Origin of the sequence: Sphingomicrobium sp. XHP0239 (assembly GCF_039555325.1) — a bacterium.
GTDB lineage: Bacteria > Pseudomonadota > Alphaproteobacteria > Sphingomonadales > Sphingomonadaceae > Sphingomicrobium > Sphingomicrobium maritimum.
In genome coordinates, this window is record NZ_CP154608.1 from 2,182,019 (window position 1) to 2,236,060 (window position 54,042).

Sequence of the window (54,042 nt, forward strand, 5' to 3'; positions counted from 1 at the left end):
GATTGATGATGGCGATGCGATCGCACAGCATCTCGGCTTCCTCGAGATAGTGGGTGGTCAGCACGACCGTGACGCCGCGGCTGTTGAGGTCGCGCACCGTGCTCCACAGCTGCTGGCGAAGGTCGATGTCCACGCCCGCGGTCGGCTCGTCGAGGATGAGGATGGGGGGCGAATGGACCATCGCCTTGGCGACCAGCAGCCGCCGCTTCATTCCGCCCGACAGCGTCCGGGCATACGCCTCGGCCTTGTCGGCCAGCGACACGCTCTCGAGGATCTCGTCCGTCCGGCGCCGCTCCGGCGGCACGCCCCACAGCCCCGCCTGGATCTCCAGCGCTTCGCGCGGAGTGAAGAAGGGGTCGAACAGGATTTCCTGCGGTACGATCCCGATCGACGCCTTCGCGTTGCGATGGTCGGTATCGATGTCGAAGCCCCAGACCGAGACCTTGCCCGCGGACTTGTTCACCATCCCCGCGATGATGTTGATCAGCGTCGACTTGCCCGCGCCGTTGGGGCCGAGAAGGCCGAAGATCTGCCCCTGCGGCACGTCGAAGCTCACGTCGTCCAGGGCTTTCTTGCCGCCCTCGTAGGTCTTGGACAGGTTGGCGATGGAAATGGCGGGATTGTCGGTCATCGCCATCGCCTTAGCGAAGCGTGGCAGAGGCGCAAAGCCGCATTGAAGGCGGGGACGTGCGACGCTATCTCTAGGGCATGACCAACATTCCCCCGCCCGAGACGGTTCGAGTCGACACGCTCAAGGTCCATTGCGACGGCGCGACCGAGATTTCCCCCTCGCTCGGCCATCCGCGTGTCTATTATCACATCGACGACGACGGGTTCGTCGAATGCAAATATTGCGACAAGAGGTTCGTTCTGGTCGGCGGCGCGGCGGACCACGGGAATGCCAAGGAGAAAGCTGCAGGTCAGGTCACGTGATCGCCGGACCGCGCGGGCTCCTCTATCGCGACGGCATGCTCGATCCCGACACCGCGGCGCGCGCCGCGCGGCGGCACCTGTCGGGGCATGACGACGGCGAACTCTACCTCCAGTATCGCGCGACCGAGACGATCGCGTTCGACGACGGGCGGCTGCGCGCCGCGGACTATTCGACCGATTCCGGCTTCGGCCTGCGGGGCGTGACGGGCGAGATGACGGGGTTCTCCCACGCCAACGAGCTCAGCGTCGCGGCGATCGACCGGGCGGCGGAAACGCTGCGTCTCCTCGATCCCGCCGAACAGCGCGCCGCCGCATCGCCCGCGCGCACCAACGCTCGCCTCTATACCGACGAGGACCCGCTCTCGCTCGTCCCGTTCGAGAAGAAGCTCGCGCTCATCCAGGAGATCGAGGCCGACGCCCGCTCCCGCGACCTGCGCGTCGACCAGGTCAGCGTCATTCTCTCGGGGGCGTGGAGCGTCGTCGAGATCGTGCGCGCCGACGGCTTCCTCGCCACCGACATCCGCCCGCTCGTACGCATGACGGTCAGTGTCGTCATGGCCGACGGCGACCGGCGCGAGAGCGGCAGCTTCGGCTATGGCGGGCGCTACCTCTACGACCGACTGTTCGACGAGGCCGCGTGGAAGCGCGCGGTCGACGGCGCGGTGGCGCAGGCTGACGTCAACATGCGCTCGGTCGCGGCGCCGGCGGGCGACATGCCCGTCCTGCTCGGCAACGGCTGGTGCGGTGTGCTACTGCACGAGGCGGTCGGTCACGGGCTGGAAGGCGACTTCAACCGCAAGGGCCAGTCGACCTTTTCGGGCCGGATCGGAGAGCAGGTGGCGGCCAAGGGCGTGACCGTCGTCGACGAAGGCAACATCGCCGACCGCCGCGGCAGCCTCACGATCGACGACGAGGGCACCCCGACGCAGCGCAACGTGCTGATCGAGGACGGCATCCTCAAGGGCTATATGCAGGACCGGCTCAACGCGCGGCTGATGGGGGTCGAACCCACCGGCAACGGTCGGCGCGAAAGCTTCGCCCACGCCCCCATGCCGCGGATGACCAACACCTTCATGGAAGGCGGCGAGGACGATCCCGAAGAGCTGCTGTCGCGCGTCGACAAGGGCATCTACGCCAAGAGCTTCGGCGGCGGATCGGTCGATATCGTGTCGGGCAAGTTCGTCTTCTCCTGCACCGAGGCCTACAAGATCGAGAAGGGAAAGCTGGGCGACCCCATCAAGGGCGCGACGCTGATCGGTGATGGTCCCACGGTGATGCGGCGCATCATCGGGATCGGCAACGACCCCGCGCTCGACGAGGGCACCGGCGTGTGCGGCAAGGCGGGACAGGGCGTGCCCGCGGGCGTCGGTCAGCCATCCACCCTGGTCAGCGCGATCACCGTCGGCGGGACCGAGGCGGCGTGAGCCTCGCCGAGGCGGGGCGTTTCCCCACGCAGGTCGAGGCCGAACTGGCCAAGCACCAGCTCCAGCATGCGGGAATTCCCAGTTTCACCTTCGACGAGGGGCTGAACAGCGTTTTCGGCGGCGGTGGATTGGCGTGGGTGAGGCTGATGGTGGCGCCCGAGGAACTGGAAGCGGCAGTGGCGGTGCTCACCAAGGACGGCGAAGCGGGCTGATGCCGCGAGGCTCGACGTCTTAGGTAGCGTCGGCCAATGCGGCCAACAGTCCCTCGCCATAGCGTTCCAGCTTCTTCTCCCCCACTCCGTCGATCCGGTTGAGCGCGGGCAAGCTGTCGGGCCTTGCCGATGCGACCTGCCGCAGCGTGCTGTCGTGAAACACCACATAGGGCGGGACGCCCGCTTCCTTGGCGACCGCGCGCCGCCATTCGCGCAGCGCATCGAACACGGGATCGGGCGCATGATCCTCGCGGGTGCGGCGCGCCCGGCGGGTGCGCTTGGGCGGCACCGCGATCACCAGTTCCGCCTCGCCCTTGAGGATCGACTTGGCCCCCGGCCCGAAGCTGAGGCCGCCATAGGCATCCGCGCGCAGGGCATCGCGCGCGATGAGCGCCCGCGCGACCGGCTGGACCAGCGCCAATTCGTCCGCATCCATGATACCGAACACCGACAGCGAATGGTGACCGTTGCCGCGCACCTTCTCGTTATCGTCGCCGCCGAGCACCTGTTTCAGATAGCCCACACCGAACCGCATCTCGGTCCGGAAGGCGGCGGACAGGATCTTCTGCGCGACGATCGTCACGTCGATCGTCTCGGGCGGGTCGAGGCAATTGTCGCAATTGCCGCAGGTCTCGGGCGGATCCTCGCCGAAATGGCGAAGCAGGATGGCGCGGCGGCAGGTCGCGGCCTCGACGAAACCGGCAAGAGCGTTGAGCCGTTCGCGTTCGCCGTGGCGACGCCCGGGTTCGACCTCGGTCTCGATCCGCTGGCGGGCGCGGGCGAAATCCTCTGCGCCCCAGAACATCCAGGCTTCCGCGGGCTCCCCGTCGCGACCCGCGCGGCCCGTTTCCTGATAATAGGCCTCGATCGACTTGGGCGCGCCGGCGTGAGCCACGAACCGGACGTCGGGCTTGTCGATGCCCATGCCGAAGGCGATCGTCGCGGCCATCACCATGTCCTCCGACGCCACGAACGCATGCTGGTTCGACCGTCGCATCTCGGCTTCCATCCCCGCATGGTAGGCGGCGGCCGGGCGCCCAGTCTCGCGCAGATCGGCGGCGATCTTCTCGGTCTTCGCGCGGCTCGGGCAATAGACGATGCCGGGGCCGGGATGCGCGGCGGCGAGGCGCTTGAGCTGCGCGGGAAGCCCGGCACGCGGCACGACGTGATAGCGAATGTTGGGCCGGTCGAACCCGGCGACGATCATGCCCTCTTCGGGGATCGCGAGCTGCGCCAGAATGTCGGCACGCGTCCGCTTGTCGGCAGTCGCGGTGAGCGCCAGCCGCGGCGCTCCGACATGGTCGAGCAAGGGGCGGAGCATCCGATAGTCGGGGCGGAAATCATGCCCCCACTCGCTGACGCAATGCGCTTCGTCGATCGCAAACAGGCTGATCTGCGCCCGTTCCAGCAACATGCCGAACCGATCGGTCGTCGCGCGTTCGGGCGCGACGTAGAGCAGGTCCAGGTCGCCTGCCTCCAGCGCGCGTTCGACCGCGATCTTGTCGGATGTCGCGCTGGTGAGCGCGGCGGCGCGGATGCCGTTGGCGCTGGCCGAGCGCACCTGATCCTCCATCAGCGCGATGAGGGGGGAAATGACGATCGCAGTGCCGTCCTTCGCCACGGCTGGAAGCTGGTAGCAGAGCGACTTGCCCGCGCCCGTCGGCATGATGGCGAGCGTGTCTTCGCCCGCCATGACGCGATCGACGACCTGTTCCTGGACTCCGCGAAAGGCGCTGAAGCCAAAGACTTCCTGTAGGATCTGAGCGGGACCGGACACCCGCGTCCAGCTAGCTGTTACACTGTCGCCTCACAACCGTGCGCGGCGATAAAAAGCGCTAGAGCAGATGCTCGATGGGATCGAGCGAATAGCCCGCCGCCTCGGCGGCCGCGCGAAGATCGTCGTTGTCGCGTCCCTGCCCATGGCGGGCCAGTGCCCACAACAGCGTCGATCGCGTCCCCGTGCGGCAGAAGGCGAAGACCTTTCGTCCCCCTGCCTCCTCCAGCGCTTCCGTTTCGGCGTCCACCTCGGCGGGGGAGATGCCGCGTTCGACGGGGACGTGCGCATAGCCCATTCCCGCCGCGTCCGCGGCGGCGTGGATGTCGGCGCCGGTCGGTTGGCCGTCCTCTTCCAGGTCGGGCCGGTTGTTGATGATGAAGCCGAACCCGGCGTCGGCAAGCTGCGCGACCTCGTCAGGGGTAATCTGCGGCCCGACGTAGAAACCTTCTTCCAGCTTGGTGACGGTCGCCATGAATGATCTCCTCAAATCCTTTCCCTGCCAACGCCTCGCTTGTCCTGAGGCTCCCCGCACGCCACAGTCGCTTGCGATGGGTACGATGATCGCGATGGGGGAGGATCCGGCAGGGCGCGCACAGGCACTGGACCTCGGCGAACTGCTGGCGACACGTCTTCTGGTGCAGGGCAATTCGGGGAGCGGCAAATCGCACCTTCTGCGCCGCCTGCTCGAACAGAGCGCGGGCGACGTGCAGCAGGTGGTGATCGACCCCGAGGGCGAGTTCACGACCCTCGCCGATGCCTATGGCCATGTCGCTATCGAGGCGGCGGATCATTCGGACGCCGAGATCCTGGCGCTGGCGGCGCGGGTCCGCGAACATCGGGTGAGCGTGGTCTTGAGCCTCGAAGGATTGGAGGCGGACGGGCAGATGCGCTGCGCCGCGGCGTTCCTCAACGCCCTGTTCGAGGCGCCTCGGGAGCATTGGTATCCTGCACTCGTTATCGTTGACGAGGCACAGATGTTCGCCCCGACCGGCGGCGGCGAAGTGCCCGAGGACGTGCGACGCGCTTCGCTGAGCGCGATGACGAACCTCATGTGCCGTGGCCGCAAGCGCGGCTTGGCCGGAATCATCGCGACGCAGCGGCTGGCGAAGCTCGCCAAGAACGTCGCGGCCGAGGCGTCGAACTTTCTGATGGGCCGCACCTTCCTCGACATCGACATGGCGCGTGCGGCGGACCTTCTCGGCATGGAACGACGGCAGGCGGAACAGATCCGCGATCTCGAGCGGGGCCAGTTTCTCGGTCTCGGTCCGGCGGTGTCGCGGCGTCCGGTGAAGGTCATGATCGGCAATGTCGAGACGGGCCCGCGCGAGGGGACGCCAGGACTGGTGCCGCTGCCTCAAGGGCAGGCCGATCCGCAGGCGCTGCTGTTCGACGGACTGGCCGATGCCCCGCCGCCACCGCCACCCTCGCCGAAGCCCGACCCCGCGCCACTTCCGTCGGAAAGCATGATGGCGAAGCTTGCAAAAGCGGCGGAGGCCAAGCGCGGCGTGCCGGAGCCCGAAGCTCCGGAACCCGACCCCGAAGAGATTGCGCCCGTGATCGAGCGCGCGCTGGCGGGGATCGTCGAGGAGGAAGAGGGGCGCCCGCGCGGCGCCGCGGTGGCCTACCAGGACTTTTCGGTTCGGTGCCGGATGGCGGGACTGCGCACGCCGCCGCTCGACCTGCCGGAGTTCTCGCAACGACTGGCGGCGGCGCGGGCGGGGATCTTCGGCGATCCGGCCAACGACTATGGCGAGGCGCTGGAGGCGGCGGTCGACCTGCCCGAGGATATGCTGGCACCCTACCTCCTCATCGCCCGCGCGGCGCGCAGCGGCGATCCTGGGCCGAGCGAGGAAGCGATCGCCGCCATTTACGGCACCGCGAGCCTGTCGCGCGCCCGCCGCCTGATCGGTTACATGGAGGAAAAGGACCTCATCGTGACCCGCACCGACATGGCCGGAAAGACGAGTATCACGCTGCCGAGCGTGGGTTGGACGACGGCGGCGGGTTAGGAATTTTCCGCTCGGCGACCGTAATTGTGCAAGTTGGCTGTCGGCGTAATATGAGGCGATGACAGGTGCCTCCTTCCGCATAGCTCTTTTGAGCTTCATCCTGTTCCTGACAGGCTCGTGTGAGCAGCCTTCGAAAAATCCCGCGATTTTGGTCCAAATTGAGACGGAAGCGTCTCAAATGATGGAGGGTTCTTCGGCGTCGTTTGTCGGTGCTGTGCCAGAAGCCCAATGGCCGCACACGATCGCCTCTCTTGATCCTCATTTTGTTGACGTGGATCGGAATGGAGTTTGGATTACGACAAAACCCTATTTCGATGAAGGATGGGGATACTTCGTCCCTAGAGCGGGTGAAGCTCTTCCAGAGCCTACAGAGCGATTCTCGAAGCTCTCCGGGAACGTGTATTGGTGGCACCCCTACTGAGCTGATCTATGTCGTTCTCCTCTCGGAACGATGCTACTCCGCCGCTTCCTCCAGCATCCGTTCCGCCTGCTGTCGCGCCCAAAGGTCGGCGTAGAGGCCGCCCGTCGCCAGCAGTTCGTCGTGGGTACCGCGTTCGGCGACGCTTCCTTCGTCGAGGACGACGATCTGGTTGGCGTTGACGACGGTGCTCAGGCGGTGGGCGATCATGATGGTCGTGCGCCGACGCATGACCTTTTCGAGCGTGGCCTGAATGTCCTGTTCGGTGGCGCTGTCCAAGGCGCTGGTCGCTTCGTCGAGGAGCAGGATCGGCGGGTCTTTCAGCAGCGTGCGGGCGATGGCGACGCGCTGCTTTTCCCCGCCCGATAGCTTGAGCCCGCGTTCGCCGACTTCGGTTTCGTAGCCTTGCGACAGACTTTCGACGAAGCGGTCGATCGACGCGCCCTTGGCGGCCCGCTCGATGTCGGCTTGGCTGGCCTCGGCACGGCCATAGCCGATGTTGTAGGCGAGCGTATCGTTGAACAGGACGGTGTCCTGCGGGACGATGCCGATGGCTTCGCGTAGGCTCGCCTGCGTCGCATGGTTGATGTCGGTCCCACCGATGGTGATGCTGCCCGACTGCGGCTCGTAGAAGCGATAGAGGAGGCGGGCGAGCGTGGACTTGCCCGCACCCGAGGGGCCGACGACCGCGAGGCTGGTGCCGGCGGGAACGGTGAGGTCGAGACCCTTTAGGATCTGACGCTCGCCATCGTAGCTGAAATGCACGTTGTCGAAGACGACGTCGCCTTCGCCGTCGGGCAACGGGATCGCGCCTTCGTGATCGACGATCTCGGCCGGAGTATCGAGGAGCGCGAACATGTCCTCCATGTCGATCAGCCCCTGGCGGATCGAGCGATAGACCCAGCCCAGCATGTTGAGCGGCCGATAAAGCTGCATCAGCAGCGAGTTGACGAGGACGACATCGCCGGGCGTATAGGTCCCCCGGCTCCAGCCCCAGACGGTATAGGCCATCGCTCCGCCCATCATGATGTTGGTGAGGACCGCCTGCCCGCTGTTGAGCCAGCCAAGACTGGTCTCGTTCTTGATAGCGGCTTCCTGATAGGCGTGGATCGACCCGTCGTAGCGCTCCGCTTCACGCTCCTCCGCGCCGAAATATTTGACGGTTTCGTAATTGAGCAGGCTGTCGACGGCGCGCTGTGCGGCGCGCTGGTCGACCGTGTTCATCTCGCGGCGGATCTTGTTGCGCCAGTCGGTCACCACGCGGGTGAAGACGATGTAGACGACCACCAGCACGGTGGTCGCGGCCGTCATGCCAAAGCCGAATTCGACCCAGAACACGCCGCCGATGAGAATGAGGCTGATGAGCGTCGGCGCGATGTTGAACAGCAGGAAATAGAGCATGGAATCGATGCTCTTCGTCCCGCGTTCAATGAGCCGCGCGATCTTCCCGGTGCGCCGTTCGAGGTGAAAGCGCAGCCCCAGTGCGTGCAGATGCCGGAAGAGGCCGCTGGACAGCTTGCGCGCCGCATCCTGTCCCACGCGCTCGAAGATCGAATTGCGCAGATTGTCGAACAAAGTGCCGACCAAGCGGGTGGAGGCGTAAGCGGCTACGAGACCCAGCAGGATCGATAGTGCGACCTGCGGCGCGTCGGCATCCGCGCTCATGCCGTCGATGATATATTTGTAGAAATAGGGGACCGCGATCTCGATGCCCTTCGACGCGAGCACCAGCAGGACCGAAATGACCACGCGCACGCGCAGCCCCGTCTCGCCCACCGGCCAGAGCATGGGAAGGAAGCGCAACAGGATGCGAAGATCGCCCTTGTCCTGGCTGCTTTCGGTGGAAGTATCGGGAGGCATGCGGAGGAAGAGATAGGAAGCGCAGGGCTCTACGACAACGGAGACACCGTCACTGCTCGATTGTTACGGCACCGTATTCTTGGGAACGCGCCGACGACAGGTCGGTTGATCGGGCAAGTTGATCATTCAGACGAGCGGAAGTTTTCATGGAACCGGTAACCTTTGCGATCCTCCTTTTTGGATGTGCCGACGGCGGGACGAGCTGCGATGCGGTGAGGGCGGTCGAGGCGACCTTCGAAAGCGAAGCTGCCTGCGTTGCAGCGCTGGACGATGCGCTGGCGTCGAGCGACGACGTCGATGCTCCCTGGGTCGAAGCCGAATGCCGCCCGGTCGCCCGCATCCCGGCCAAATTTCGTTCATCGTTGGGAAATCTTCCCAACAGCTAGTGGGAATTTCGGCCAATCTACTCCGATTGGTTTGGCGACATACTGAAATCTTTGGACATTTTCGTTTGGCACGCCTCCTGCAACGTAGGGGGTGAACCCGCTGATGGGTTCGCCAAAAAAAAGGAAAATGACCAATGCAATCGCTCTCCAAGGAAAACATCCTCGTCTCCGCCATCGGAGCCATCCTGTCGGCCAGCCTGTTCCTGGGTGCCGCCGTCTCGGGTGCGCCGATCGCCTAACCACCTTCGACATCACGAAAGGACAATGATGGACCGCAAGTTTCTTCTCGACAAAACCGACGGCAAGATCATGGGCGTCAGCGCCGGCATGGCCGATTATTTCGGAATGGACGTCACGCTCGTCCGGCTCGCCTGGGTCGTCGGCTTCTTCATCAGCGCAGGCACCGCCCTGCTCGCGTATCTCATCACGGGTCTCGTCGCCGACACGGCGCGGTGATCCCACCCACCTGAACCCAGCGAACGCGCGCCGGGATCAAGCGACGAGGCCCGACCGGAGGATGCTCCGGCGGGCCTTTTGCTTTGTCCTAGAAGTAGGTGAGCGAGAGGATGACCGAAAGGCTAGCGACCATCAGCACGACGAGCGGGATGCCGGTCTTGAGATAGTCGTTAAACTTGTAGTCGCCCTCGGCCATGATGAGCATGTTGGTCTGGTAGGCGATCGGTGTCGCGTAACAGAGGTTGCAGCCGAACAGGACCGCGAGCACGAGCGGTTCGACCGGCAGGCCCAGCTGACCCGCCAGACTGAAGGCGATGGGCGTTCCGACCGCGGCGGCGGTGGCGTTGGACGCGAAGTTGGTGAGCAGCGTCACGAAGAGCATGATGAGCGCCAGCACGATCCCGCCGGGGAGACCCTCCATGCCGAGCGCCAGCGTTTCGCCAAGATATTGCGCCGCGCCGCTTTCGAGGATGAGACGTCCGATCGCGATCGAGGCGGCGACCAGCACGATGACCTTGGCCGACAGCGCGCGCCCGACCTTGTCGAAGTGGACACAGCCGGTGATGAACATGGCGATCGCGCCCGCCAGCGCGCTGATCGCGATCGGCACGATGCCGAACGTCGCCAGGATGACCGCGGTGCCCATGATGGCGATCGCGGTCAGCGCCTTCCGCCGCCTCGGCAAGGGCCGGGCCCCGTCGAGCATCAGCATGGCTTCCGCACTGGCGAATTCCTGCAACGCCTCCTCCCGCCCGAGAACGAGGAGGATGTCGCCTTCCGCCAATCGCGCTTCGGCGGAAAGTTCGCGCGGGGCGGCAAAGCCGCGACTGGGGGCCTGCGCTACGCCGAGGACGGCGACGCCCTTGATCCCCGCGGTCTGGAGCGTGCGCCCGACGAGGCGGCTGTCCCCGCTGATCGCCAGTTCGGCCTCGACCAGATCTTTGCCGGCGCGCGCGCTGTCTTTCTGGAGCCGGTCGACCAGCCAGCGCGGTGCGGTGGCGGCGTCCAGCTTGCGCGCGGCCTCGCGCAGGGCGTCGGCGGTGGCGAAGGCGGTCAGCCGCTGCCCAGGCTGCAACGTCTTGGGCTCGCGGACGAAGGCGAAGGTATCGGGCAATTTGTCACGAAACTCTCCCACCGCCTTGCCCAGCCAGCCGCTGTCGGTGCCGACGCGAAGGGTGGCGATGAACTTGCGCGGTTCGTGGCCGGCCTCGGGACTGTTGTCGGGCAGAAGCCGCGGCATCACCAGCCAGATGTACGGAAAGCAGATTACCGCGGCCATCAGCACGAGCGGCGTGAAATGGAAGATCGACATTTCGGGCATGCCGAGATCGTTGGCGATCGAGACCACCAGCAGGTTTGTCGACGTGCCGATCGTCGTCGCCATCCCGCCGATCAGGATTGCCGCATTGAGGGGGATGAGCGTCTTGGACGCGGGCAGCGCACCACCGTGCGCGAGCTGCACCATGATCGGAATGAGCAGCACCAGCACCGGCGTGTCGTTGACGACCATCGACGCGAAGAGCGCGAGCAGAAGGGTCACCAAAAGCCCCAGCCCGTTGTTGATGCGCCAGACCGCCGCCAGCGACCGCGCCGCGGGCTCCAGCGCCCCCGTGACGACCAGTCCCCGCCCCATCACCATCAGCGCGGAAATCGTGATGAGCGCGGTATGTCCGAACCCACCGAACGCCAAGTCGATGCCGTCTTTCTTTGCGGTGCCGGGAATGGGGAAGAGATAGAGCAAGAGCGCGATCGCGCCGATCGTCATCAGGCTGATGATTTCCACGCGAAAACGATTGCTGGCGAACGCCGCGAACATTCCGATCGCCACCAGCATGGCGAGCGCGGCGTGCAGGGAAGGCAATGTCAGCAAGCAAGAACCCGATCAGCCATCGTGGATGCGGATGGTAGGAACCCTCCCCACCGAACGCCAGCCCCCTTTCGACCATGCTGACACAGCGCCGAACCTGCGCTATTCCCGATGACGGATCCCGCGAAGGGAGCGCCCGGCAAGTGTCGGGACGCAAGAATGAAAGGGCGAACCAGATGCATCGTGAAGGCGAAGAAGTTCATGTCACCGAGGAAGAAGCGACGGGCGCGGTCAAGCCGCATGTCGGTCGGTGGGTCCTGGGTGTTTCGATGGTCATCATCGTCGTGGCGATGACGCTTGTCTGGGTCATTCCCGCTTTGTCGACCTGAGCGTACGGGTGGATCGTAGGGATCCGCCCCGCCAGTAGGAGCCCCCATGCCCCGCATCGGAATCGTGTCGGGACTGCTGGAAGAGGCCGAAACCTTTCGGCCGGGGGCTGGGCGAAGGCGTCGCCGATCGCCCTACTACTGCCGCGAAGGCGATGATGGCTGGGTCATCGGTTGCGCCGGGATCGGCAAGGTCAACGCCGCGATGGTCGCGACCGAAATGATCGCGGCGGGGTGCGACATCATCGTCTCGATGGGCGTCGCGGGCCGGATCGGGGAGGCCACCGCGGACCTTTTCTGGCTCGATCGCGCCTATCAGCACGACTACGGCAGTTATCGCCCCGATCGGTTCGTCGCCTTTCGTGCGGGCAGCCTCCCGTTCGGTAAGCCGTCGCCGGAGCCGTTCGTAGCCATCGCCAATCCCGGTATCGACCTGCCCGATGCCACGATCGTGACGGGCGACTGCTTCGTCGAGGACGACGCGAAGGCGCGCGGCATGGCTCGGGAGTTCGGGGCCGAACTCGTCGACATGGAAACGGGGGCGATCGCGCAGGTAGCGGCGGCGCACAAGGTCGGCTGGGCAGGGATCCGCAGCGTCAGCGACCAGGCGGACGCTTCAGGCGTGACGTCATTCAAGGATAATCTGCTCGGCGCGTCTCGTAAGGCGGCAAACGCAGTCGATCGCCTCGTCGACCTCTTGCTCGAGCAACCCCGATCATAAGAAACGCCGCCACCCTTGAGGGGTGACGGCGCTTCGAAACGCGTCGCGACTGTTGAGCGGGCGCCGCGACGCGCGGTAGGTTCCGGGGGTTACGCGGCCGGCATCAGGACGGTGTCGATGGCGTGAATGACGCCATTCGACGCGTCGACGTCGGTCTGCGTCACGGTCGAGGTGTTACCCATTCCGTCGGTCAGGACGACATTGCCGCCTTCGACCATCGCGGTGAGGGTGCCACCCGAAACGGTCGTCAGTTCGAGGGTGCCACCGGCTTCCTCGATCTGGCGCGTCAGGTCGGCGGCCATCACTTCACCTTCGACGACGTGATAGGTGAGCACATTCGACAGCTGCTCGCGCTGCCCGTCACTCATCAGCCCTTCGAGCGTGGCCTGGTCGACCTTGTCGAACGCGGCGTTGGTCGGCGCGAATACCGTGTACGGGCCGTCACCACCCAGCGTATCGGCGAGGTTCGCGGTGGTCACCGCACCGACGAGGGTCGAGAAGTCGCTGTTACCCTGCGCGACTTCGACGATCGTGCCGGACGAGGTGGACATGCTGTCGTCCATCATCGCCGTGTCATCGGCCATCATTTCGTTGGTCGTGTCGGTTTCCGTGGTCGTTTCCGTGTCACCACAGGCCGAAAGGGCGAGGGCAGCACTCGAAAGAAAGGCGATTGTAAGCGTTTTCATCAGTTTTCTCCAATATTTGGATATGTTCTAGTCACTCACACAACGGAACATCGATACGCGGTGTTCCCATCCACGGCCTAAAGACGGGGGTACGAAACGACGAGCCGAGGCTCGTCGACCGCCGGGCCGTGGGTATCACGCTCGAAAAAGGCCCCGTACGACGGACCTCAGGGTCATGAAACCTGACTATTGGGGCGGGTTGGAATCGGCGGCCGGGGCGTCCGTTTCGCCGACACCGGCATCGACGTCCGACGCCCCTTCGCCTCGATTGGTGTTGAAACCTCCCGTCGCGGCGGGGTCGCCGGGATCGATGGTGCCTTCCTCCTGAACCGCGGGCTCGGCGCCCGGAGGGGCGGTCGGCACGGGGTCGAGGGCGGTGTCGTCCATGCTGCCGTCGCTGTCGGTGTCGCCACAGGCGGCGAGTGCCAGCGCGGGGACGAGCGCGATGAGAAAGGCTTTCATCAAATTTCTCCCGAGGAATAGTCGGCGAACCAATCTTCTGCGCCCGGCTACGGTTCCATGTTCGCGCCATGGTTGCCAAGCCGGCGACCAGCGGCGATGAGAAAGGAGATGGCTTCCGAAATCCCTCGCTCCTCGCCGCTGGCGCGTCTGCTGAAATGGGGCGTCATGCGCTGGTGGCGGATCAACGGTTGGACAGTGGGAGGCGCGCCGCTTCCCGACACGCGAAAATTCATCATTGCCGGCGCTCCTCATACTTCCAATTACGATTTTCTCGTCTTTCTGGGCGTGGTCGAGACGCTCGGGCTGACCCCCCGCTATATCGGCAAGCACAGCCTGTTTCGGTGGCCGATGCGGGATTTCATGATGGCGATGGGCGGGGTGCCGGTCGATCGGCGGCGTCAGAAGAAAGGCATGGTCCAGCAAGTCGCGGCGCGGATTGCGGAGGCCGAGGAGTTCGCACTCGTCATCGCGGTCGAAGGCACTCGCTCGCCGACGACCGAGTGGCGCACGGGCTATTACCGGATCGCCGAAGCGGCAGGCATACCCATCGTGTGTGCGGGACCCGACTACGAGCGGCGGGAGGGACTGATCGGCCCGACGATCTGGCCGACCGGCGACCTAGAAAAGGATATGGCGCCGGCCATCGCCTTCTTCAAAAGCCTGCGTCCGCGCTATCCCGAAATGGTCCTGTTTCCCGACGGCAACGGGCTCGATCCTCAGCTGCAGGCCGAACGCCAACGGGCGCGCATGTCGGCGGGCACGGGCGGCAATGCCCCCACCGAGGTCGCGCCATAGGCGGCGGCGAACCCGCTCTCCAGCATCCGGTCCAACGCCAGCGGAAGTGGTCCGCGGGCGGCTGCGCTGCGCGCTTCGGGGCCGGTATCGGCGACGAAGGCAACGACGTCCCCGCCGCTGCCGATGCTCAGGCGCTCTTCGCTCGGGATCGGCGCGACGCGTGGCAAGCGAACGATGAGTCGCCCCGACGGGACACACGTCAGGATCACGACCGGATCCCTGCCCGCGTCGATCGCGCTGGCTGGATGGAGCAGGCGCGCTCCGCCCCGTTGCGACAGGTCGAGCTGCCAGTCCGTCGTCGCCCGCATCGACGCGCTCGGCTCTCCCGCGGTGGGCGGTGCGGCGGGCTCTCCCGGCAGCGCACGATCATCGCCGTCCGCCGCGGAATCGCACGCGGTGAGGGCGAGCATCCCCAAGATGGCCCAATAGCCGACTTTTCCTCGCGCGTTCATCATGCCATCATCCTCGTCCGTTCATACATTCGGGCGGATGTTCAGGAGAGGCCGGAATGCGCAGCTTTGCAACCATGATCTGGGCCGTCGCGGCAATGCTGTTCGCGTCGCCCGCCGCCGCCCAGCTCGCTTCGGGCGCCGAAGCCCCCGATTTCAAGACGATGGGCGCGATCGGGGGGAGCGAATTCCGGTTCCACCTCGCCGAACAGCTCGAGAAAGGACCCGTGGTCCTCTATTTCTTCCCTAAGGCGTTCACCAGCGGCTGCACCTTGGAGAGCAAGGCGTTCGCCGACGCCATGCCGCGTTTCCGCGCCGCGGGCGCGACGGTCGTCGGCCTCTCGGGCGACGACGTGGAAACGCTGTCGCGGTTTTCGACCGAAGTGTGCCGCTCGCAGGTCCCGATGGCGCACGCATCGAGCGATCTCCTGACCGCGTACGATGCCAAGCTGCCTGCCGTCGCGATGGCGAACCGCACGTCCTACGTGATCGGCACCGACGGGCGCATCGCGCTCGTCCATTCGGACATGGATTACAAGGATCACGTGGCGCGGACGCTGGCGGCGGTCGAGCGGTTGGCACGGCCGTAGGCGACGGTCGAGGCGCGGCTTTTCTTGTTTTTTGCGATCAACGCCTTGTGTTTGCGGTTAAAATTCCGCCATGTGGCGAGATAGCGATTCTTAGCGAAGGGTAGAGTTATGCGAGCGAGTAAGATTGTCGGGGTCATCATGGCGAGTGCGATGCTGGCCAGTTGCGGCGGAGACAGCGGGCCACCGCCGATCACCGAAGTGCCCACGCCGACACCGACTCCCACGCCGACACCCACTCCGACGCCGACCCCGACGGGTGGGACCTGTAGCCTGGAAAACCGGGCGGCCTTCGCGCTCGAGCAGTATCAGCGCGATTATCTCTATAACGACCTTCTCGACCTGTCGGTCGATATCGAAGACTATACGACGCTGCAGGCCTATATCGACGCGTTGGTTCGCCCCGCGATCGAAGCGGGCGTCGACAAGGCTGGTTTCAACTTCGTGACCTCGATCGAAGAGGAAAACGAGTTCATCCGCAACGCGATCAACGAGGATTATGGCTGGCGACCGGTCTATTTCTCGAACACCGGCGAACTGTACATGCGCGACACGTATGAAAACGGTCCCGCGTTCGAGGCCGGGTTGCGCCGTGGTACCGAGATCACGCGCATCGGCGCCGCGGGCAGTGCGCTCCGCACGCCGCAGGAAATCGTCACTACGCAGGGTATTGCCGCTCTCTCGGCGCTGCTGTTCCCGTCAGAGGAAGGCGAATCGATCGTCATCGAATATGATCGCGGCGCTCAGGACGAGGCCGGCAGCCTTCCGCAGGTCACGCTGACGGCCGACGAATATACGTTGCTTCCGGTCCCGAGCAACGCCAGCGGCGGTGTCGCGATCTTCGGGGACACCGGGTACGTCAATTTGCGGACGTTCGGTTCGCGGACCGCGGACCAGCAGCTGATCGATGCGTTCGGCCGCTTCCGTACCGCCAACGTCAGCAACGTGATCGTCGATGTCCGCTATAACGGCGGGGGCCTGGTCTCGGTCGCCGAGAACTTCGGCGATCTGCTGGGTGGTGGTCTGGTCGGAGAGGTCTTCAGCCGAACCGTGTTCAACGATCGTCTGGCGGCCGAAGGAGCCAACGACACCGAGCGGTTCGAAACCCGCACCAATCAGATCAACCCCGATCGCATCGCGTTCATCACCACGGGCAACAGCGCGTCGGCGAGCGAGCTGCTCGCAGCCGCGTTCACACCGTTCTACGGGACCGACGTCGCCATCGTTGGCCGCAACACATTCGGCAAGCCGGTCGGGCAGATCGCGCGCGATCTGGCCGCGTGCGACGATCGCCTTCGCATCGTCGCCTTCCGGACGGAGAACGCCGACGGCCAGGGCGATTATTTCGACGGGCTCGCGTTCCCGAACGGCGACTGGCCGGGCTATCCGGCGACCTGTGCGGCGGCGGACGATGTGTTCACTCCGTTCGGCAATTCGTCCGAAGATTCAATCGCGACCGCGCTCGACTTCATTCGGGGCGGGCAGAACGCCTGTACGCCGATCACCTCGACCGCGACGTCGCGCACGCTGCAGTCGCGCGATCAGCGGATCGAGCTCACGCCGGCCAATCCGAGCTACGCTCAGCGCGTGCTGTTCGGTCAGATCTAGCGGCTTCCCCTTGCCGCAGGCAAGAAGGGCTCCGGAGTGATCCGGAGCCCTTTTTGTATGGGTATGGGGAGGCCGGTACCCTGTCCTGCGATCAGTCCTCGCGGAAGATGCTCTTGAGGTTCATGAACTCGTGCAGCCCGAACCGCGAGAGTTCGCGCCCGTGGCCCGAATTCTTGACCCCACCGAACGGCGCTTCGACGCGGCTCGCGCACAGATCGTTGATCGCGGTCATCCCGGCGTCGATCCCGACGGTGAAGGCTTCGATTTCCTCGTCGTCCTGCGTGAAAACCGCGGAGCCCAGTCCGTAGGGCGTGATATTGGCGATGCGGATCGCGTCGTCCACGTCCTTCGCCTCGAACAACATCGCGATGGGACCGAAAACCTCCTCGTCCTGCATCGGTCCGTCGGGATCGAGCCCCGTGAGAATGCCCGCACCAAGGAAGGCGCCCGGCCCGTCGCGTTTCTCTCCGCCCGCCAGATGACCGCCGGCTTCCATCGCCTTCTCGAGCTGGTCGAGCACGGTCTGTCTTTGCTCCTCGCTCGACATGGGTCCGATGTCGCTCGCCTCGTCGAACGGATCGCCGTCCTTTACGGCCAGCATCGCATCGGTGAACCGACCTTCGAACTCTTCGAAGATGTCGGAATGGACGATCATCCGCTTCCCGCAGATGCAGCTCTGTCCCGCGTTCTGGATGCGCGCCTTCACGGCCTTGTCGACAGCATCATCCATGTCGGCGGACGGCATCACGATGAACGGGTCCGAACCGCCCAGTTCGAGAACGACCTTCTTGAGGTTTGCCCCGGCCGTCTCCGCCACCGCGCGGCCGGCGGGCTCGCTGCCGGTCAGGGTCACGGCGCGAACCCGATCGTCTTCGATGATAGTCGAAACCACCTTCGAGCCGATCGTGAGGTTCGCGAAGACGCCGGGGGGCGCTCCTGCTTCGGTGACGATCCGGTCGATTGCCTTGGCGACCCCCTGCACGTTGCTGGCATGTTTGAGCAATCCGACATTGCCCGCCATGATCGTCGGGGCGAGGAAGCGTATGACCTGCCAATAGGGAAAATTCCACGGCATGACCGCGAGCACCGGCCCGATCGGAAGCCAGCGCAATTCGCCCTTTCCGTTGGGGATCTTTTCCGGCTCGAGCCACCCCGGACCGTGTTCCGCGAAATAGCGTAGCGCGCTCACGCACTTCTCGACCTCTCCCCTGCTCTCCCGCAGCGTCTTGCCCATTTCGCGCGTCGCGATCGCGGCCAGATCGTCTCGCTCCTTCTCGAACCCGTCCGCGATGGCGGACAGCAGCGCGGTCCGTTCGTCGAGGTCCGAGCTGCGCCAGGTGGCGGCGGCGTCGTCCGCGCGGACGAGGGCCTCGTCGATGCCCGCTTCGTCCAGTTCGTCGTGTCGTTCGATGAGGTCCCCGGTGGCGGGGTTGGTGCTGGTGAGCATGAGCGCTGTCTCCTTTTCGCTGATGCGAACGTGAGGCGCGCGCGGTGCGTTCCCGCTGGACGGACGAGGACGGGAGTGGCAGTCTTTTGCGCATGGCCCGCGAATATCAGAGCTTCGAGACCTTCTGGCCCTACTATCTGCGCGAGCATTCCAAGCCGCAGACACGTGCGCTTCACTATGTCGGCACCAGCCTGGTCGTTGCGATCGCCCTCTACGCGCTCCTCACCGCGAACTGGCTCCTGTTGCTGGCGGTGCCGGTGGCGGGCTATTTCTTCGCATGGCTGGGCCATTTCGGCGTCGAGAAGAACCGCCCCGCGACCTTCACCTACCCGCTCTGGTCCTTAGGGGCGGATTTCAAGATGTGGTGGTTGTGGCTGACCGGACGATTGGGGCCGGAACTGGACCGCGCCGGCGTCACGCGATGAGCGTCACCGTCCACGGGAAATGTCTGTGCGGCAAGGTGCGGATTGAGGCCACCCTTCCGGACCAGACCGTGGAAGTCTGTCATTGCACCATGTGCCAGGCCTATGTCGGGGGACCCTATCTTTCGACCCGCGCCGTCGAGGATTACACGATCGAAGGCGAAGAGAATGTGCGCACCTTCCGCAGTTCCGACTGGGCGGAACGGGGCTTCTGCTCCCACTGCGGCAGTGCGCTATTCTTTCATTATCTGCCCAAGGACAGCCGCAGTTTCATGGCCGGCCTGTTCGAAGGACTGTCGGGACCGATCCGCGAGGAGATCTTCATCGACGAAAAGCCGGATTGGCTGACGATCGAGGGCGGTCAGCCGCGTCTGACGGGGGCGGAGATCATGGCGAAAGTGAAGGCCGAACAATGAAGAGCCTATTCTCGATATGTGCTGCTATGGCTCTTGCCGCCTGCGCCACGACACCGCCACCGAGCGAGGCGGATGCCTTCTTCGAACGGCTATCCTCACTATGCGGAGAGCGATTTGCGGGCGCCCTCGTCAGCAACGACGACGTCGACGCGGACTTTCGCGGGCAGGAGATGGAGATGCACGTCGCGAGCTGCGACGATACCGAAGTTCGCATTCCCTTCCGGGTCGGCGACGATCGATCGCGTACCTGGGTGGTCACGCGCACCGATGCCGGGCTTCGCCTGAAACATCAGCACCTGCACGCGGACGGCACGCCCGACGCCGTCACCTGGTACGGCGGGACCGCGACGACAGCCGGCTCGGCCATGCGGCAGGAGTTTCCGGTTGACGAGGAATCAATCGCGCTGTTCCGCCGCGAAGGGCTCGACGCCTCGGTCGTAAATGTCTGGGCGCTGGAGGTCGGCGACGACATGTTCGCCTATGAACTCCGTCGCCCAACAGGCCGCTTCTTTCGCGTCGAGTTCGATACGGCCACGCCGCTCCGATAGTCGCGATCGTGCGGGGCTCAGCGCCCGTTGAAGCGGGCGAAGAGACGGGCGAGGAAGCCGCGTGGCTCTAGGCTGCGCTCGGCTTCGTTGTCGGCGGCGGCTTCTGACACAGGCTCGTACTCGCACGAATGGCCGGTCTCCGCACCGGCATCGCCCTTGTCGGGCATGACCGGCTCGGTTTCTGCCGCGGCGATCCGCTGGCGCAGGCTCGATCCCGATTCCATGTCGGCAAGCGGATCGTGCTTGGGCACCCATTCGCCGAGCGTGAGCATAGCGACGGGCGCGGCCGTGTCGCTCTTTTCCACCGTCACATGTTTCGCCGCGCCGAGGATGGTGGCCATGTCGCTGTTCAGGTCGAACGTGCCCGCGATGAGGCGCACGCCTTCGGGTAAGCCGTGCGTCTCGACCTCTCGGGCGAGCGCCTGGAGGTAGCGGATGCAGCGCAGCCAGCAACCCAGCTGATATTCGACATAACCGCCCGGCGCGCGGCCTTCGACCCCGTCGCGCCCGTCGCGCAGAAAGTGGATATGCTTGCATTGGATGAGCGCGGTGTTGAGCGCGGCGAACCCCTCGATGCCGACATAGAATTCGACGTCTTCCTCTTCGCCCGCCCAGCCGGGACAGTCCTCCTCGCACGCGGCCAGCAGATCGGCGTCGCTGCGCGCCGAGAAGTCGTACACATCGTCGGAATAGAGATGGAAATGCAGCGTCGGCTCATGCTCCTTTGTCAGATCGAACACGAGATCGGGCTCGTTTCCGAGGCCCGCGGTGATCGCGCTGATGGCAGGTCCTTCGAATTCGGCGATGATCTCGGCGAGATCCTCCCACCCGTCGATGACGACGTCATCTAGACAAAGGGCCTTGGCTCGCGTGGCGATGCGGCCGGTGAAGGCGGCGAACCCTTCTTCGACAATTGCGGCCGCCTCGTCGAACCGACCCGCCACGCACAACCTGCGGACATGGTCGATGAAAGCGCGTTCGCCCTCGCGGCTGAGGAAGGTAACCTGGAGCGGATGCGGGGTTTCGGGCTCGGCGTAGGAGCGGACGCCCTCGGTCCCCGCGTCAGGAATATGGACGTACCCGGGGTGGTGCGCGGCGTTCGCCACGTCGCCGTCCTCGACCCGCAAACGGTCTTCGCGCCCCATGCCCACTCCCTCGATCGGTTGAAGCGGGCGTAGCCGAAGGGGGTTAAGATTTGTTTTCTGGTCGTGGGCGGCAACGCTTCCCCCATCATCCACGTTAGGGGAGGCGAAGGAGACACAATATGGCCCAATCCGATTTGCAAAAAGCCGTCGAGATGATGAAGACGATCGACGTCGCGATGCTCGTCACGAAAACGAAGGGCGGTGCCATCGCCGCCCGTCCGATGTCCAACAACAAGGACGTCAGTGCAGAAGACGGTACCAGCTATCATTTCGCCACCGACGACGGGCGGATCGATGACGATCTGCAGCGGGACGACCAGTGCGGCGCGACCTATTCCAGCGGCGAGGCCTATGTGGCGGTCCAGGGACGCGCCAAGCTGCATCAGGACCGAGCGACCCAGGAAAAGCATTGGGTGCCCGATCTGGAAAAGTGGTTCGAGGACGGACTCGATACCGAAGGACTGATCCTCATCGAGGTGAGCCCGGAGCGGATCGCCTATTGGAAGGGTCGTGAGGAAGGGGAGTGGGTCGCGTGACGGTCAACAAGGCATCTGCCCGCTACGAAGGGCTCGGCAAGGACGGCAAGGGTCACATCTGGACCGAGAGCAAGGCGCTCGACGCACAACCCTATGGCTTCAACACCCGGTTCGAGGATGAACCCGGGACCAACCCCGAAGAATTGATCGGCGCGGCTCATGCGAGCTGTTTCACGATGGCGACCAGTTTCGGATTGGCGAAGGCCGGCTACGAACAGGGCCAGCTCGATACCGATTGCGCCGTCACGCTCGAAAAGGACGGCGACGGGTTCACCGTGACCAAGTCCGCGCTCACGCTGGTCGGGCGCGTCCCTGACATCGACCATGAGGAATTCGAGAAGATCGCGGACGAGGCGAAGCGAAACTGTCCGCTGTCGAAACTGCTCGACTGCGAGATCACGCTCGACATCACGCTCAAGGACTAGCGAGAAAGGCGCCGCCGATTGGCGGGGACGCGGGGCGTTGCGACGTCCAGCGCCGCGTCGGCGGCACCGGTCCAGTCCGCCTCGCTCCACAGCCGCATCCAAAGCGCGCTCGAGGCGGTGATTTTCTCGGTCACCATCCGCTGAGCCTCGCGATCGGCCACCTTGCCGCCCTGCATGAGGCGTAGCGAGCGCAGCCCGACGACCTGCGCAGCTTCCATCCCGAGGAGCCAACTTCGGGTCATGAGGGCATAGGGGTTCGTATCATTGGGACGCGGCATCGACGGACTTTCTTTTGTTGCAGCGCACCAACGCGGCGGCGTTGCAATCGGACCCGTCAGCCGTGTCGTTTCGCGTCGTCGCGCATGGCCGCCCGCTCCTCGCGCATTTCTGCGGCCTGAAGGTGCAGCGCCTGGCTCGACAGTCGAATCTCGCGGCTTTGCTGGAAGAAGCCGAGCACCAGCCACAGAAAAGCGAGGGGGCTCGAGACGCCGCCGAGGAAGTCGCCCAGTTCGTTGAGCGCAAGATCGGCGGGATTTTGGCCTTGGATCCACAGATAGAGGATCAGGCCCACAATATAGAAGCCGGTACACCACAAGCCCACCACGGGCAGGCGGCGGCGATGCCGGCGGTCTTCGAGGATGGCGCTTGCGCGTGGATCGCTCATGCCCGCGAGTATCGGGGCGGGAGCGAACCGGCGCAAGCGCCATCTCGATGACGGAAAGTGCTAGTCTGCCATCGACAGGTTCGTGGCGCTTTCCTTGCCGTTACGGCCGGTTTCGAGTTCATAGTTCACCCGATCGCCTTCGCGCAGGCTGTCGAGCCCCGCGGCCTGGACGGCCGTGATGTGGACGAAGGCATCGCCGCCGCCACTTTCGGGCGTGATGAAGCCATAACCCTTGTCGTGGTTGAAGAATTTTACGGTGCCGGTGTTGGCCATGAGATGTTCCTTTCAAAGAACGAGAGTTGCCCGGGCCGCGGAGATGCGGCGCCGAGGATGCGTGTTCGTGTCGTTTGAAGGGAAGTCGCGGTCTGTTTTAACGCCGTCGGCGCAGGGCGCATCGGGCGGCAGGCAAATCTCGAAGTCCGTCGCAAAGTTCGACGTCAGCACTTGTTCGTTAGCACAAGCTCGCCGCCCGATCCAGCGATTAACGCCAGTTGCGGTTCGCACGATCGTTTTGGCAGCACGCTTCAGCAGCGGAAGCGGAACGATCGACATCTCCCGGCGGTCGGTCGCGTGACATTACAGGAGAGAGAACATGTCTGCCCCCAAGAACTTAAACGATTGCTACACCCACGAATTGCAGGACAATTGGTCTGCCAAGGAGCAGATGGAGAAATGCGTCCGCAAAATGGCCGGCAAAACGAGCGATTCCAAGCTCAAGTCACGGCTGGAGAAATCGGCGGACGGGATCGCGAAACATACCGAGACGATCAAGTCGCTGCTCGACGACTGCGGGATCAGTGAAAAGGAGCATTGTAAGGGAATGGAAGGCCTCGTCAGCGAGGCGAAAAAGCATGCGATCGACGCCGATATTTCGGATGGCGACGTTCGCGACGTGGTCATTATCGCGCAATATCAGCGCATGTGCCATTACGGCATCTGCGGGTTCGGTACCGCAAAGGCCTTTGCCGAAGCGCTCGGCAAGAAGGACCATGTCACCAAGCTCGACCAGCTGACCGCCGACACGTATCAGGCCGACGAAAACATGAGCGACCTCGCCGAACGATCGGTGAACCTCGACGCGAAAGAAAGCGAAACTGCGTAGTTTTCTCGCAATCAAGACAAGAGGATGGGCGGCGCTGGCCGCCCATTTTCGTTGCGGGTCATGACGGCGGCCGAGGCGATCGCGGCCTTGCGCAGGGACCGAGGGGGTCGGGCTATCCCGACCCCGCCGGTCGCGTGCGGAAGGCTGCCTAGCCGATCGTGTCGGGTTCGGCCTGGCGGCGTTCCAATTTGCCGAAGTGGCTGGTGAGCAGGCGCTGCATCTTGTCGCCCGCTTCCATCACGACGCCCTCGACACTGCCGCCGTCGGCGGTGACGGCCTGCGGCTGCTGGCCCTCGATGCGGGCTTCCACGGTGGCGGTGTAGCGGTCGTCGGTTTCCTCGCGCACGTGGACGATGAGGCGGGTGAGCTGGTCGACGTGGCGCGACAGGGTGGAGCGGAGCCCTGCCTCGATGCTGTCGGCGACCTCTTGCGTGCCGTCGATATTGTTGTCGGTGTTGAACTGGAAATCCATGGCTCTTGTCTCCTGATACGCGGTCGCTCGAGGGGCGAGCGACCCATGTGGAGAAGAGACGCGCGGCGGGCGGCGGAAGTTCACGAAGGTCACGCTACGTCCCGTCCGTATCGGGATCCTCGGCCCAGTCGCCCAGCGAGCGGATCGCCTCTTCGAACGGCGTGTCGGAAGCGGGATCGCGGGCGGCCGCCTCCTCCGCCTCCCACCGTCGCTGCAGGTCGGCCATGCTCTCGCCCTTTTCGGGCGGCGGGGCCACGTGGTCGGGGAGGCGGCGGGTGGCGAGCGGCGGGTGCACGGGCGCGGGTTCGTCGACCTCGGCGGCGTGGGCATCGCGTTCGGCCCGCAGGGCGAGGATTTCGGCAAGCGCGGCGGCGCCGTCCTCGGGCTGGATCGCGGCCATGGCGTCGAGCCATTTGCCGTAGCGCATGGGGTCGCGGTAGCGCAGGACGAACATGGTGAGACGTTCATCGTAAAAGGTCCGCTCGCCGACCTGTTCGCCTTGGTAGAAAACGGGGCGGGTGACGCCGTTGAGGGCGCGCGAGAAGGCGGCGTCGGAGAGGCGGCGGACGGCATAGTCCAACGCGGCGTCCCACGCGCGGCGGAAATGGTCGGCATCGGGACGGCGGCGGAGCGCATAAGCGGCGCGCGGGCTCATGCCGACGCGCGCGCACGCCTCGCTCACCACCCCGCATTCGGCGAGCGCGACGAGAAAGTTCTTCTGGCGTGTGGGCGTCCAGCCATCGTGGCGGGCGCGGGTGGGAACGGGCGCGACGTCGTCCCATTCGGACGCGTCGGCGGCGGGATCGAGGAGATGCGTGGGCTTCATCCCCGATGATATTTCAGAAAAAAGGTGTGTAGGACAGCGCTTTGCGCCGCGCGAAACGAAAGCGGAGCGAAGCGACATCGAAAGCTCGTGCGTGTCGTCTTATCATTAAGTCGAAAAAATTTCGTCTACTGACTTTCCACCCCATTTTTGCAGCTCATTTAAGCTGACTGGAGCAAAGCAGTCTGACTGAAAATCGACTGAAAATATCTTTCGGTCAGCAAAAGCATTATGAATCATACACGCTCGGCTCTTCTGCCAATCCCATGGCGCAATACCATTAAAGAACAGCACCCCGGACACATGGCTTTTTCGGACATTTCCCCCGTCATTAAATAGACCGTCAGTTTGCCGGATCATTTCCGGTTCAGGCGCGCCTTCACCAATAAAGTAACGTGCCGCCAGCGTCCCGTATAACGCGCTGATGTAATCGTCCTCTGTGTCATGGAAACCGCGCGCATTTACTGCGATGATATAAGGAAACGGCGTATCCCTATATTTCTTTGCCTTTTTCTCGGTGGCAGATTTCATATCGTCCCCTGGGGTCGACATTGTGACACCAAAATGCTCGACACCCACTGCTCTATAGTTGATCGCTTCAACATCTCTGGGCTTGCACCTGATAGCCTCCAGTTTAACATAGAGCCCACCGTCCGAGCATTCTATGAATTCTCCGGTTTCCGGATCACCATCGATCCAATTTTGGATGGCATCGATGAGTGGCTTTTTTGGGAACGATCTATGCGGTACTTTTATGGGCTCCAACAGTAGGTAGTGGTTTGGGCACTTAATAGAATTTATAGCGGACTTCACTTCTTTCTCAAGGTTATCGATAGCTTTTTGCTTCTGACTTTTAAGTGAGGGACTTATTGCTTCCACCACCATCAAGCCATCGGTAGGATTTTCTATAAGAAAATCGGGAGTTCCCTCGATACCGTCAATTGATTCTTCATAAGATAAGACGCGGCAGCCAGTTCGCTGAAAAAACTGATAGAGAAAGAGTTCGAAGAAGGCTGAGAGATGAGTTGCGTCATCAGTGCTCTGTAAGCTTGAGATAAGGTCGCGAAACTTGGGCTCTGGTATTTCGCCGATCCACTTATTGATTGTTTCCCGAGCCGTTTTTGCACCTTCGCGACCCGACCGATTGATGTACTCAATCATGGGTTCAGTTTCAGATGCGGGGCCTAGAAAGTCGCGATCATGGTCGGTGAAAGGGATGGTAACCGCTTTGGCCATTACCTACTCTCCCTCCAAATACAATTTCTCCCCCTTCGCCCGGTACAATTCACTCATCTCCTCCATCCCCTCGCGGTTCTCCGCCGCTTCGGCGGCGTCGGTCTCGCGCTTGATGTCGTGGGACTTGAGATAGCTTTCGCCTTCCTGCTTCGCGGCAAACTCGCGCACCTCCTGCGTGATCTTCATCGAGCAGAACTTCGGCCCGCACATCGAGCAGAAGTGGGCAGTCTTGGCGCCTTCGGCCGAGAGCGTCTGGTCGTGATATTGCTCGGCGGTGTCGGGGTCGAGGCTAGGGTTGTCGACTATCGCTTTTCCGCCAACGTTGCCGCCACCAGCGCGTTAGCATGTCCATGGCCCATGCCATGCTCTTCCTTCAGGAAGGCGACGAGTTCCATGTGCTTGGCAGGCAAGCGGGCGCGGATGAGATCTTGCCATTCTGCGATGGGCTTTCCGTACTTCGCCTCGATCGAGGGAAAGTAGGAGGCGGGGCCTTTTACCTTGCCGTCAGTCATGTTCTCGTTCTCCTTGTCCCATGTAGAGTTCGCGGCCGGTGGCCTCATAGACGCGGCTCATCTCCTCCATCCCCTCGCGGTTCTCCGCCGCTTCGGCAGCATCCGTCTCGCGCTTGATGTCGTGGGACTTGAGGTAGCTTTCGCCTTCCTGCTTCGCGGCGAACTCGCGCACTTCCTGCGTGATCTTCATCGAGCAGAATTTCGGGCCGCACATCGAGCAGAAGTGGGCGGTCTTGGCGCCTTCGGCCGGGAGGGTCTGGTCGTGATATTGCTCGGCGGTGTCGGGGTCCAAGCTCAGGTTGAACTGGTCGCGCCAGCGGAATTCGAAGCGGGCCTTCGATAGCGCGTCGTCGCGAACCTGCGCGGCGGGGTGGCCCTTGGCGAGGTCGGCGGCGTGGGCGGCGAGCTTGTAGGTGACGACGCCGACCTTGACGTCGTCACGGTCGGGGAGGCCGAGATGCTCCTTGGGCGTGACGTAGCAGAGCATCGCGGTGCCGTACCAGCCGATCTGCGCGGCGCCGATCGCGGACGTGATGTGGTCGTAGCCGGGGGCGATGTCGGTGGTGAGCGGGCCCAGCGTGTAGAAGGGGGCTTCGCCGCAGGCTTCCAGCTGCTTGGTCATATTCTCGCGGATCTTGTGCATCGGCACGTGGCCGGGGCCCTCGATCATGACCTGGCAGTCGTGCTCCCACGCGATCTTGGTGAGTTTGCCCAGCGTGTAGAGCTCGGCGAACTGGGCCTCGTCGTTGGCGTCGGCGATGGAGCCGGGGCGCAGGCCATCGCCGAGGCTGAAGGCGACGTCATAGGCCTTCATGATCTCGCAGATTTCCTCGAAGCGGGTGTAGAGGAAGCTCTCCTCGTGGTGGGCGAGGCACCATTTGGCCATGATGCTGCCGCCGCGGCTGACGATGCCGGTGACGCGCCTGGCGGTCATGGGGACGTAGGGGAGGCGGACGCCCGCGTGGATGGTGAAATAGTCGACGCCCTGCTCGGCCTGTTCGATGAGCGTGTCGGCGAAGATTTCCCAGGTGAGGTTCTCGGCGATGCCGCCGACTTTTTCCAGCGCCTGGTAGATGGGAACGGTGCCGATGGGGACGGGCGAATTGCGCAGGATCCATTCGCGCGTGTCGTGGATGTTGCGGCCGGTGGAGAGGTCCATGACCGTGTCGGCGCCCCAGCGGGTGGCCCAGACCATCTTGTCGACCTCGGACGCGACATCGGAGGCGACGGCGCTATTGCCGATGTTGGCGTTGATCTTGACGAGGAAGTTGCGGCCGATCGCCATCGGCTCGGTCTCGGGGTGGTTGATATTGTTGGGGATGATGGCGCGGCCGCGGGCGATTTCGTCGCGGACGAATTCGGGGGTGATGTGGTCAGGGATGCTGGCGCCGAAGCTTTCGCCGTCGCGGGGGCGACCCAACGCCTCGGCGCGGCCGAGATTTTCGCGGATGGCGACATATTCCATCTCGGGGGTGATGATGCCTTGTCTGGCATAGTGCATCTGGGTGACGTTGTGGCTGGGCTTGGCGCGCAGAACCTGGCGGCGGACATTGGGGAAGGGATCGACGCCGCCCGAGCGGTCGGGGCCCAGTTGGCCGTTGTCCTCGGGCTTGACCTGGCGCTGGGCTTTTTCTTCGACGTCGCCGCGATTGCGGATCCAGTCGCGGCGGAGCTCGGGGAGGCCCGACATGATGTCGATGGTGGCGTTCTCATCGGTGTAGGGGCCCGAGGGGTCGTAGACGGGGACGGGGGGTTCGGCCGATGAGGGCTCGAGATGGACTTCGCGCATGGCGACGCGGATGCCGTTCGGGCCCTCGATGTGAATCTTCTTCGAGCCGCGGATGGGGCCGGTGGTGACTTCCAGCGCGCCCCCCCTCTGATCGTTGGCGGGCTGGTCGCCGGCACCGTTGGCGGGGAGGTTGGGATCGCGGTCGGCCATGCTGTCTTCTCCAATTGCAGGAGTGGACACGGCTCGAAACACCCGCGCTCCACTCCCTACGGCCCGGTCAGGGGCATCAGGTTCGACGGGTCGGCGGACTCAAACCGCCCTCTCAGCCTTCATGGCTCCCCGGGGATACGGGCGACTGTAGGGGCGGCGCGGCTGCGCCGCAAGGCGAGCCTTACCGGCCGCCCGCCGCGACCCAGGCGTCGATCTTCTCTTCGAGAACCGGCAGCGGGATGTTGCCCGAGGACAGCACCTGGTCGTGGAAGCGGCGGACGTCGAAGGCATCGCCCAAGGCGGCTTCTGCCTCGGCGCGCAGTTCCTTGATCTTGAGTTCGCCGACCTTGTAGGCGAGCGCCTGTCCCGGCATCACGATGTAACGCGCGGTCTCGGTCTCGGCGAAGTCGCGCGGCTGGCCGTTCTCCACCATATATTCGATGGCGCGTTCGCGGGTCCAACCCTTGGAATGCATGCCCGTGTCGACGACGAGGCGAACCGCGCGGAGCAGTTCGCCGCCGCCGAGATATTTCGCGCGCTCGATGGGATCGTCATAGAGACCGATCTCGGTGCCGAGATGCTCGGCATAGAGGCCCCATCCTTCGGAGAAGGCGGTGTAGCCGTCATAACGCATGAAGTTGGGCAGATCCTCGTTCTCGTAGGCGAACATGATCTGGAAGTGGTGACCCGGATTGCCTTCGTGCATGTAGAGCGAGACCGACGTGCCGAGCTCGCGTTCGGCGACATTGTAGCCCGAGAAGTAGAAGGTGCCGGGGCGGCTGCCGTCGATCTGGCCGGGGAAGTAGCTGGCGGCGAGACTATAGGCTTCGCGATAGGGTTCGTAGGGTTCGATATGGAGCGGCGTCCGGGGCTGGCGCAGGAACAGCCGGTCCATCAGCGGATCGACCATCCGGCCGGTTTCGTACCATGCTTCCTGGAGTTCGGCCTTGGTCTCGTAGGTTTCGGCGGTGAGGCCCCGCGCCTCGGCTTCGGCGCGCGCTTCGGCAAGGCCGGCGTTGATGCGCGCGACTTCGGCCAAGCCGGTGCGGTGGATTTCGTCGGCGGTCAGGTCGAGCGTGGTCATTTCCTTGATACGATACTGGTAATAACGCTCGCCCTGCGGGGTGGCGGTGGCCGCGATGCTGGGCCGGGCGGCGGGCAGATATTCGTCGGCGAGAAAACCGCGGAAACGGCGCAGCGCGGGCATCAGCGTGTTGGCGACGCTGTCGGTCAGCTGTTCGCGCGCCTGCCGCGCCTCGGCCTCGGAGAATTCGGGCGGGATGGCGGCGAGCGGAGCGTAATAGGGATTGGCTTCGTCGGGCGCGTTGAGGATCGTATCCAACTGGTCGATCATGATCTCGACCGACAGGCGCGGCAGCGTGATGTCGTCGCGGACCCCCTGGCGCATGCGGGCGATCGACTGGGCGACGATCTGTGCCGCGTTGCGATGGCGCGCGACATTGTTGGCATAGTCCCGCGCGGTGTCGAAGGGCAGCAACGCGCCCGGGGCCGACAGTCGCGGATAGAAGACGTGGAAGCCCTGGAAATGGTCGACGGGCAGGGCCAGCACGGTCGGCAGCACGTCGGGCGCGGTCATCGCGAGCACGCGTTCCTGCGCATATTCGAAGGTGTCGTAGGCGAGCTGGTCGATCTCGGACAGGACGCTGCGGTCGATCGCGCGAAGTTCGGCGAGGTTGGCCTCCGCGGCGGCGCGTTCGCGCTGATAGTATGCGGGCGAGAAGTCGCCGAGGCGATCGGCTTGCGAATAGTCGCCGCGAACGAAGGCGGAGACGGGGTTGCGGGCCAGATTGGCGGTATCGGAGCGTTCGAAAAGATCGTGGAGCGCGGCGCGTTCGGCGGCGGGATCGGCCGCGGGCGCGGCGGCGACGGGCGCGGCCATCGGCGTCGTGGCGCAGGCGGCGAGCGCGGTGGTGCTGACAAGCAAGGCGGCGGCTGCGAAAGGCTTCATCGGTTCATCCCCTGTTCGAAACGTCGCCGAAAGGATGCGCGGGCGAGCGGCGGCTGGCAAGAGGCTGTCGTCGCGCACCTGCGCATCCGTTGCCTTTGCGTGACGCATCGGTAGGGTGCCCCGAAATTCTTCCCGGAGCCATCGAATGTCCGAAAACCCAATCCCCGCTCACGAGCATGAACGCGCCAAGCGGAATGCGTTCAGCCGCTTTCTCGACGGGGTCGAGTGGCTGGGAAATCTCCTTCCCCATCCGGTGACCCTGTTCGCGCTGCTGGCGCTGGGAATCGTGATCCTGTCGGGGATCCTGGCGGCGATGGGGGTGGCGGTGGTCGATCCGCGCCCCGCGGGCGCCAACGGCGTGGCGGAGGACGGGATGATCCGCGCGGTCAGCCTGATGGACGGCGACGGCATCCGGCGGATCTTCACGGGACTGGTCGACAATTTCACGGGCTTCGCGCCGCTGGGCGTGGTGCTGGTCGCGATGCTGGGTGTCGGCGTGGCCGAACATTCGGGCATGCTGTCGGCGGCGGTCCGCAGCCTCGTGCTGGGCGCGCCGCCCAAGCTGGTGACGGTCGCGATCGTGTTCGCGGGCATCATCTCCAACACCGCGAGCGAGGTCGGTTACGTCGTGCTGATCCCGCTAGGCGGAGCGATCTATTATGCCCTGGGGCGCCACCCGCTGGCGGGCATGGCGGCGGCGTTCGCGGGCGTGTCGGGCGGCTATAGCGCGAACCTGCTGATCGGGACGGTCGATCCTCTGCTGGCGGGCATCACCGAGGAAGCCGCGCAGCTGATCGACGGCGATTATACCGTGCTGGCGACCGCCAACTGGTATTTCATGTTCGCGTCCACGTTCCTCATCACCGCGATCGGCAGCGCGGTGAGCTACTACATCGTCGAACCGCAGCTCGGGAAATACGATACCGGCAAGGCGGCGGACGACGACATCCTCGACGACACGATGATGGAGCCGATCAGCGCCAACGAGAAGAAGGGCCTGAGGTGGGCGGGGATCGCCTTCCTCGCCATGCTCGCCCTGATGGCGCTGACGCTGGCGCCCGAAGGCGCTCTCTTGCGCAACCCCGAGGACGGGGACCGGATGGACAGCCCCTTCTTCGACGGCTTCGTGGTGTGGATCTTTCTGTTCTTCGTGGTGATCGGCTACGCCTACGGCCGCGGGGCGGGGACGATGAAGTCCGACCGCGACGTGATCGACGCGATGTCGAAGGCGCTGTCGAGCCTCGGGCTCTATATCGTGCTGGTGTTCTTCGCGGCGCAGTTCGTCGCCTTCTTCGGCTGGACGAACCTGGGTGCGATCACGGCGGTGACGGGGGCCAACTTCCTCGTCGAGACCGGAATGACGGGGCCGGGCGTGTTCTTCCTGTTCATCCTGCTGTGCGCGATGATCAACCTGTCGCTGGGCAGCGCGAGCGCGCAATGGGCGGTGACCGCGCCGATCTTCGTGCCGATGCTGATGCTGATCGGCTATGCGCCCGAGGCGATCCAGGCGGCCTATCGGATCGGCGACAGCACGACCAACATCATTACCCCGATGATGAGCTATTTCGGGCTGATCCTCGCCTGGGCGACGCGCTACCAGAAGGATCTGGGGGTCGGCACGCTGATCGCGATGATGTTGCCCTATTCGATGTTCTTCCTCGTGGCGTGGAGCCTGTTCTTCTACTTCTGGACCTTCATTCTCGGCCTGCCAGTGGGCCCGGGAAGTCCGACGCTCTACACGCCCTAGAGGGCACCCTTCCGATCCCGCGCGCGGCTCGTTACGGTGCCGCGGCAACATCATTCGTCAGGAGAATTTCGTTGAAGCCTTTCCATCTGAGCCTCGCCGCCGCCGCCGCGGCGATGATCGTCGCCACCCCGGCGCTCGCCCGCCCGATGACGCCCGAGGACGTGGCGCGGATCCAGTCGGTCGGCGCGATCGCGGTGTCGGATGACGGCAGGGTCGCCTATTCGACGGGTGGCCGTCCCGACATTCTGGCGGGCGAGGCGAACGGCAGCTACGTCGGTCGCATCGCGATCGCGAGCGCGCCGGGCGAGGCGGTGACCTATATTCCCGAGGGCGTGAGCGCCGGCAGCCTGGCCTTCTCTCCCGACGGTTCGATGCTGGGGTTCACCCACCGCGCGAGCGGAGAGGACACAGCGGTCTGGGCGATCCCCGTCGGCGGCGGCGCGATGCGCAAGATCGCGGGCGTCGAGGATGCCAATGTGTCGAGCTTCGTATGGGGTTCGGACAATACGGTGATGATGCTGGTCGGGAGCGAAACCGACGCCCAGCGCGATCGCGAAGCGGACGCGGGCTTCGATGCCATCGTGTACGAGGAAGAAGCCGAACTGAACCGCGTGTTCCGTGCCAACGTCGGCAGGGACATGATGGACATGGCGCCGGTGGAGATTCCGGTGCCAGGCTACGTCAGCGAACTGGATGTGAGCGAGAACGCCCGGTACGCGCTGGTCGCGAGCGCGCCGACGCCCAACGTCGACGACAGCTATGTCGCCAAGCGGATCAACATCATCGATCTTCGTTCCGGCCAGGTTTCGGCGGTCGTCGAGACGCCGGGCAAGGTCGGCGACGTCGAGTTTTCGCCCGACAGCCGCCAGTTGAGCATGATCGCGGGCGTCGACGAGAACGATCCCGCCGACACCACGCTGCACCTCGTCGATGTGGCGAGCGGTGACTATCGCGCGCTCAATGCCGGTGCGGCCGAAGCGGCGGTCGACGCCGCATGGCTCGACAACGGTCGGCTCGCGGCGATCATCCACACGGGCGTGAACAGCAGCCTTCGCATCTACAATGCCGACGGGAGCGTGCGGTCCGAATCGAGCGGCGACGGGCTGATCCTCACCAGCGTGCAGACCGCGGGCAACCGCATCGTCGTCACCGCCAACAGCCCCGAGCATCCGAGCGAACTCTTCAGCTTTTCCGACGGCCGCTTCACCCGCTGGACCGACAGCAATCCGTGGCTGGACGAGATCACGTTCGGCGAGCAGAGCGCCTATCGCTACACCGCCCGCGACGGGCAGACGATCGAAGGCGTGCTGATCCGGCCGATCGGGGTTGCCGACGGGACCCCCGCGCCGTTGATCCTCGACGTGCACGGCGGCCCCGAAGCGCACGAAAGCAATGGCTGGGTCACCAACTATTCGGGTCCCGGACAAGTCGCGGCGGGCAAGGGCTACGCCGTGTTCCTGCCCAATTATCGCGGATCGACCGCCTACGGCACCGCCTTCTCCAAGCAGCATCAGGGCAATTACACCGACCCCGAGTTCACCGATCTCGTCGATGCCAAACGTGCGCTGGTCGCGGACCGGATCGCCGACGGCGACCGCACTGGGATCACCGGTGGCAGCTACGGCGGCTATGCCTCCGCGTGGGGCGCGACCCACGACAGCGCCGAATATGCCGCGAGCGTGATGTTCGTCGGCATTTCCAATCAGGTCTCGAAATTCGGGACGACGGACATTCCGTACGAGATGTTCAACGTCCACAGCCGCCAGTGGCCGTGGGACGACTGGATCGGCCTGCTCGAAGTGTCGCCGGTCTATCACGTCGACAAGGCGAACACGCCCATCCTCATCATGCACGGCCAGGAAGACACGCGCGTCGATCCGAGCCAGAGCTTCGAATTGTATCGGTCGATCAAGGTGCGCAAGCCCGAGGTGCCGCTCCGCATGGTGCTGTTCCCGGGCGAAGGGCATGGCAACCGTCAGGCAGCCGCGCAGTACGATTACAATCTCCGCATGATGCGCTGGTTCGACACCTATCTGATGACCGGCGATCGCCGCGCCCCGGTGCCGCCGAGCCGCGTCACGCTGCCGGACAGCATCTTCGAATAGGCGTCCGCACGGCACGCAAGAGAAAGGCCGCCACTCCCGACACGGGAGGGCGGCCTTTTTCGTTCGATGAGGCGCGCTCTACTTGCCGACGCGGCTGAGGATCAGGCGGCGCATCTCGGCGCGGCTCAGCTTGCCGTTCCGGTCGCGGTCCTGCTCCTTGAGGACCGCGTCGATGCGTTCGTCCATCGTTCCTTCGTTCAATTCCTTGTCGCGCACGACGAGGCTGGCCATGCGCAGCGTCTTCGCCATTTCGGCGCGCGTCAGTTCCCCGTCGCCATCGGCGTCCGAACGATCGAACATCATGTCCCCCATCCGGAGCGCACGCTGCTGGGAAGCATCGGGTGCGGCTGCGGGCTGCGTCGCGGCGGTGGCGGCGATGAGGAGGGTGACGGACAGCATGGATCGGGACTTTCTCTTACGGCGGTTTCGCCCCCTGATAGGGGATCAATGCTTTCCGAAAGCTGACCTCCGTGTTTTCCCGCCGTCATCACGACTTTCCAACCCGGAAAGTTTCCGCTTGCCACATTGGAAAGTCGAGGCTATCTCTTTCCATCATGGAAAGTCGAAAGGAAGCGAACATGGAACGGACGGAAGCGGATACCGCTCTTGCGGCAGTACGGGCGAGCGATCGCTGGTTGGCGGAACGGGGGTGGCCGTTCTCGCGGCACGCGATGTTCGGCCTCTTCGAAGGTGCGATCGTGGCCAGTTGGGCCATCCCGCAGCCGTGGGCGGGGTTCGTGGTCGTGGCATCGCTGGGCGGCCTGTTCGCGGTCGTGAAGGGCGACCGGGATCGCGACGGCTTCTTCGTCAACGGCTGGTCGTGTGAAGCGGCGCGGCCCGCCACCCTGCTCGCGGTCGTCGCGGTGCTTGCCGGTTTCGTCGCCATGATCCTCACCGGCCCGATCTTCGAATGGCGGCCCGAGGGCCTGGCGATCGGCGCGGCGGTCGCGCTCGTTTGCACGGGCGCGAGCCTGTGGTGGCAGCAACTCTGGCGGCGCGAACTGCTGGAGGATACGCATGGCTGAGGCGGCGATCGATCCCGCATTGCACGCCCCCGCGCGGCTGCAGATCGCAGCGTTTCTGGCGCGGGTGGACGAGGCCGAGTTCGCGACCCTGCGCGAGGTGACGGGGGTCAGCGATTCGGTGATGAGCAAGCATCTCTCGGCGCTGTCGGACGCGGGCTATGTCGGGCTGAAGAAGCGCACGAGCGGCGGGCGGCAACGCACCTGGGCGGCCTTCACCGCCAGCGGACGACGAGCCTTTGCCGCGCATATGGCCGCACTGGAAGAGCTTGTCGCGAGCGCGCGGGCGGCGGCGGAATAGCGCCCTAGAAGCTGTAGCCGATGCCGAGGCCGGTGACCCACTGTTCGGCGGATCCGGCCTCGGACACGATCGGACTGTCGGCGAAATCGCCGAGCAGTTGCGATCGCGAGACGAGACCGAAGACCGCGAAGCCCCGCCGGATGTCGGGCCCGAGCGCATAGGCGCCGATCAGCGAGATCGAATAGCTCTTCACGCCGCCCTCGGCATCGAAGGGGGTGAGCGAAGGCGCGAACGTCGGGCCGAGGTCGGGCACGTCGAAATAGGCGTCCGCATAGCCGTCGCCGACCACATCCATGCTGGCGCCCAGCGACACGAAGCTGCGCAAAGACAGTGGCGTCGAAAAATCGATCGCAGAAGTGACGATGAAGCTGTCGTGGGCGCCCGCGACGTCGCGGGTCACGTCGACGCGTGCAGTGAGGCTGTCGTAAGGATTGGTGAGACCCTTGTAGGTGAGGCCCGCGAACCCGCCCAGCTCGATCGCGGTGTCGTTCTCGGGAAGCTGGTCGACGAGCGGATCCTCGATATTCCCGCCCCGGCCGAAGCGCACGCCCGCGATCGGGCCCGCGGTGAACCCGAGCCCGGTGTCGGAATCGGGCACCACGTCGGCGTACAGCCGGAGTCCGCGGGACTGGATCTGGATGTCACCGAATTCAGCGCGAAAGGCCGCGGCGGGGATGAAGCGATAGTCGTCCGACCCTTCATAGTCGGGCAGATAGACGATCCCCGCGCCGATGGTGATGGTGTCGCCGACCTCGGGAATACCGTCGTTCGCGGGCGGCGGGCCGACCGACGGCGCGTCCTGCGCCGCGGCAGGCGCGGCGGCGAACGTGGCGGCGGCGATGATGGCGAGTGTCAGGCGCATGCGAATTCCCCGATTGGTTCGGGGGCAAAGCGCGGCAAAGCGGTCGGTTGTTCCGGCGAACCGATCGCGATCAGTCCCCGGTACCGGGTTCGGGCGAGAAATATTTCTCGAACTTGTCTTCCTCGCCCTTGTGCTCGTCGGCGTCGGCGGGGGGATCCTTGGCGACCGTGATGTTGGGCCATTCCTCGGAGAACTTGGCGTTGATCTCGAGAAACTTCTCCTGGCCGGCCTCGGTGTCGGGCAGGATCGCCTCGGCGGGGCATTCGGGTTCGCACACGCCGCAGTCGATGCACTCGTTGGGGTTGATGACGAGCATATTCTCGCCCTCGTAGAAACAGTCGACCGGGCAGACCTCGACGCAGGTCATATATTTGCATTTGATGCAGGCGTCGGTGACGACGTAGGTCATGTGGGCTCCCCAGAATGAACGTGTTGGCGACGGGCTAGACGGGGGCTCAATGCGTCGTCAATCGACAAGTTTCTCCTGCGATTGGTTCGCATTTTCATCAAGCGAGCGATAGTGCGCGCGCGCCTCCGCCGGAGGGCCGCGACGGCTCGGGATTTGCAGGATTTCGATCACTCTCACCTCGCCGTGAAGGGGGAAGGTGAGGACCGCGCCGGGGCCGACGGGGCAGGAGGATTTCGTCACGCGCTTGCGATCGCACCGGACGCGGCCTTCGGCCACCAGACGCTGGGCGGCACCACGGGTCTTTACCAGCCGAAGCCGGCAAAGCAGCGTATCGAGCCGGAGCGCGTCGGGGTTCAGCGCTTCAGATCCTTGAGCGCATCGGCGAAGGCGTTGCCCGGGCGGGGCGCCTGCGCGCGTCGCTTCTGCGGGGGGCGGCGCTTCTTCTTGACCCGGCCGCGCCATTCATAGCCCGCCTTGCCGGGAACGAAGCCGACATCGTTCATCAGCCGGGCGACATCCTTGTCGTCGAGGCCGAGCGAAGTGGCGAGGGCCACGTCGAGCGGATCGCCCCCCGCGCCCTTGGCTTTCATGGCGTGGGCGGCGAGGCGGTCGGCCATGTCGATGCGCAACCATTTGTCGCGCACGCGGCGAAAGGCGAGCCGCGCACCGGCGGGATCGACATCGCCCGAGAGTAGCGCGGCCCCCGCAACGGGAAGCGTGGGGAGCGGTTTGCCTTCGCGGACCGCGAACAGGACGCCGCGCCATTCCTGCGCGCCGGGTTTCAGCAGCGTCGCGATATAGACGTCGAGCGGCCCGAGGCGGACGCGCAACTTATGCAGTTGCGACCGGTCCGGCTTGTCGAGGCCGGAAATGGCGCTGGCAAGGCTCTTGCGCGGCAGGACGCCGCCCGCATCGGCGAGCATGGCGGCGAGCGCGCGGACGGCGCCGGGCATCTTGGCGTCGGTGGCGGCCTCGGCCAGCTGGCGGAGTGGGCCGAGATGGCGTTCGATCTGTCGGTCGACCCATGTCTCCAGCCGGGCACGGAGCGCGGCACGTTGGGGTGCGGAAAGGCGGTCGAGCGCGCGGACCGTGCGGACGGCGGGTTCGGTAAGCGAGCGGCCGGGCGCGAGCTTGGCGAGCATGACGCCGTCCCACGCAACCCCGATGCGCTCGCCGTCCTCCATCAGCGCGAAGGCCGTGTCGGGCGCATCGATGAGCGCCTGCGCGCGGCGGGAGAGCTCCTCGCCCAACCGGCGTTCGGCGGCGGCGAGGAGGAGGCGTTTCTCGCCCGCTTTGGCAGTGGGATCGACGATGAAATCGAAGCCCGCGAGATGACCGATGGGTTCGGGGCCGACCATCACCTCGCCCTCGGCCGACACGGTCACGGGCAGCGCATCGGCGCCTTTCGCCCCGATGTCGCGGACGAGCATGCTGGTGCGCCGATCCACGAACCGCTGGGTCAGGGCGAGGTGGAGCGCGTCGGACAGGCGGGCCTCGACCTCGCGCGTGCGTTCGGCCCATCGGGCGGGATTGGCGAGCCAGTCGCTGCGCTGCGCGATATAGGCCCAGCTGCGGATTCCCGCGAGCCGGTCGGCCAGTGTCTCGATATCGCCCTGCACCCGGTCGAGGCGAGTGACCTCCGCATTGAACCAGTCCTGGCTGATATGCCCGCCCTCGCCGATGTAGCTGTAGATGCGGCGGACCATGCGGGCGTGGTGGTGGGGGCCGACTTTGCGGAAATCGGGGAGACCGCAGCAGGACCAGAGCCGCCGCACGCATTCGCCCGTGCGGCCCGAGATCGAGGGATCCTCGGCGAGCTGTTTCAGCACGGCGAGGTCGATCGACAGCGGCGCGGAGCGGAGCATCCCCTCGTCGGGCTTGATCTCGAGGCTGGCGATCAGGCTCGGCACATCGTCGAAGTCGAGGTCGGCATTGCGCCAGTACATGTTGTCGAGCGGGCGGAAATGATGCCCCTCGATGGCGTGGATTTCCTCTTCGGAGAAATCGGGCGCGTCTTCTCCGCCCAATGACAGGGTGCCGAAGGTCCCGTCGGTCTGGTGACGGCCCGCGCGACCCGCGATCTGCGCCATTTCAGGGATATGGAGGCGGCGGCTGCGGCGACCGTCGAACTTGCTGAGGCCCGCGAAGGCGACATGCTTCACGTCCATATTGAGCCCCATGCCGATGGCGTCGGTGGCGACCAGATAGTCGACTTCGCCGCGCTGGAAGAGCTCGACCTGCGCGTTGCGGGTGGCGGGGGAGAGGGCGCCCATGACGACGGCGGCGCCGCCCTTGAAGCGGCGCAGCATCTCGGCGAGCGCGTAGACCTGTTCGGCGGAGAAGGCGACGACGGCACTGCGGGCGGGAAGGCGAGCGAGCTTGCAGCTGCCGCCGTAGGAGAGGGTCGAGAAGCGGGGACGGGTAACGATCTCGGCTTCGGGCAGGAGTTCGCGGACGATCGGGCGCAGGGTTTCGGAGCCGAGGATGAGCGTTTCCTCGCGGCCGCGCGCGTGGAGCATCCTGTCGGTGAAGACATGGCCGCGTTCGGGATCGATCCCCAGCTGCGCCTCGTCGATGGCGGCGAAGGCGAAATCGCGGGGAAGGTCGCCGGGATCGCCCGGCGGCGCTTCGGCATTCGGGATCGGCATCGATTCCGCTGTGCACAGGACGTAGCGCGCCTGCGGCGGCACGATCCGCTCCTCACCGGTGACGAGCGCGACCGATTTCTCGCCCTTCAGCTTGACCACGCGGTCGTAGACTTCGCGCGCGAGCAGACGCAGCGGGAAGCCGATGACGCCCGAGGAATGGGCGCACATCCGCTCGATCGCCAAGTGGGTCTTGCCGGTGTTGGTGGGCCCGAGGATGGCCCGGACGATGCCGCTGTCGGAGCGGGTCATGGAATGGATGTTAGGGCACGCGAGCAGGGATGCAAGGGTGTCGTGATGACGCCACGCGGCTGCCATCCCACTGACATTTACCCTTTTTAACCATTTTACGCTATCCAAGGCACAAGAGAGGCGCGACAGAGTCGCGCGAGACCGGGACGGGCGGAAGACGGATGCAGTTCGCGAAGAGCAGGACGGGGGTGTTGGCGGGCGGCGCGGCCGTGGCGCTGGCGATCGCCGTGGTGCCGGCGGCGCGCGCCCTGGCAGGCGGCGAGACGCTCGCCGACGGGTCCGATTTCGCGGCCGAGCTGGCGGCGGCGGGCGTATCGAGCGCTGCGACCGGGGCGACCTCGGGACGGCGCATGGCCGCGGACGACAGCGTGTCGCGCCTGACCCATGTGCCCGAACGCATGTTCCGCGAACTGGTCGCGACGGTCGGCGAGGCCGGCGGTCTGGAAAAGAGCCTGGCGCGTGCGGGCGTGTCGCACGGCGATGCCAAGGTCGCGGCGGCGGCGGTCCGCTCGGCGAGCGGCGAGAACGTGCCGGCGGGAACGCGGGTGAGCATCCGGCTGGGTCAGGCGGGCGCCAACGGGACGCGGCCGCTCGAATCGCTGCGGCTGAAGGCGCGGTTCGACCTGATGGTCGGATTGACGCGGGGCGCGGACGGCTTTGCGGTCAAGCGCCAGCCGATCGCGGTCGAGGCCAAGCCGCTGCGCATCAAGGGGCGCGCGGGGAGCGGGCTCTATTGGGCGATGCGTGGCGCCGGGGTCGGCAGCCGCGCGGCGCAGGATTATCTCAAGGCGATTTCGAAGAATGTCGACGTGGGCGACGTGACGCCCGACGACCTGTTCGATCTCGTCATCGAACATCGGCGCAGCGCGGCCGGCGAGGAAGTGGCGGGGGACCTTCTCTACGCCTCGCTCGACCGGCAGGGCGGTGATGACGTGACGCTCATGAACTGGGCCAGCGGCGGCAAGACGCGCTGGCTCGACGCGGCAGCTCTGGACGGAAAGGCCGAGGGCCTGATCTGGCCGGTCGCGGCGCGCATCTCCTCGAGCTTCGGGATGCGGCGTCACCCGATCCTGCGCTACGCGCGGATGCATTCCGGAATCGATTTCGCGGCGGGTCACGGCACGCCGATCCAGGCCGCGGCCGACGGCGTCGTCAGCCGCGCGGGCTGGGGCGGCGGATACGGCAAGATCGTCCGGCTCGGCCACGACGACGGGCTCGAGACGCGCTATGCGCACATGTCGAACATCGCGGTCGCACCGGGGCAGCGCGTCGTGCAGGGACAGGTTATCGGCTATGTCGGTTCGACCGGCCTGTCGACCGGTGCGCACCTGCATTACGAAGTGCGGCGCAGCGGCAGGGCCATCGATCCGCACGGCGTGAAGATGGTGCGTCGCCCCGTGCTGGCCCCCGCCGAGATGGCGCGGTTCGAGGCACGGTTGAAGGCATTCCGGGAATTGCCGACCGGCTAGGCCGGTTCGACCGTCACCACTGCTTCTTCGGAAAATTCGTAGAGATCGCCGCGCGCGGAAGCCTGCGCCCTCGCCTTTGCCGCAGGATGCAGCGGCTTGCCCGGCAGGCGGTTCCACCAATAGGTGAAGGGCGCGAACCACCAGTCGGCGAACCGGGGTTCGGGGAAATCGGCCACGCCGACGGGCGGGCGATAGTTCGCATCGTGCCAGTAGACGGTGCCGAACAGCACGTCCCAGACGGTGAACATGGCGCTGAAATTCTTGTCGAAATGCTCCTCTTCCATCGAGTGATGGACGCGGTGGAAGCCGGGTCCGACGATGAGATATTTGAGCGGGCCCATGTCGAAGGTGACGTTGGAATGGGTGAAGCCGTCGTGCAGCTTCTTCAGCGCCAGCACCCACCAGATCGCCGCTTCGGGCTGCTCCACGAACGCGAGCGGGAAGGCGACGATCACGAGGTTGAAGAGCGGCGCGGTCCAGTGATTATGGTTGTTGATCGCTGAAAGGTAGCGCGGTGCATGGTGCGGCGCGTGAAAGGGCCAGAGATAGTAGCTGTGCGCGATGCGGTGCGCCCAGTAGGCGATGAAGTCCTTCCACAGCAGGACGACGACGACCACCGCCGCGCCCCCGACGAACCCGAAGGGATCGACGACCGGCGCGATGCCCAGATTCTGGAAGAGATCGACGAAGATCTTGCCCGCGATGACGAAGCTGGCGAGCTGGACGAACTGGAAGGGAAGGCCCTTCAGGCGAGTCGCCATCGACACGTCCTCGCGCCCGAACTTCATTTCGAGAACGGTCAGCGGCAGCAGCACGAGCAGGATGGCCAGCCCGGGACGGAAGATGTCGCCTAGAAGAGTGGTGGCTGCCTCGATCATGCGATCATGTCTGAAGGAAGAGGGTTAAGACTTACTTGCCGTGCCCGCGCCAGCGTTTGACGACACGACCGATGATCCCTTCCTCGTCGCCGACGTCGCGCCACATTTCGGCGAAACTGGGGTCGGACGAGGCAGGGCGCTTTTCGGCTTCGAGCGTGTCGAAGCTGACACGGATCGGAATGTTCACGCCTTCGCCGCAGACGATGACCTCGCGGTTGCGAAGCGCCGGAATGGCGTCGAGGAAACCGCGCGCGCCTTCGGGCATCGCGGCGCGCACCATGTCCTGGTCGCGCTCGTTGTTGAGACGCATCGAAAGGATCGTGCCGCACTGCGACAGCACACCTTCGGCGAGATCGGACGGGCGCTGGGTGATGAGACCGAGCGAGACGCCGTATTTACGGCCTTCCTTGGCGATCCGTTCGAGGATGCGGCGGACGGACTGGCCCCGGCCCGAACTGTCGTCCTTGGGCACGTAACGGTGCGCTTCCTCGCAGACGAGCAGCAGCGGGCGCAGCGCCTCGGTCCGCGACCAGATGGCATAGTCGAAGACCATGCGCGCGAGCACGCTGACCACCGTCGAGGTGACTTCGGACGGAACGCCCGAGACGTCGATGATGCTGATCGGGCGGCCGTTGGCGGGCAGTCGGAACATCTTGGCGATGAACTGGTGCATCGTGTCCGACACCATCATGCCCGAGAACATGAAGGTGAAACGCGGGTCGGAGCGCAGCTCGTCGAGCTTGTTCTTGATGCGCTTGTAGGGGGTCGCTTCGCCCGCGCGATCGAGATTGCCCATTTCCGCGACGATGATCTGGTTGAGGTCGGTCAGCAGATAGGGGATCGGGCTGTCGACGGTGACCTTGCCATATTCGGCGGCCATCTTGTTGCGGCTGCGCGCCTCGAGGAGGCACTTGGCGAGAATGTCCTCGTCGCGCTGCCGCTCGGCCCCGTCAGAAGTGAGGAGCACTTCGCAATGTTCCTCGAAGTTCATCAGCCAGTAGGGCAGCTGGAGATTGTCGACGTTGAAGATCTCGCCGTGGTTCTTGAACGCGGCCGAATATTCGCCGTGAGGATCGATCATCACGATATGACCCTCGGGGCTGAGTTGCGAAATCCGGTGCAGAATCAGCGCGACCGAGGTCGACTTGCCCGTGCCCGTCGATCCGAGAATGGCGAAATGCTTGCCGAGCATCGGGTCGATGTAGAGCGCGCCGCGGATGTCGTCGGTCGGATAGACCGTGCCGATCTCGATATGCGGGCGGCTGTCGGCGGCAAAGACGCTCTTGAGGTCGGCGGTGGTGACGGGGAAGACTTCGGCGCCCGGAATGGGGAAGCGGGTGACGCCGCGCTTGAAGCTCGACAGGCGGCCGCTTTCCTCGCGCTTGCCCTCGCCGAGGAAGTCGACCTTGGCGATCACATTGTTCTTCTCGCCCGCGCGCATCTCGCGCACGTTGGCGATCAGCCAGTTCTTGCCCTGCGCCATCTTGACCTGGCTGCCGACCTGTCCCGACAGCCGCAGCGCGGGATCGTCTTCCTCGGCGAGCTGGTGGAGGCGTTCAATCTCGATGGTGATCGACGAGCCCGAACCCGCAATCTCGGTCACGTGCCCGATCGGGGCGGAAACGAAGGGCGTCGCATCACCCGTGGGCGTGTCGCCGTCGGCGTAGGTCTTCAGTTCCGACAGGAAGGCGTTGAGGTTCGGTTGGTCGGTCATTCCGTCGGCTCGCTCTCGCATTAGGGATTCGTTGGCCGTCGCTTATTGCAAGAGACGGTAAACTTTCCCTTTAAGCCGATGCTTCAGGTGCGACGGGCGAAGACGAAGGCCGCGAACGCGCCGAGACCGAGCGAGACGAGCACCGCGACGAGACCGTACCACCCCTGGCGCCGTTCGGCCGCGAGCGCCACAAACCGTTCGAACCCGGTCTTCCCGATGGCGACGTCGCGGGTGGCGACCGCGAGAATGCGGCCGTCGGCGATGAGGAAGGTTTCGGCGGTATAATCCCCGACGGGCACGCGGCTCGGGATGGCGATCCGCGCGCGGTAGAGCACGCCGTCGGTGACGTCGACGCCGTCGGGATATTCGGCATAGAGCTGCCGTTCGCGCATGAGATCGATGAAGCCCGTTTCGATCCGGCGCTCGGTCTGCGCTTCCTGGCCGGGGCCGGGCGACAGCTGGAGATTGGCGAGACCGAGCTCGTAGATGGCGGCGGTGCGTTCATCGACGAGGTCGTCGAGCGGTGCGCTGCTGGCGACGGCGTAGAAACCGGGCGCGGAGCGGAAGAGGTGCGAATCGGCATTGACCCAGACGCCCGCGACGCGCCGCTTCTCGCGCACGAGGATACTGTCGGCGGGACCGCGCAGGACGACTGCGATGTCGGCCCCGCCTTCGGGCATCGCGTCAGGATAGATGATCGCGCCGAACAGGAGCAGTTCCTCGCCCGTGAAACTGGTCTGGATCTGGACCTGGCGCGAGGACACGTCGGGCACGAGCACCGGCGCGGCGCCGACCGCCGCGACCCAGACAAGGGCAAGGGCCAGCAGGCGAATCACAGGATCGTGACCGTGAAAATGTCGTCGGGGCGATAGGTGAGCCCCAGCAGCATCCGCGCCGCGACCGCGAGAATGATGACCGCCAGCGCGAGGCGCAGCAGGTCGGGTTTCACCTTGTGCGCGATCAGCACACCATATTGCGCGCCGACGACGCTGCCGAACAGCAGCAGGATCGCGAGGACGATGTCGACCGCCTGCGTCGTCAGGGCGTGGACGAGGGTGGTGAAGGCGCTGACCGCGAGGATCATCACGAGGCTGGTTCCGACGACGACCCGCGCCGCCATCCCCAGCACGTAAATCATCGCCGGGATCACGATGAATCCGCCGCCTACGCCGAGCAGGACGGTCAGGATCCCCGCGCCCAGACCCACGAGCGCAGGCGCGATCGGCGAGATGTAGAGCCCCGACGCGTAGAAGCGCCAGCGCAGCGGCAGCGCTGCGATCCAGCGATGGTGACGCCTGCGCGGCCCCTTGCGCTTCGGCGGGTCGACCCACCCCAGCGCCACAACCGCATCGCGGAGCATGAGGCCGCCGATCCCGCCCAGCAGCAGGACGTAGAGAAAGCCGATGACGAGGTCGAACTGGCCCGACGCCTGCAGCAGGCGGAACAGCCCGACACCGATGAGGCTGCCCATGATCCCGCCAACGATCATCACCCCCGCCATCGGGAAGTCGATCCCGCCCCGGCGCATGTGCGCGGCCGCGCCCGATACGCTGGTGCCGGTGACCTGGGTGGTGGCGCTGGCGACCGCCACGGTCGGCGGCACGCCATAGAAGATCAGCAAGGGGGTGGTGAGGAAGCCGCCGCCGACCCCGAACAACCCCGACAGGACACCGACCAGCCCGCCCAGCGCCACGATGATGAGCGCGTTGACCGCCATTTCGGCGATGGGGAGGTAGATATCCATGGCACCTCCAGCCCTAGCCTTGTGGCGGAGCGAATTGAAGCGGCCTCGGTCGATCTTGACCTTCGTATCAGTCCGATATAAAAGTGATATCAGAAAAAAGGAGGAGCATGATGGTGGAAGTGGTGGAAGGCAGGTTGATCGCCAGCGACGAGCGGTCGGCATCGACGATGACGGGCTATCCGGTGCTGCTGGTGCTGCTCGCGCTGGTCGCGGCGGAGGTGTGGGCAGTATTGAGCGCGGTGCGCGCGGACGATCCGGGCGTCCTGTCGATCGTCGGCATCATCCTCGTGCCGCTCCTGTTCATCTTCGTCAGCGTCGGTTTCTACATGCTGCAGCCCAACCAAGCGGCGGTCATCACGTTGTTCGGCACCTACAAGGGGACCGACAGGACCGACGGGCTGCGCTGGGTGTGGCCGTGGCTGGGCAAGCAGAAGGTGTCGGTACGCGCCAACAACTTCATCTCCGACCGCATCAAGGTGAACGACAGCCGCGGCAATCCGATCGAGATGGCGGCGCAGGTCGTCTGGCGCGTGGTCGATACTGCGCAGGCGGTGTTCGACGTCGACGACTACAAGGAATTCGTCCGCGTCCAGGTGGAGGTGGCGATCCGCACGGTCGCGAGCCGCCACCCCTATGACGATTTCGACACCGACGACATCACGTTGCGCGGGCATCTGGAAGAAGTTGGTATCGAACTGCTGCGGGAGGTGCGCGAACGGCTGCGGGTCGCGGGGATCACCGTTGACGAATGCGGGTTCACCCACCTTGCCTACGCGCAGGAAATCGCTTCGGCGATGCTGCGGCGACAGCAGGCGCAGGCGGTGGTCGCGGCGCGCCAGACATTGGTCGAAGGCGCGGTCGGAATGGTCGAGCAGGCGCTGGCCGATCTGTCGAAGCGCCAAGTGGTCGAACTGGACGACGAGCGGCGCGCGGCGATGGTGTCGAACCTCATGGTGGTGCTGTGCGGCGAACGTGACACTCAACCCGTCGTCAACGCCGGCAGCCTGTACAGCTAGGGAAGAGGGCGACGCCCCGCCGCGATGGCGAACAAGCGAAAAGCCTTTCCCCTGCGGCTCGATCCCGCGCTCTACGCGGCGATCGAGCGACTGGCGGCGACGGAACTGCGCTCGGCCAATGCCGAGATCGAGATCCTGCTGCGCGAGGCGCTGAAGGAACGCGGCGTGAAGCTCGATCCGCCGAAGCCCGTGAAGCGCGGAAGGCCCCCGAAAAAGGACTGAGGAGAACGAGGATGACCGAAGACCGGAAGATCGAATGGCGCTGGACGCCGCTGCTGCTGTCGTGGGGGATCGCGGCCACCGCGCTGGCGATCCTGCTACGAACCGGAGCGATCCCTTGAGCCACAAGAGCGACCGGCCAGAGACCGGAGTAGACGATCATTTCCGACCCTACGAGGGCATCCTGCCCGGCATTTGGCTCTACGCCATTGCGGGCGCCTGCCTGATGGTTCTGATCGGCGGCACCATGTTCGTGGCATTGGGAGGGTTCGAATGAGCGGCAAGCACCACGACGGCTGGTTCTATGCCAAGCGGTTCGGCTTCGGGTCGGGGCCGCCGAGCAGTTGGCAGGGCTGGGTCGCGATGGCGCTGTATTTCGCCGGCATCGGGTTGGCGGCCCTGTTGCTGTTGCCGGAACGGGAAACGGTCTTCGTCGCGATCACCGTTTCGCTTACGCTCATCTTCATGTGGGTAGCATGGGCCAAGACGCCCGGCGGCTGGCAATGGCGATGGGGCAAGGACAAGGATACGTGGTGATGATCGAGGTTGTGATGGCGATGATGCTGGCGGCGCAGGAGCCCGAGGAAGTGACGGTTGCGGGACCGGACGGGCCGTTGGCGGGAACGCTGAGCGGCCCCGCCGAGGGACCGGCGATGGTGCTGATCCCCGGATCGGGTCCGACGGATCGTGACGGCGACAATATGCTGGCGCTCAAGGGAAAGGTGTTCGTGCAGCTTGCCGACGCGCTGAACCGGCAGGGGATCGCGGTCCTGCGCTACGACAAGCGCGGGATGTTCGGGTCTGCCGCGGCCATCGCCAACGGCAACGACGTGACGCTCGACGCCTACGCCGATGATGCGCGCGCCTTCGTCGACCTGTTGCGCGATCGGGGGAGGGACTGCGTCTGGCTGGCAGGCCATTCGGAGGGCGGCGTCGTGGCGCTGACCGAGGCGGCGCGCAATCCCGAGGGTTTGTGCGGCGTCCTGCTGCTGGCGACGCCCGGTCGGCCGTTGCTCAACGTCATCGAAAGCCAGCTGGACGGCCAGATCCCCGAGGCGTGGATGGAGCTGACGGTCGCCGGACTTGATGCACTGCGGGCCGGGGAGACGTTCGATGTGGAGACGCTGCCGGCGCCGCTCCGACCGATGTTCAATCCGTCGATACAGCCTTATCTGATCGACCTCGGCGCTGCCGATCCGGCCGCGCTGGCGGGACGGGTGGCGGTGCCGATGCTGATCGTGTCGCTGGGAGAGGACGTGCAGGTCATGGAGGCCGATGCCGACGCGCTGAGCGCTGGACAGCCGGGCGCGACGAGGGTCGACATTCCGGGCGTGAACCATGCCTTCAAGCCGGTGCGCCAAGGGGCGACGCGCATGGAGAATATCGCGACCTATGCCGACGCGGACCTGACGATCGACCCTGCCGTCGCGACGGCCATCGCGGCGTTCATCAAGGCGGAGTAGGCCTTACTCCTCGTCGCCGTAGATGGCGACGGTGCGGCCATCGGCGCTGGTGGCGCTGCCGCGGTACATCCCGGGAGTGTCGAAGCTCCACCCGGGGGTACCGTCGGGCGCGAGATAGATGATCCCGCCGGAACCGCCGAGCTCGCCGACCTTGCGGATGATACGGTTGCCGCTCAGTCTCGAAATCTCGGCAGGTGTGGCGGGCTCAAAGCTTTCGTAGACGATACCAGCGTCGCTATCTTCGCGCTGTCGCAGCAGTTCAAAACGACGCGCCGCGTCTTGCGCCGAGTGGAAATTCAGTCCGACCTGACTGCAATGCGCGGCCGCTACATTCAGGCGAATAAAATATTCCCCAGTCCCGGTCGCCGACACGCCGCACAGATCGTTCGCATACGTCCCCGCCCCGATGATCGGGCTGTCGCCGATGCGGCCCCAGCGCTTGCCGGTCATGCCGCCCGTCGAGGTGCCCGCGGAGATGACGCCGTTCACGTCCATTGCGACCGCGCCGACGGTGCCGAACTTGTAATCGACCTCCAACTGCTCGGAATTGGCACCGCGCATCGCGTTTTCCTTGAAACGGGTCAGCGCGTCGTAGCGCTCCTGCGTGTAGAAATAGTCGGGATCGACCTGCTCGATGCCCTGCTCGCTCGCGAATGTATCGGCGCCCTCGCCCGAGAGCAGGACGTGCGGGCTCTGCTCCATGACCGCGCGGGCGGCGAGGATGGGGTTCTTTGTCGTCGACAGGCCAGCGACCGCGCCCGCCTCCAGCGTATCGCCGCGCATGATCGAGGAATCGAGGCTGTTGGTGCCTTCCCAGGTGAAGACCGCACCGCGCCCCGCGTTGAAGTTAGGATCGTCCTCCAGAACCATGATCGCCGCCTGGATGGCGTCGAGGCTCGATCCGCCTGCCGCCAGGATCTCGCTGCCCGCGACGAGCGCTTCGTCGAGCTTGGCGCGGATTTCCGCGTCCTTTTCCGGGGTCATGCTCTCGCGCCGGATCGTGCCCGCACCGCCGTGGATGACGAGGCTCCATCGAGGTTCGGCCTCCTGCGCGCGGGCCGTCGATGGGGCGGTGGCAGGGAGGGCGATGAGCGCGGCGAGCGCAAGGGCAAAGCGGGTCATGCCCCGCAGCCTAGCGCGCCCGCCGCCGAATACCAGTCGGGGAAATGCTACCAGGGAATGTCGGCACCGTCGTAGGCGACGAAACGGCCCGTATTGTCGACGCTGGTCTCGTCGATCCGCTGGCGCAGACCGGTGGCGCTCGTCTGCGTGTCGATATTGGCATTCTCGCCGCCCATGTCGGTCTTCACCCAGCCGGGGTGGAGCATCACGACGCTGATGCCGTCCGACTTCATGTCGTTGGCGAGGCTTTTCCACGCGGCGTTCACCGCCGCCTTGGAGCTGCGATAGGGGATCGAGCCTCCCGACCCGTTGTCGGCGATCGATCCCATCTTGGAGGTGACCACCGCCATCTTCTTCTGCTCCGACCCGGCGACCCTGTCCTTCAACCGCTGCGCCAGGATCGTCGGGGCGACGGCATTGATCTCGAGGACGTCCAGCCAACCGTCGCGTTCGACCTCGCGCGGGCCGTAGATGCCGGCATTGTTGAGAAAGACGTCGATCGTCTGGTCGCCCAGTTCGTCGACGAACCGATCGACCTCGCCCGCGTCCTTCACGTCGAGGCGGTGAGCGCGGACATTGTCCAGCTTGTTGAGGTCGGCGATGTCCAGTTGGTCGCGGGCGGTGGCGATGACGTCCCAGCCGTCGCGGCTATATTGTTCGGCAAGTTCGCGGCCGATGCCTCGGCTGGCGCCGGTGATCAGGATGGTGGGCATGATTCTGTTCTCCCCGAATGGATGGTTCGTGGGGATAACGCGTGCGACCGGCTCGCCGATCCGTCAGCGGCGCTGCGACCACCATCGCCACAGCATGAACAGAAGCACCTGCACGACGAGGAGCCCGCCGCAGGCATAGACGACGATCCAGAAGGCATCGGCATCGTCGGTCCCCGGCATGCCGCCGACATTGATGCCGAGCAGACCGGTCAGGAAGCCCAGCGGGAGGAAGATCGAGGCGACGAGGGTGAGGAGATAATTGGTCTTGTCGCTGCTGGCGAGCGCGCGGGCGCGCAGTTCGTCCTGCAGCACGACGGCGGATTCCATCGAGACGTCGATATCGTCGAGATAGCGGCGCAGGCGCTCGATCGTCTCGGCGATCTCGCGCCGGTCGTGCTCCTCGAACCAGGGGAGGCGCGCCTTGGCGATGGCTTCCAGTGCTCCGTGCTGCGGCCCCATATGGCGCTTGAGGGCAAGGCAGTTGCGGCGAATGGCGCTGGTGCGTTCGAGGATCTCGTCGCGCTCGTCGTCGATGTCGGCGTCTTCCAGATCGTCGATCACCATGTTCATGTCGACGATCGACTTGTTCATGCGCGCGATGATCTGTTCGACCAGTTCGGTGACGAGCGCACCCGCATCGGCGGGGCCGGTCCCCGAATCGATGGCGGCGAGCACGTCGCGCGGGGTCTGCAGCGGCTCGCGCCGCAGCGTGACGAGGCGGGTGCCGTCGGACCAGAGCTGCATCGAGATCATGTCCTCGGGCTCCGCGCCCGGATTGAAGTTGATGCCGCGCAGGACCGCGACGAGCTGGTCGCCGTCGCGATAGGCGCGGGGCCGATTGCCGTCGTCGGTCAGCATTTCGGCGACCGGTTCGGGAAGGCCCAGCGCGTTCTCGAGCCAGGGTTCGGCCTCGTCGTGGGTGCGGCAAAGGTGGAGCCAGAGGAGTTCGCCGGGGCCGGCGGGGTTCCAGGCCTTGGCCTCGTTCCACCCGATCGGTCGACCGCCGCCGCGTCCGTCGAGCACCCGGCCGAACAGCAGCGGGCCGTCTTCCTCGTTGCGATGGTCGGTCAATTCCATGCGCGATGATTGGCGCGGCGACGGGCGAAAAGGCAAGCGTCATTGGATTGCCACGCCAGGACGTCTATATCGGTGGCATGTCCTCACTTCGTCCGTGGCGCCAGATCGAGCGCCGACAGTCCCGCAAGATCATGGTCGGCAAGGTCCCCGTCGGGGGCGATGCGCCGATTTCGGTGCAGACCATGACCAACACGCTTACCTCCGATGCGAAGGCGACGATCGACCAGATTCGCCGCTGCGAGGAAGCGGGCGCGGATATCATCCGCGTTTCCTGTCCCGACACCGACTCCACCGCCGCGATGCCCGAGATCGTCAGGGCCGCCGAAGTGCCGATCGTCGCGGACATCCATTTTCATTACAAGCGCGCGCTGGAAGCGGCGGACGCGGGCGCGGCGTGTCTGCGCATCAATCCCGGCAACATCGGGTCGGACGAGCGGGTCAAGGAAGTCATTCGCGCGGCCAAGGCCAACGGCTGCGCGATCCGCATCGGGGTGAATGCAGGGAGCCTCGAGAAGCATCTGCTGGAAAAGTACGGCGAACCCTGTCCCGAGGCACTGGTCGAAAGCGCGATGGATCACATCAGGATCCTGCAGGACCACGACTTTCACGAATTCAAGGTCGCGGTGAAGGCGTCGGACCTGATGCTGGCGGTGGCGGCCTATTCCGAACTCGCCGCGCAGGTCGATTGTCCGCTGCACCTCGGCATTACCGAGGCGGGCGGGCTGATCGGCGGGACGGTGAAGTCGGCACTCGGCATCGGTTCGCTTCTCTGGGCGGGGGTCGGCGACACGATCCGCGTGAGCCTGAGCGCCGAGCCCGAGGAAGAGGTGCGCGTCGGCTTCGAGATCCTGAAGTCCTTGGGGCTCCGCTCGCGCGGCGTGCGGGTGGTGAGCTGCCCGAGCTGTGCGCGGCAGGGGTTCGACGTCATCCGCACGGTCCAGACGCTCGAAGACCGGTTGCAGCATATCAAGACGCCGATGAGCCTCAGCGTTCTCGGCTGCGTCGTGAACGGCCCGGGCGAAGCGCGCGAGACCGACATCGGCGTGACCGGTGGCGGCAACGGCAGCCACATGGTGTATCTGTCGGGCGTCAAGGACCATCACATCGAGAACGAGAGCATGGTCGATCACATCGTAAGGCTGGTCGAGGAAAAGGCGGCGAAGATCGAGGCCGGCGAGGCCGAGGCCTTCGTCCCGGCGCATTAGGCAATGGGGTATCGGGTCAGCTGGGTTGCAGCCATGGCGCCCCTCGAATCCTTACTCCACCTCCTTCGGGCTGAAACAACCGGCACGACGATCGACATTCCTGAGGGCGAGTGCGCGTGCGATCTCGGCAATGGATGGGCGCTGGTGTGGTCGGAAGACGATGAGAAATTCGATGCGGATTTCGGTGTGCTACTTAGCCGTGCGTTTCCAATCGTCACCGTGCAGATCGATGAAACCGCAATGATCTCGGTTGCGTCTTTCGCGCAGGGCGGCGTGATGGAGTGGGGTCTAGTTCATGCTGCCCCACGGGGCCATGATCATCTCGACGTCTTTGCTGGCGGTCCACAGGGGTTGGACGATGCAATTGCCGACGCGAAGGCCGCGCAGGCCGATGATCCTTCGGCCGACTATTTTTTCGATGTGCCGCTGCGTTTCGCCAAAGAGATTTGTGGATTCAAGCACGACGAATTGCAGAACCCTGGGCCGAAGTATCGTCTCATTAGGTATCGGGGCCGATAATCCTCTGCTCCACGTCGTCCATCACGTCGATTACATGCAGCCGAAGCCGGAGCGGGGGACGTTCCGGTTCGACAAGTATCAGCTCGTGATGGTGGCGTTGCGCGAGGCGGGGATCGCGATGACCGAGCATGCGCCGCCGGCGATGCCGCGCGAATGGCTCGAGGCGGTGCATGACCCTGCCTATGTCGCGGAGGTGTTCGACGTGGCGGTTCCGAGGGACAAAGAACGGCGGATCGGTTTCCCGGTGACCGCGCGGATCCGCGACCGGGTGCGACACACCAATGGCGGCACGTGGCTCGCGGCGAAGCTGGCGATCGAGCATGGCTATGCCGCGAACAGCGCGGCGGGGTCGCACCATGCGCTCTACGATACAGGCGCGGGCTATTGCGTGTTCAACGACCTCGCCGTGGCGTCGAACCGGTTGATCGCGGAGGACGACGCCGAACGCATTTTGATCGTCGATCTCGACGTGCACCAGGGCGACGGCACCGCGAGCCTGACGGCGGGACGGAGCGACGTCTTCACTTTCTCGATGCACGCGCAAAAGAACTTTCCGGTGCGCAAGGCGGCGAGCGACCGCGATGTCGGGCTGCCCGACGGGACGGGGGACGCGGACTATCTGGCGACGTTGAAGCGCGAACTGGTCCCGATCGTCGGGGACGTCGCGCCGGACCTGATTCTCTATCAGGCAGGGGTCGATCCGCACGAGGACGACAAATTGGGTCGATTGGGGCTGACCAGCGCGGGGCTGGAGGCACGCGACCGGTTCGTGGTGCACACGGCGCGGCATCGCGGCATTCCGGTCGCGAGCGCGCTCGGCGGCGGCTACGGCAACGATCCGCGCGCGGTCGCGGATCGCCACGCCGCGAGCATGATCGCGATGGCGGACGAAAATCGGCGCTGCGCCCGCGCATAGGCTTTTCTTTAC

Annotated in this window: 60 protein-coding genes and 2 pseudogenes (1 of these 62 running past the window's edge); 30 read left to right on the forward strand and 32 right to left on the reverse strand. The window is 65.1% G+C overall.

The annotated features are described in order from the left end of the window. On the reverse strand, window positions 1-631 hold the 5' portion of the coding sequence (locus WJT74_RS11040) for an ABC transporter ATP-binding protein (protein WP_343344828.1). Its footprint begins 296 nt before the window's first position; the window shows 631 of its 927 coding nt (coding positions 1-631); it begins with the start codon at window positions 629-631; the stop codon falls past the left edge of the window. 77 nt (window positions 632-708) lie between these two features. Between WJT74_RS11040 and WJT74_RS11045 the strand changes: the two genes are divergently transcribed. From WJT74_RS11045 to WJT74_RS11055, 3 genes are read left to right on the forward strand one after another with little or no spacing between them, the layout of a single operon-like run. After that, entirely contained in the window at window positions 709-933 is a 225-nt protein-coding gene (locus WJT74_RS11045; protein WP_343344831.1) for a zinc-finger domain-containing protein, read from the forward strand. Window positions 934-968: 35 nt separating this feature from the next. Then, window positions 969-2,357 (forward strand): metalloprotease TldD, encoded by a 1,389-nt coding sequence (gene tldD / locus WJT74_RS11050; protein WP_343348182.1) that lies wholly within the window; start codon window positions 969-971, stop codon window positions 2,355-2,357. Beyond that, the gene (locus tag WJT74_RS11055) at window positions 2,354-2,569 is read left to right on the forward strand and encodes a DUF2007 domain-containing protein (RefSeq protein WP_343344833.1); all 216 of its coding nucleotides are present in this window, start codon (window positions 2,354-2,356) and stop codon (window positions 2,567-2,569) included. Before tldD ends, WJT74_RS11055 begins: the two co-directional genes overlap by 4 nt. Before the next feature lie 19 nt (window positions 2,570-2,588). On the opposite strand, the gene recQ is transcribed toward WJT74_RS11055, so the two are convergent. Further along, the gene (recQ, locus tag WJT74_RS11060) at window positions 2,589-4,346 is read right to left on the reverse strand and encodes a DNA helicase RecQ (protein ID WP_343344836.1); all 1,758 of its coding nucleotides are present in this window, start codon (window positions 4,344-4,346) and stop codon (window positions 2,589-2,591) included. Window positions 4,347-4,404: 58 nt separating this feature from the next. Beyond that, window positions 4,405-4,818 (reverse strand): TIGR01244 family sulfur transferase, encoded by a 414-nt coding sequence (locus WJT74_RS11065; protein ID WP_343344838.1) that lies wholly within the window; start codon window positions 4,816-4,818, stop codon window positions 4,405-4,407. Window positions 4,819-4,894: 76 nt separating this feature from the next. Here WJT74_RS11065 and WJT74_RS11070 point away from each other — a divergent pair, with 76 nt between their 5' ends. Beyond that, complete coding sequence (locus WJT74_RS11070) at window positions 4,895-6,355, forward strand: ATP-binding protein (protein WP_343344839.1); 1,461 nt, start codon at window positions 4,895-4,897, stop codon at window positions 6,353-6,355. A 454-nt stretch (window positions 6,356-6,809) separates the two neighbouring features. Here the strand turns inward: WJT74_RS11070 and WJT74_RS11075 are convergent, their stop codons facing one another. After that, entirely contained in the window at window positions 6,810-8,633 is a 1,824-nt protein-coding gene (locus WJT74_RS11075) for an ABCB family ABC transporter ATP-binding protein/permease (protein WP_343344842.1), read from the reverse strand. 146 nt (window positions 8,634-8,779) lie between these two features. On the opposite strand from WJT74_RS11075, the gene WJT74_RS11080 reads away from it, so the two are divergent. Both WJT74_RS11080 and WJT74_RS11085 read left to right on the forward strand, forming a co-directional pair. Then, window positions 8,780-9,019 carry a hypothetical protein gene (locus WJT74_RS11080; protein ID WP_343344844.1) on the forward strand — a complete coding sequence of 80 codons (240 nt, stop codon included), beginning with the start codon at window positions 8,780-8,782 and terminating at the stop codon, window positions 9,017-9,019. 264 nt (window positions 9,020-9,283) lie between these two features. Further along, window positions 9,284-9,475 carry a PspC domain-containing protein gene (locus WJT74_RS11085; RefSeq protein ID WP_343344847.1) on the forward strand — a complete coding sequence of 64 codons (192 nt, stop codon included), beginning with the start codon at window positions 9,284-9,286 and terminating at the stop codon, window positions 9,473-9,475. An 88-nt stretch (window positions 9,476-9,563) separates the two neighbouring features. Here the strand turns inward: WJT74_RS11085 and WJT74_RS11090 are convergent, their stop codons facing one another. Beyond that, window positions 9,564-11,345 carry an SLC13 family permease gene (locus WJT74_RS11090; RefSeq protein WP_343344850.1) on the reverse strand — a complete coding sequence of 594 codons (1,782 nt, stop codon included), beginning with the start codon at window positions 11,343-11,345 and terminating at the stop codon, window positions 9,564-9,566. 173 nt (window positions 11,346-11,518) lie between these two features. Here WJT74_RS11090 and WJT74_RS11095 point away from each other — a divergent pair, with 173 nt between their 5' ends. Together WJT74_RS11095 and WJT74_RS11100 are read left to right on the forward strand one after the other, a co-directional pair. Beyond that, the gene (locus WJT74_RS11095) at window positions 11,519-11,671 is read left to right on the forward strand and encodes a hypothetical protein (RefSeq protein ID WP_343344851.1); all 153 of its coding nucleotides are present in this window, start codon (window positions 11,519-11,521) and stop codon (window positions 11,669-11,671) included. A gap of 46 nt (window positions 11,672-11,717) precedes the next feature. Beyond that, complete coding sequence (locus WJT74_RS11100) at window positions 11,718-12,389, forward strand: 5'-methylthioadenosine/S-adenosylhomocysteine nucleosidase (RefSeq protein WP_343344853.1); 672 nt, start codon at window positions 11,718-11,720, stop codon at window positions 12,387-12,389. Window positions 12,390-12,478: 89 nt separating this feature from the next. Here WJT74_RS11100 and WJT74_RS11105 read toward each other — a convergent pair whose 3' ends face one another. Both WJT74_RS11105 and WJT74_RS11110 read right to left on the reverse strand, forming a co-directional pair. Continuing rightward, entirely contained in the window at window positions 12,479-13,075 is a 597-nt protein-coding gene (locus tag WJT74_RS11105; protein ID WP_343344855.1) for a fasciclin domain-containing protein, read from the reverse strand. A gap of 186 nt (window positions 13,076-13,261) precedes the next feature. After that, window positions 13,262-13,537 (reverse strand): hypothetical protein, encoded by a 276-nt coding sequence (locus WJT74_RS11110; protein WP_343344857.1) that lies wholly within the window; start codon window positions 13,535-13,537, stop codon window positions 13,262-13,264. 108 nt (window positions 13,538-13,645) lie between these two features. On the opposite strand from WJT74_RS11110, the gene WJT74_RS11115 reads away from it, so the two are divergent. Next, complete coding sequence (locus WJT74_RS11115) at window positions 13,646-14,332, forward strand: 1-acyl-sn-glycerol-3-phosphate acyltransferase (protein WP_343344859.1); 687 nt, start codon at window positions 13,646-13,648, stop codon at window positions 14,330-14,332. On the opposite strand, the gene WJT74_RS11120 is transcribed toward WJT74_RS11115, so the two are convergent. Beyond that, window positions 14,254-14,787, reverse strand: a complete 534-nt coding sequence (locus WJT74_RS11120; RefSeq protein WP_343344862.1) for a hypothetical protein — start codon at window positions 14,785-14,787, stop codon at window positions 14,254-14,256. The two genes, WJT74_RS11115 and WJT74_RS11120, sit on opposite strands and share 79 nt — an antisense overlap. Before the next feature lie 53 nt (window positions 14,788-14,840). Here WJT74_RS11120 and WJT74_RS11125 point away from each other — a divergent pair, with 53 nt between their 5' ends. Further along, complete coding sequence (locus tag WJT74_RS11125; protein WP_343344864.1) at window positions 14,841-15,371, forward strand: peroxiredoxin; 531 nt, start codon at window positions 14,841-14,843, stop codon at window positions 15,369-15,371. Between the two features lie 108 nt (window positions 15,372-15,479). Next, window positions 15,480-16,976, forward strand: a complete 1,497-nt coding sequence (locus WJT74_RS11130; protein ID WP_343344866.1) for a S41 family peptidase — start codon at window positions 15,480-15,482, stop codon at window positions 16,974-16,976. Window positions 16,977-17,067: 91 nt separating this feature from the next. Here WJT74_RS11130 and WJT74_RS11135 read toward each other — a convergent pair whose 3' ends face one another. Beyond that, window positions 17,068-18,423, reverse strand: coding sequence for an NAD-dependent succinate-semialdehyde dehydrogenase (locus WJT74_RS11135; RefSeq protein ID WP_343344868.1), 1,356 nt, complete (start codon window positions 18,421-18,423; stop codon window positions 17,068-17,070). Between the two features lie 92 nt (window positions 18,424-18,515). On the opposite strand from WJT74_RS11135, the gene WJT74_RS11140 reads away from it, so the two are divergent. The 3 genes from WJT74_RS11140 to WJT74_RS11150 are packed head-to-tail and all read left to right on the forward strand — an operon-like array spanning window position 18,516 to window position 19,809. Continuing rightward, window positions 18,516-18,848 carry a DUF962 domain-containing protein gene (locus WJT74_RS11140; RefSeq protein ID WP_343348184.1) on the forward strand — a complete coding sequence of 111 codons (333 nt, stop codon included), beginning with the start codon at window positions 18,516-18,518 and terminating at the stop codon, window positions 18,846-18,848. Then, window positions 18,845-19,261, forward strand: coding sequence for a GFA family protein (locus tag WJT74_RS11145; RefSeq protein ID WP_343344870.1), 417 nt, complete (start codon window positions 18,845-18,847; stop codon window positions 19,259-19,261). The genes WJT74_RS11140 and WJT74_RS11145 overlap by 4 nt, the downstream gene beginning before the upstream one ends. A gap of 26 nt (window positions 19,262-19,287) precedes the next feature. Then, entirely contained in the window at window positions 19,288-19,809 is a 522-nt protein-coding gene (locus tag WJT74_RS11150; protein ID WP_343344873.1) for a hypothetical protein, read from the forward strand. 17 nt (window positions 19,810-19,826) lie between these two features. Here the strand turns inward: WJT74_RS11150 and WJT74_RS11155 are convergent, their stop codons facing one another. Beyond that, entirely contained in the window at window positions 19,827-20,954 is a 1,128-nt protein-coding gene (locus WJT74_RS11155) for a hypothetical protein (protein WP_343344875.1), read from the reverse strand. Window positions 20,955-21,073: 119 nt separating this feature from the next. Here WJT74_RS11155 and WJT74_RS11160 point away from each other — a divergent pair, with 119 nt between their 5' ends. Beyond that, window positions 21,074-21,490, forward strand: coding sequence for a pyridoxamine 5'-phosphate oxidase family protein (locus WJT74_RS11160; RefSeq protein WP_343344877.1), 417 nt, complete (start codon window positions 21,074-21,076; stop codon window positions 21,488-21,490). After that, entirely contained in the window at window positions 21,487-21,915 is a 429-nt protein-coding gene (locus WJT74_RS11165; protein WP_343344879.1) for an OsmC family protein, read from the forward strand. Before WJT74_RS11160 ends, WJT74_RS11165 begins: the two co-directional genes overlap by 4 nt. Here the strand turns inward: WJT74_RS11165 and WJT74_RS11170 are convergent. Genes WJT74_RS11170 through WJT74_RS11180 form a run of 3 tightly spaced genes read right to left on the reverse strand, consistent with a single transcriptional unit; the run spans window position 21,912 to window position 22,852 of the window. After that, window positions 21,912-22,193, reverse strand: a complete 282-nt coding sequence (locus WJT74_RS11170; RefSeq protein WP_343344881.1) for a hypothetical protein — start codon at window positions 22,191-22,193, stop codon at window positions 21,912-21,914. The two genes, WJT74_RS11165 and WJT74_RS11170, sit on opposite strands and share 4 nt — an antisense overlap. Window positions 22,194-22,249: 56 nt before the next feature. After that, the gene (locus WJT74_RS11175; RefSeq protein ID WP_343344884.1) at window positions 22,250-22,615 is read right to left on the reverse strand and encodes a hypothetical protein; all 366 of its coding nucleotides are present in this window, start codon (window positions 22,613-22,615) and stop codon (window positions 22,250-22,252) included. Between the two features lie 24 nt (window positions 22,616-22,639). After that, on the reverse strand, window positions 22,640-22,852 hold the full coding sequence (locus tag WJT74_RS11180) for a cold-shock protein (protein WP_343344886.1): 213 nt from the start codon (window positions 22,850-22,852) through the stop codon (window positions 22,640-22,642). Between the two features lie 319 nt (window positions 22,853-23,171). Between WJT74_RS11180 and WJT74_RS11185 the strand changes: the two genes are divergently transcribed. Continuing rightward, window positions 23,172-23,681 carry a ferritin-like domain-containing protein gene (locus tag WJT74_RS11185; protein ID WP_343344889.1) on the forward strand — a complete coding sequence of 170 codons (510 nt, stop codon included), beginning with the start codon at window positions 23,172-23,174 and terminating at the stop codon, window positions 23,679-23,681. Window positions 23,682-23,829: 148 nt separating this feature from the next. Here the strand turns inward: WJT74_RS11185 and WJT74_RS11190 are convergent, their stop codons facing one another. The 7 genes and pseudogenes from WJT74_RS11190 to WJT74_RS11220 form a co-directional block, all read right to left on the reverse strand. Further along, on the reverse strand, window positions 23,830-24,153 hold the full coding sequence (locus tag WJT74_RS11190; RefSeq protein WP_343344892.1) for an HPF/RaiA family ribosome-associated protein: 324 nt from the start codon (window positions 24,151-24,153) through the stop codon (window positions 23,830-23,832). 94 nt (window positions 24,154-24,247) lie between these two features. After that, entirely contained in the window at window positions 24,248-24,979 is a 732-nt protein-coding gene (locus WJT74_RS11195) for a hypothetical protein (RefSeq protein ID WP_343344895.1), read from the reverse strand. 105 nt (window positions 24,980-25,084) lie between these two features. After that, the gene (locus WJT74_RS11200) at window positions 25,085-26,212 is read right to left on the reverse strand and encodes a hypothetical protein (protein ID WP_343344897.1); all 1,128 of its coding nucleotides are present in this window, start codon (window positions 26,210-26,212) and stop codon (window positions 25,085-25,087) included. A gap of 3 nt (window positions 26,213-26,215) precedes the next feature. Beyond that, window positions 26,216-26,509: pseudogene (locus WJT74_RS11205) on the reverse strand (phosphomethylpyrimidine synthase ThiC); the annotation flags it as partial. A 5-nt stretch (window positions 26,510-26,514) separates the two neighbouring features. Then, window positions 26,515-26,724, reverse strand: a complete 210-nt coding sequence (locus tag WJT74_RS11210; RefSeq protein ID WP_343344899.1) for a DUF4287 domain-containing protein — start codon at window positions 26,722-26,724, stop codon at window positions 26,515-26,517. Then, the gene (gene thiC / locus WJT74_RS11215) at window positions 26,717-28,663 is read right to left on the reverse strand and encodes a phosphomethylpyrimidine synthase ThiC (protein ID WP_343344901.1); all 1,947 of its coding nucleotides are present in this window, start codon (window positions 28,661-28,663) and stop codon (window positions 26,717-26,719) included. Before thiC ends, WJT74_RS11210 begins: the two co-directional genes overlap by 8 nt. A 181-nt stretch (window positions 28,664-28,844) precedes the next feature. Continuing rightward, window positions 28,845-30,632 (reverse strand): DUF885 domain-containing protein, encoded by a 1,788-nt coding sequence (locus tag WJT74_RS11220; protein WP_343344903.1) that lies wholly within the window; start codon window positions 30,630-30,632, stop codon window positions 28,845-28,847. Between the two features lie 145 nt (window positions 30,633-30,777). On the opposite strand from WJT74_RS11220, the gene WJT74_RS11225 reads away from it, so the two are divergent. Both WJT74_RS11225 and WJT74_RS11230 read left to right on the forward strand, forming a co-directional pair. After that, window positions 30,778-32,379 (forward strand): AbgT family transporter, encoded by a 1,602-nt coding sequence (locus WJT74_RS11225; protein WP_343344905.1) that lies wholly within the window; start codon window positions 30,778-30,780, stop codon window positions 32,377-32,379. Between the two features lie 71 nt (window positions 32,380-32,450). After that, window positions 32,451-34,484: a S9 family peptidase gene (locus WJT74_RS11230; protein ID WP_343344907.1), complete on the forward strand. Its 2,034-nt coding sequence runs from the start codon at window positions 32,451-32,453 to the stop codon at window positions 34,482-34,484. 78 nt (window positions 34,485-34,562) lie between these two features. On the opposite strand, the gene WJT74_RS11235 is transcribed toward WJT74_RS11230, so the two are convergent. Further along, a complete protein-coding gene (locus tag WJT74_RS11235; RefSeq protein WP_343344910.1) occupies window positions 34,563-34,883 on the reverse strand; it encodes an EF-hand domain-containing protein in 321 nt (106 codons plus the stop codon). Window positions 34,884-35,062: 179 nt separating this feature from the next. Between WJT74_RS11235 and WJT74_RS11240 the strand changes: the two genes are divergently transcribed. Together WJT74_RS11240 and WJT74_RS11245 are read left to right on the forward strand one after the other, a co-directional pair. Next, window positions 35,063-35,509 (forward strand): hypothetical protein, encoded by a 447-nt coding sequence (locus WJT74_RS11240; protein WP_343344912.1) that lies wholly within the window; start codon window positions 35,063-35,065, stop codon window positions 35,507-35,509. Then, window positions 35,502-35,807: a transcriptional regulator gene (locus WJT74_RS11245; protein ID WP_343344915.1), complete on the forward strand. Its 306-nt coding sequence runs from the start codon at window positions 35,502-35,504 to the stop codon at window positions 35,805-35,807. Before WJT74_RS11240 ends, WJT74_RS11245 begins: the two co-directional genes overlap by 8 nt. Before the next feature lie 4 nt (window positions 35,808-35,811). Here the strand turns inward: WJT74_RS11245 and WJT74_RS11250 are convergent, their stop codons facing one another. The 4 genes and pseudogenes from WJT74_RS11250 to WJT74_RS11265 all read right to left on the reverse strand — a co-directional run bounded on the left by WJT74_RS11250 (window position 35,812) and on the right by WJT74_RS11265 (window position 39,975). Then, on the reverse strand, window positions 35,812-36,669 hold the full coding sequence (locus tag WJT74_RS11250) for a MipA/OmpV family protein (protein WP_343344917.1): 858 nt from the start codon (window positions 36,667-36,669) through the stop codon (window positions 35,812-35,814). A gap of 70 nt (window positions 36,670-36,739) precedes the next feature. Next, a complete protein-coding gene (gene fdxA, locus WJT74_RS11255) occupies window positions 36,740-37,078 on the reverse strand; it encodes a ferredoxin FdxA (protein ID WP_343344919.1) in 339 nt (112 codons plus the stop codon). A gap of 213 nt (window positions 37,079-37,291) precedes the next feature. Beyond that, a pseudogene (locus tag WJT74_RS11260) lies at window positions 37,292-37,540 on the reverse strand (S4 domain-containing protein); the annotation flags it as partial. Further along, complete coding sequence (locus tag WJT74_RS11265) at window positions 37,432-39,975, reverse strand: helicase-related protein (RefSeq protein WP_343344921.1); 2,544 nt, start codon at window positions 39,973-39,975, stop codon at window positions 37,432-37,434. The pseudogene WJT74_RS11260 and the gene WJT74_RS11265, both read right to left, overlap by 109 nt. 161 nt (window positions 39,976-40,136) lie before the next feature. Between WJT74_RS11265 and WJT74_RS11270 the strand changes: the two genes are divergently transcribed. Further along, window positions 40,137-41,444: a M23 family metallopeptidase gene (locus tag WJT74_RS11270; RefSeq protein ID WP_343344923.1), complete on the forward strand. Its 1,308-nt coding sequence runs from the start codon at window positions 40,137-40,139 to the stop codon at window positions 41,442-41,444. Here WJT74_RS11270 and WJT74_RS11275 read toward each other — a convergent pair. From WJT74_RS11275 to WJT74_RS11290, 4 genes are all read right to left on the reverse strand, one after another. Further along, window positions 41,441-42,322, reverse strand: a complete 882-nt coding sequence (locus WJT74_RS11275) for a sterol desaturase family protein (RefSeq protein ID WP_343344925.1) — start codon at window positions 42,320-42,322, stop codon at window positions 41,441-41,443. The genes WJT74_RS11270 and WJT74_RS11275 overlap by 4 nt on opposite strands. A 31-nt stretch (window positions 42,323-42,353) precedes the next feature. Beyond that, entirely contained in the window at window positions 42,354-44,036 is a 1,683-nt protein-coding gene (locus tag WJT74_RS11280) for an ATP-binding protein (protein WP_343344927.1), read from the reverse strand. 83 nt (window positions 44,037-44,119) lie between these two features. After that, a complete protein-coding gene (locus tag WJT74_RS11285) occupies window positions 44,120-44,872 on the reverse strand; it encodes a TIGR02186 family protein (protein ID WP_343344929.1) in 753 nt (250 codons plus the stop codon). Next, window positions 44,869-45,780 (reverse strand): sulfite exporter TauE/SafE family protein, encoded by a 912-nt coding sequence (locus tag WJT74_RS11290; protein ID WP_343344931.1) that lies wholly within the window; start codon window positions 45,778-45,780, stop codon window positions 44,869-44,871. The genes WJT74_RS11285 and WJT74_RS11290 overlap by 4 nt, the downstream gene beginning before the upstream one ends. 107 nt (window positions 45,781-45,887) lie before the next feature. Between WJT74_RS11290 and WJT74_RS11295 the strand changes: the two genes are divergently transcribed. The 5 genes from WJT74_RS11295 (at window position 45,888) to WJT74_RS11315 (ending at window position 48,478) form a co-directional block, all read left to right on the forward strand. Beyond that, the gene (locus WJT74_RS11295) at window positions 45,888-46,796 is read left to right on the forward strand and encodes an SPFH domain-containing protein (protein ID WP_343344934.1); all 909 of its coding nucleotides are present in this window, start codon (window positions 45,888-45,890) and stop codon (window positions 46,794-46,796) included. Between the two features lie 24 nt (window positions 46,797-46,820). Further along, window positions 46,821-47,018 carry a toxin-antitoxin system HicB family antitoxin gene (locus tag WJT74_RS11300; protein ID WP_343344938.1) on the forward strand — a complete coding sequence of 66 codons (198 nt, stop codon included), beginning with the start codon at window positions 46,821-46,823 and terminating at the stop codon, window positions 47,016-47,018. Window positions 47,019-47,133: 115 nt separating this feature from the next. Then, window positions 47,134-47,292: a hypothetical protein gene (locus WJT74_RS11305; protein ID WP_343344941.1), complete on the forward strand. Its 159-nt coding sequence runs from the start codon at window positions 47,134-47,136 to the stop codon at window positions 47,290-47,292. After that, window positions 47,289-47,552: a hypothetical protein gene (locus WJT74_RS11310; RefSeq protein ID WP_343344944.1), complete on the forward strand. Its 264-nt coding sequence runs from the start codon at window positions 47,289-47,291 to the stop codon at window positions 47,550-47,552. The genes WJT74_RS11305 and WJT74_RS11310 overlap by 4 nt, the downstream gene beginning before the upstream one ends. Further along, complete coding sequence (locus WJT74_RS11315) at window positions 47,552-48,478, forward strand: alpha/beta hydrolase (protein WP_343344946.1); 927 nt, start codon at window positions 47,552-47,554, stop codon at window positions 48,476-48,478. The genes WJT74_RS11310 and WJT74_RS11315 overlap by 1 nt, the downstream gene beginning before the upstream one ends. A 3-nt stretch (window positions 48,479-48,481) precedes the next feature. Here the strand turns inward: WJT74_RS11315 and WJT74_RS11320 are convergent, their stop codons facing one another. From WJT74_RS11320 to WJT74_RS11330, 3 genes are all read right to left on the reverse strand, one after another. Next, window positions 48,482-49,600, reverse strand: a complete 1,119-nt coding sequence (locus tag WJT74_RS11320; RefSeq protein ID WP_343344947.1) for an isoaspartyl peptidase/L-asparaginase family protein — start codon at window positions 49,598-49,600, stop codon at window positions 48,482-48,484. Between the two features lie 47 nt (window positions 49,601-49,647). Further along, window positions 49,648-50,313, reverse strand: coding sequence for an SDR family oxidoreductase (locus WJT74_RS11325; RefSeq protein WP_343344949.1), 666 nt, complete (start codon window positions 50,311-50,313; stop codon window positions 49,648-49,650). A gap of 63 nt (window positions 50,314-50,376) precedes the next feature. Next, window positions 50,377-51,390: a CorA family divalent cation transporter gene (locus WJT74_RS11330; RefSeq protein ID WP_343344951.1), complete on the reverse strand. Its 1,014-nt coding sequence runs from the start codon at window positions 51,388-51,390 to the stop codon at window positions 50,377-50,379. A gap of 77 nt (window positions 51,391-51,467) precedes the next feature. Here WJT74_RS11330 and ispG point away from each other — a divergent pair, with 77 nt between their 5' ends. From ispG to WJT74_RS11345, 3 genes are read left to right on the forward strand one after another with little or no spacing between them, the layout of a single operon-like run. Then, entirely contained in the window at window positions 51,468-52,595 is a 1,128-nt protein-coding gene (ispG, locus tag WJT74_RS11335) for a flavodoxin-dependent (E)-4-hydroxy-3-methylbut-2-enyl-diphosphate synthase (protein WP_343348186.1), read from the forward strand. 33 nt (window positions 52,596-52,628) lie between these two features. Further along, entirely contained in the window at window positions 52,629-53,114 is a 486-nt protein-coding gene (locus WJT74_RS11340; protein WP_343344953.1) for a hypothetical protein, read from the forward strand. 34 nt (window positions 53,115-53,148) lie between these two features. Beyond that, a complete protein-coding gene (locus WJT74_RS11345; RefSeq protein ID WP_343344956.1) occupies window positions 53,149-54,030 on the forward strand; it encodes a histone deacetylase family protein in 882 nt (293 codons plus the stop codon). The last annotated feature ends 12 nt before the right edge of the window (window positions 54,031-54,042 follow it).

Bases quoted from the DNA above. Each gene is read 5' to 3' on its own strand.
- WJT74_RS11045 (WP_343344831.1), top strand. From the start codon at position 709: ATGACCAACATTCCCCCGCCCGAGACGGTTCGAGTCGACACGCTCAAG.
- WJT74_RS11330 (WP_343344951.1), bottom strand. From the start codon at position 51,390: ATGGAATTGACCGACCATCGCAACGAGGAAGACGGCCCGCTGCTGTTC.
- WJT74_RS11115 (WP_343344859.1), top strand. From the start codon at position 13,646: ATGGCTTCCGAAATCCCTCGCTCCTCGCCGCTGGCGCGTCTGCTGAAA.
- WJT74_RS11200 (WP_343344897.1), bottom strand. From the start codon at position 26,212: ATGGCCAAAGCGGTTACCATCCCTTTCACCGACCATGATCGCGACTTT.
- thiC (WP_343344901.1), bottom strand. From the start codon at position 28,663: ATGGCCGACCGCGATCCCAACCTCCCCGCCAACGGTGCCGGCGACCAG.
- WJT74_RS11110 (WP_343344857.1), bottom strand. From the start codon at position 13,537: ATGAAAGCCTTTCTCATCGCGCTCGTCCCCGCGCTGGCACTCGCCGCC.
- WJT74_RS11105 (WP_343344855.1), bottom strand. From the start codon at position 13,075: ATGAAAACGCTTACAATCGCCTTTCTTTCGAGTGCTGCCCTCGCCCTT.
- WJT74_RS11325 (WP_343344949.1), bottom strand. From the start codon at position 50,313: ATGCCCACCATCCTGATCACCGGCGCCAGCCGAGGCATCGGCCGCGAA.
- WJT74_RS11130 (WP_343344866.1), top strand. From the start codon at position 15,480: ATGCGAGCGAGTAAGATTGTCGGGGTCATCATGGCGAGTGCGATGCTG.
- WJT74_RS11240 (WP_343344912.1), top strand. From the start codon at position 35,063: ATGGAACGGACGGAAGCGGATACCGCTCTTGCGGCAGTACGGGCGAGC.
- WJT74_RS11140 (WP_343348184.1), top strand. From the start codon at position 18,516: ATGGCCCGCGAATATCAGAGCTTCGAGACCTTCTGGCCCTACTATCTG.
- WJT74_RS11270 (WP_343344923.1), top strand. From the start codon at position 40,137: ATGCAGTTCGCGAAGAGCAGGACGGGGGTGTTGGCGGGCGGCGCGGCC.
- WJT74_RS11120 (WP_343344862.1), bottom strand. From the start codon at position 14,787: ATGATGAACGCGCGAGGAAAAGTCGGCTATTGGGCCATCTTGGGGATG.
- WJT74_RS11125 (WP_343344864.1), top strand. From the start codon at position 14,841: ATGCGCAGCTTTGCAACCATGATCTGGGCCGTCGCGGCAATGCTGTTC.
- WJT74_RS11160 (WP_343344877.1), top strand. From the start codon at position 21,074: ATGGCCCAATCCGATTTGCAAAAAGCCGTCGAGATGATGAAGACGATC.
- WJT74_RS11065 (WP_343344838.1), bottom strand. From the start codon at position 4,818: ATGGCGACCGTCACCAAGCTGGAAGAAGGTTTCTACGTCGGGCCGCAG.
- WJT74_RS11265 (WP_343344921.1), bottom strand. From the start codon at position 39,975: ATGACCCGCTCCGACAGCGGCATCGTCCGGGCCATCCTCGGGCCCACC.
- WJT74_RS11085 (WP_343344847.1), top strand. From the start codon at position 9,284: ATGATGGACCGCAAGTTTCTTCTCGACAAAACCGACGGCAAGATCATG.
- WJT74_RS11340 (WP_343344953.1), top strand. From the start codon at position 52,629: ATGGCGCCCCTCGAATCCTTACTCCACCTCCTTCGGGCTGAAACAACC.
- WJT74_RS11300 (WP_343344938.1), top strand. From the start codon at position 46,821: ATGGCGAACAAGCGAAAAGCCTTTCCCCTGCGGCTCGATCCCGCGCTC.
- WJT74_RS11180 (WP_343344886.1), bottom strand. From the start codon at position 22,852: ATGGCCAACACCGGCACCGTAAAATTCTTCAACCACGACAAGGGTTAT.
- WJT74_RS11235 (WP_343344910.1), bottom strand. From the start codon at position 34,883: ATGCTGTCCGTCACCCTCCTCATCGCCGCCACCGCCGCGACGCAGCCC.
- WJT74_RS11100 (WP_343344853.1), top strand. From the start codon at position 11,718: ATGCCCCGCATCGGAATCGTGTCGGGACTGCTGGAAGAGGCCGAAACC.
- WJT74_RS11315 (WP_343344946.1), top strand. From the start codon at position 47,552: ATGATCGAGGTTGTGATGGCGATGATGCTGGCGGCGCAGGAGCCCGAG.
- WJT74_RS11190 (WP_343344892.1), bottom strand. From the start codon at position 24,153: ATGGATTTCCAGTTCAACACCGACAACAATATCGACGGCACGCAAGAG.
- WJT74_RS11290 (WP_343344931.1), bottom strand. From the start codon at position 45,780: ATGGATATCTACCTCCCCATCGCCGAAATGGCGGTCAACGCGCTCATC.
- WJT74_RS11185 (WP_343344889.1), top strand. From the start codon at position 23,172: ATGTCTGCCCCCAAGAACTTAAACGATTGCTACACCCACGAATTGCAG.
- WJT74_RS11310 (WP_343344944.1), top strand. From the start codon at position 47,289: ATGAGCGGCAAGCACCACGACGGCTGGTTCTATGCCAAGCGGTTCGGC.
- WJT74_RS11320 (WP_343344947.1), bottom strand. From the start codon at position 49,600: ATGACCCGCTTTGCCCTTGCGCTCGCCGCGCTCATCGCCCTCCCTGCC.
- WJT74_RS11080 (WP_343344844.1), top strand. From the start codon at position 8,780: ATGGAACCGGTAACCTTTGCGATCCTCCTTTTTGGATGTGCCGACGGC.
- WJT74_RS11150 (WP_343344873.1), top strand. From the start codon at position 19,288: ATGGCTCTTGCCGCCTGCGCCACGACACCGCCACCGAGCGAGGCGGAT.
- WJT74_RS11075 (WP_343344842.1), bottom strand. From the start codon at position 8,633: ATGCCTCCCGATACTTCCACCGAAAGCAGCCAGGACAAGGGCGATCTT.
- WJT74_RS11345 (WP_343344956.1), top strand. From the start codon at position 53,149: ATGCAGCCGAAGCCGGAGCGGGGGACGTTCCGGTTCGACAAGTATCAG.
- WJT74_RS11070 (WP_343344839.1), top strand. From the start codon at position 4,895: ATGGGTACGATGATCGCGATGGGGGAGGATCCGGCAGGGCGCGCACAG.
- WJT74_RS11250 (WP_343344917.1), bottom strand. From the start codon at position 36,669: ATGCGCCTGACACTCGCCATCATCGCCGCCGCCACGTTCGCCGCCGCG.
- fdxA (WP_343344919.1), bottom strand. From the start codon at position 37,078: ATGACCTACGTCGTCACCGACGCCTGCATCAAATGCAAATATATGACC.
- WJT74_RS11135 (WP_343344868.1), bottom strand. From the start codon at position 18,423: ATGCTCACCAGCACCAACCCCGCCACCGGGGACCTCATCGAACGACAC.
- WJT74_RS11295 (WP_343344934.1), top strand. From the start codon at position 45,888: ATGATGGTGGAAGTGGTGGAAGGCAGGTTGATCGCCAGCGACGAGCGG.
- WJT74_RS11275 (WP_343344925.1), bottom strand. From the start codon at position 42,322: ATGATCGAGGCAGCCACCACTCTTCTAGGCGACATCTTCCGTCCCGGG.
- WJT74_RS11280 (WP_343344927.1), bottom strand. From the start codon at position 44,036: ATGACCGACCAACCGAACCTCAACGCCTTCCTGTCGGAACTGAAGACC.
- WJT74_RS11225 (WP_343344905.1), top strand. From the start codon at position 30,778: ATGTCCGAAAACCCAATCCCCGCTCACGAGCATGAACGCGCCAAGCGG.
- ispG (WP_343348186.1), top strand. From the start codon at position 51,468: ATGTCCTCACTTCGTCCGTGGCGCCAGATCGAGCGCCGACAGTCCCGC.
- tldD (WP_343348182.1), top strand. From the start codon at position 969: ATGCTCGATCCCGACACCGCGGCGCGCGCCGCGCGGCGGCACCTGTCG.
- WJT74_RS11195 (WP_343344895.1), bottom strand. From the start codon at position 24,979: ATGAAGCCCACGCATCTCCTCGATCCCGCCGCCGACGCGTCCGAATGG.
- WJT74_RS11170 (WP_343344881.1), bottom strand. From the start codon at position 22,193: ATGCCGCGTCCCAATGATACGAACCCCTATGCCCTCATGACCCGAAGT.
- WJT74_RS11145 (WP_343344870.1), top strand. From the start codon at position 18,845: ATGAGCGTCACCGTCCACGGGAAATGTCTGTGCGGCAAGGTGCGGATT.
- WJT74_RS11095 (WP_343344851.1), top strand. From the start codon at position 11,519: ATGCATCGTGAAGGCGAAGAAGTTCATGTCACCGAGGAAGAAGCGACG.
- WJT74_RS11155 (WP_343344875.1), bottom strand. From the start codon at position 20,954: ATGGGGCGCGAAGACCGTTTGCGGGTCGAGGACGGCGACGTGGCGAAC.
- WJT74_RS11245 (WP_343344915.1), top strand. From the start codon at position 35,502: ATGGCTGAGGCGGCGATCGATCCCGCATTGCACGCCCCCGCGCGGCTG.
- WJT74_RS11220 (WP_343344903.1), bottom strand. From the start codon at position 30,632: ATGAAGCCTTTCGCAGCCGCCGCCTTGCTTGTCAGCACCACCGCGCTC.
- WJT74_RS11210 (WP_343344899.1), bottom strand. From the start codon at position 26,724: ATGACTGACGGCAAGGTAAAAGGCCCCGCCTCCTACTTTCCCTCGATC.